43 protein-coding genes and 3 pseudogenes are annotated in these 49,534 nt (G+C 33.9%); 15 read left to right on the top strand and 31 right to left on the bottom strand.

Annotation, left to right across the window (positions count from 1 at the left end; translation table 11 throughout):
- Positions 1–393 precede the first annotated feature (393 nt).
- Positions 394–945: a GNAT family N-acetyltransferase gene (locus tag MOC86_RS23215; RefSeq protein ID WP_268586306.1), complete on the top strand. Its 552-nt coding sequence runs from the start codon at positions 394–396 to the stop codon at positions 943–945.
- A 441-nt stretch (positions 946–1,386) separates the two neighbouring features.
- Here the strand turns inward: MOC86_RS23215 and MOC86_RS23210 are convergent.
- The 7 genes and pseudogenes from MOC86_RS23210 to MOC86_RS23180 form a co-directional block, all read right to left on the bottom strand.
- Positions 1,387–1,934, bottom strand: a pseudogene (locus MOC86_RS23210) (Gfo/Idh/MocA family oxidoreductase).
- Positions 1,935–2,069: 135 nt separating this feature from the next.
- Positions 2,070–2,381: pseudogene (locus tag MOC86_RS27540) on the bottom strand (Gfo/Idh/MocA family protein); the annotation flags it as partial.
- Between the two features lie 267 nt (positions 2,382–2,648).
- Complete coding sequence (locus MOC86_RS23200) at positions 2,649–3,512, bottom strand: sugar phosphate isomerase/epimerase family protein (RefSeq protein WP_268586305.1); 864 nt, start codon at positions 3,510–3,512, stop codon at positions 2,649–2,651.
- Positions 3,513–3,867: 355 nt separating this feature from the next.
- Positions 3,868–4,776 carry an AraC family transcriptional regulator gene (locus MOC86_RS23195; RefSeq protein WP_268586304.1) on the bottom strand — a complete coding sequence of 303 codons (909 nt, stop codon included), beginning with the start codon at positions 4,774–4,776 and terminating at the stop codon, positions 3,868–3,870.
- A 599-nt stretch (positions 4,777–5,375) separates the two neighbouring features.
- Positions 5,376–6,041, bottom strand: a complete 666-nt coding sequence (locus MOC86_RS23190; RefSeq protein ID WP_268586303.1) for a FusB/FusC family EF-G-binding protein — start codon at positions 6,039–6,041, stop codon at positions 5,376–5,378.
- A 323-nt stretch (positions 6,042–6,364) separates the two neighbouring features.
- The gene (locus MOC86_RS23185) at positions 6,365–6,853 is read right to left on the bottom strand and encodes a DinB family protein (protein WP_268586302.1); all 489 of its coding nucleotides are present in this window, start codon (positions 6,851–6,853) and stop codon (positions 6,365–6,367) included.
- Between the two features lie 532 nt (positions 6,854–7,385).
- The gene (locus MOC86_RS23180; protein ID WP_268586301.1) at positions 7,386–8,786 is read right to left on the bottom strand and encodes an MFS transporter; all 1,401 of its coding nucleotides are present in this window, start codon (positions 8,784–8,786) and stop codon (positions 7,386–7,388) included.
- A gap of 1,345 nt (positions 8,787–10,131) precedes the next feature.
- On the opposite strand from MOC86_RS23180, the gene MOC86_RS23175 reads away from it, so the two are divergent.
- Positions 10,132–11,151: a LacI family DNA-binding transcriptional regulator gene (locus MOC86_RS23175; RefSeq protein WP_124048830.1), complete on the top strand. Its 1,020-nt coding sequence runs from the start codon at positions 10,132–10,134 to the stop codon at positions 11,149–11,151.
- Positions 11,152–11,394: 243 nt separating this feature from the next.
- Here the strand turns inward: MOC86_RS23175 and MOC86_RS23170 are convergent, their stop codons facing one another.
- From MOC86_RS23170 to MOC86_RS23155, 4 genes are read right to left on the bottom strand one after another with little or no spacing between them, the layout of a single operon-like run.
- Positions 11,395–12,594 carry an MFS transporter gene (locus MOC86_RS23170; RefSeq protein WP_268586300.1) on the bottom strand — a complete coding sequence of 400 codons (1,200 nt, stop codon included), beginning with the start codon at positions 12,592–12,594 and terminating at the stop codon, positions 11,395–11,397.
- Positions 12,595–12,644: 50 nt separating this feature from the next.
- Complete coding sequence (gene aroQ / locus MOC86_RS23165) at positions 12,645–13,088, bottom strand: type II 3-dehydroquinate dehydratase (protein WP_268586299.1); 444 nt, start codon at positions 13,086–13,088, stop codon at positions 12,645–12,647.
- 59 nt (positions 13,089–13,147) lie between these two features.
- The gene (gene aroE, locus MOC86_RS23160) at positions 13,148–14,047 is read right to left on the bottom strand and encodes a shikimate dehydrogenase (RefSeq protein ID WP_268586298.1); all 900 of its coding nucleotides are present in this window, start codon (positions 14,045–14,047) and stop codon (positions 13,148–13,150) included.
- Between the two features lie 53 nt (positions 14,048–14,100).
- Positions 14,101–15,282, bottom strand: coding sequence for an MFS transporter (locus MOC86_RS23155; RefSeq protein WP_268586297.1), 1,182 nt, complete (start codon positions 15,280–15,282; stop codon positions 14,101–14,103).
- Between the two features lie 1,212 nt (positions 15,283–16,494).
- Between MOC86_RS23155 and MOC86_RS23150 the strand changes: the two genes are divergently transcribed.
- Positions 16,495–17,946, top strand: a complete 1,452-nt coding sequence (locus MOC86_RS23150; protein ID WP_268586308.1) for an MDR family MFS transporter — start codon at positions 16,495–16,497, stop codon at positions 17,944–17,946.
- A 399-nt stretch (positions 17,947–18,345) separates the two neighbouring features.
- Here MOC86_RS23150 and MOC86_RS23145 read toward each other — a convergent pair whose 3' ends face one another.
- From MOC86_RS23145 to MOC86_RS23120, 6 genes are all read right to left on the bottom strand, one after another.
- On the bottom strand, positions 18,346–19,374 hold the full coding sequence (locus MOC86_RS23145; protein WP_268586296.1) for an aldose epimerase family protein: 1,029 nt from the start codon (positions 19,372–19,374) through the stop codon (positions 18,346–18,348).
- Between the two features lie 140 nt (positions 19,375–19,514).
- Positions 19,515–19,640: a hypothetical protein gene (locus MOC86_RS23140; protein WP_268586295.1), complete on the bottom strand. Its 126-nt coding sequence runs from the start codon at positions 19,638–19,640 to the stop codon at positions 19,515–19,517.
- Between the two features lie 59 nt (positions 19,641–19,699).
- Positions 19,700–21,052, bottom strand: coding sequence for a sugar porter family MFS transporter (locus MOC86_RS23135; RefSeq protein ID WP_268586294.1), 1,353 nt, complete (start codon positions 21,050–21,052; stop codon positions 19,700–19,702).
- A gap of 251 nt (positions 21,053–21,303) precedes the next feature.
- On the bottom strand, positions 21,304–22,728 hold the full coding sequence (gene araA, locus MOC86_RS23130; RefSeq protein ID WP_268586293.1) for an L-arabinose isomerase: 1,425 nt from the start codon (positions 22,726–22,728) through the stop codon (positions 21,304–21,306).
- Positions 22,729–22,777: 49 nt separating this feature from the next.
- Positions 22,778–23,473, bottom strand: coding sequence for an L-ribulose-5-phosphate 4-epimerase (locus tag MOC86_RS23125; protein WP_268586292.1), 696 nt, complete (start codon positions 23,471–23,473; stop codon positions 22,778–22,780).
- Positions 23,474–23,495: 22 nt separating this feature from the next.
- Positions 23,496–25,106 (bottom strand): xylulokinase, encoded by a 1,611-nt coding sequence (locus MOC86_RS23120; RefSeq protein ID WP_268586291.1) that lies wholly within the window; start codon positions 25,104–25,106, stop codon positions 23,496–23,498.
- A gap of 356 nt (positions 25,107–25,462) precedes the next feature.
- Between MOC86_RS23120 and MOC86_RS23115 the strand changes: the two genes are divergently transcribed.
- Positions 25,463–26,572: a GntR family transcriptional regulator gene (locus MOC86_RS23115; RefSeq protein ID WP_268586290.1), complete on the top strand. Its 1,110-nt coding sequence runs from the start codon at positions 25,463–25,465 to the stop codon at positions 26,570–26,572.
- A 455-nt stretch (positions 26,573–27,027) separates the two neighbouring features.
- On the opposite strand, the gene MOC86_RS23110 is transcribed toward MOC86_RS23115, so the two are convergent.
- On the bottom strand, positions 27,028–27,552 hold the full coding sequence (locus tag MOC86_RS23110; RefSeq protein ID WP_268586289.1) for a DinB family protein: 525 nt from the start codon (positions 27,550–27,552) through the stop codon (positions 27,028–27,030).
- A gap of 350 nt (positions 27,553–27,902) precedes the next feature.
- Here MOC86_RS23110 and MOC86_RS23105 point away from each other — a divergent pair, with 350 nt between their 5' ends.
- Complete coding sequence (locus MOC86_RS23105; protein ID WP_268586288.1) at positions 27,903–29,177, top strand: MFS transporter; 1,275 nt, start codon at positions 27,903–27,905, stop codon at positions 29,175–29,177.
- Positions 29,178–29,417: 240 nt separating this feature from the next.
- Here MOC86_RS23105 and MOC86_RS23100 read toward each other — a convergent pair whose 3' ends face one another.
- Both MOC86_RS23100 and MOC86_RS23095 read right to left on the bottom strand, forming a co-directional pair.
- Positions 29,418–30,680, bottom strand: coding sequence for a dicarboxylate/amino acid:cation symporter (locus MOC86_RS23100; protein WP_268586287.1), 1,263 nt, complete (start codon positions 30,678–30,680; stop codon positions 29,418–29,420).
- Positions 30,681–30,874: 194 nt separating this feature from the next.
- A pseudogene (locus tag MOC86_RS23095) lies at positions 30,875–30,991 on the bottom strand (IS6 family transposase); the annotation flags it as partial.
- Positions 30,992–31,416: 425 nt separating this feature from the next.
- Here MOC86_RS23095 and MOC86_RS23090 point away from each other — a divergent pair.
- Entirely contained in the window at positions 31,417–31,842 is a 426-nt protein-coding gene (locus MOC86_RS23090) for a hypothetical protein (RefSeq protein WP_268586286.1), read from the top strand.
- A gap of 342 nt (positions 31,843–32,184) precedes the next feature.
- On the top strand, positions 32,185–32,604 hold the full coding sequence (locus tag MOC86_RS23085) for a hypothetical protein (protein WP_268586285.1): 420 nt from the start codon (positions 32,185–32,187) through the stop codon (positions 32,602–32,604).
- A gap of 426 nt (positions 32,605–33,030) precedes the next feature.
- Here the strand turns inward: MOC86_RS23085 and MOC86_RS23075 are convergent, their stop codons facing one another.
- From MOC86_RS23075 to MOC86_RS23055, 5 genes are all read right to left on the bottom strand, one after another.
- A complete protein-coding gene (locus MOC86_RS23075) occupies positions 33,031–33,831 on the bottom strand; it encodes an SDR family oxidoreductase (protein WP_268586307.1) in 801 nt (266 codons plus the stop codon).
- Positions 33,832–34,019: 188 nt separating this feature from the next.
- A complete protein-coding gene (locus MOC86_RS23070) occupies positions 34,020–34,403 on the bottom strand; it encodes a VOC family protein (RefSeq protein ID WP_268586284.1) in 384 nt (127 codons plus the stop codon).
- A gap of 121 nt (positions 34,404–34,524) precedes the next feature.
- Positions 34,525–35,088 (bottom strand): dihydrofolate reductase family protein, encoded by a 564-nt coding sequence (locus MOC86_RS23065; protein WP_268586283.1) that lies wholly within the window; start codon positions 35,086–35,088, stop codon positions 34,525–34,527.
- Between the two features lie 526 nt (positions 35,089–35,614).
- The gene (locus MOC86_RS23060; protein ID WP_268586282.1) at positions 35,615–36,112 is read right to left on the bottom strand and encodes a hypothetical protein; all 498 of its coding nucleotides are present in this window, start codon (positions 36,110–36,112) and stop codon (positions 35,615–35,617) included.
- A 501-nt stretch (positions 36,113–36,613) separates the two neighbouring features.
- Entirely contained in the window at positions 36,614–37,789 is a 1,176-nt protein-coding gene (locus MOC86_RS23055; protein WP_268586281.1) for a site-2 protease family protein, read from the bottom strand.
- 350 nt (positions 37,790–38,139) lie between these two features.
- Here MOC86_RS23055 and MOC86_RS23050 point away from each other — a divergent pair, with 350 nt between their 5' ends.
- The 3 genes from MOC86_RS23050 to MOC86_RS23040 all read left to right on the top strand — a co-directional run bounded on the left by MOC86_RS23050 (position 38,140) and on the right by MOC86_RS23040 (position 40,588).
- Complete coding sequence (locus MOC86_RS23050) at positions 38,140–38,487, top strand: cupin domain-containing protein (protein ID WP_268586280.1); 348 nt, start codon at positions 38,140–38,142, stop codon at positions 38,485–38,487.
- A 183-nt stretch (positions 38,488–38,670) separates the two neighbouring features.
- Positions 38,671–39,156 (top strand): DinB family protein, encoded by a 486-nt coding sequence (locus MOC86_RS23045; protein ID WP_268586279.1) that lies wholly within the window; start codon positions 38,671–38,673, stop codon positions 39,154–39,156.
- Between the two features lie 604 nt (positions 39,157–39,760).
- Positions 39,761–40,588 (top strand): glycerophosphodiester phosphodiesterase, encoded by an 828-nt coding sequence (locus MOC86_RS23040; protein ID WP_268586278.1) that lies wholly within the window; start codon positions 39,761–39,763, stop codon positions 40,586–40,588.
- Between the two features lie 614 nt (positions 40,589–41,202).
- On the opposite strand, the gene MOC86_RS23035 is transcribed toward MOC86_RS23040, so the two are convergent.
- Complete coding sequence (locus MOC86_RS23035) at positions 41,203–42,108, bottom strand: putative RNA methyltransferase (protein ID WP_268586277.1); 906 nt, start codon at positions 42,106–42,108, stop codon at positions 41,203–41,205.
- Between the two features lie 434 nt (positions 42,109–42,542).
- Here MOC86_RS23035 and MOC86_RS23030 point away from each other — a divergent pair, with 434 nt between their 5' ends.
- Complete coding sequence (locus MOC86_RS23030; RefSeq protein WP_268586276.1) at positions 42,543–42,770, top strand: hypothetical protein; 228 nt, start codon at positions 42,543–42,545, stop codon at positions 42,768–42,770.
- Positions 42,771–42,849: 79 nt separating this feature from the next.
- Here MOC86_RS23030 and MOC86_RS23025 read toward each other — a convergent pair whose 3' ends face one another.
- A complete protein-coding gene (locus MOC86_RS23025) occupies positions 42,850–43,245 on the bottom strand; it encodes a DUF7010 family protein (RefSeq protein ID WP_268586275.1) in 396 nt (131 codons plus the stop codon).
- Positions 43,206–43,484 (bottom strand): hypothetical protein, encoded by a 279-nt coding sequence (locus MOC86_RS23020; RefSeq protein ID WP_268586274.1) that lies wholly within the window; start codon positions 43,482–43,484, stop codon positions 43,206–43,208. The genes MOC86_RS23025 and MOC86_RS23020 overlap by 40 nt, the downstream gene beginning before the upstream one ends.
- Positions 43,485–44,010: 526 nt before the next feature.
- Here MOC86_RS23020 and MOC86_RS23015 point away from each other — a divergent pair.
- Positions 44,011–44,625 carry a hypothetical protein gene (locus tag MOC86_RS23015; protein ID WP_268586273.1) on the top strand — a complete coding sequence of 205 codons (615 nt, stop codon included), beginning with the start codon at positions 44,011–44,013 and terminating at the stop codon, positions 44,623–44,625.
- 619 nt (positions 44,626–45,244) lie between these two features.
- Positions 45,245–46,075, top strand: coding sequence for a hypothetical protein (locus tag MOC86_RS23010; protein WP_268586272.1), 831 nt, complete (start codon positions 45,245–45,247; stop codon positions 46,073–46,075).
- Between the two features lie 497 nt (positions 46,076–46,572).
- Here MOC86_RS23010 and MOC86_RS23005 read toward each other — a convergent pair whose 3' ends face one another.
- Positions 46,573–46,890, bottom strand: coding sequence for a hypothetical protein (locus MOC86_RS23005; RefSeq protein ID WP_268586271.1), 318 nt, complete (start codon positions 46,888–46,890; stop codon positions 46,573–46,575).
- Between the two features lie 382 nt (positions 46,891–47,272).
- On the opposite strand from MOC86_RS23005, the gene MOC86_RS23000 reads away from it, so the two are divergent.
- Both MOC86_RS23000 and MOC86_RS22995 read left to right on the top strand, forming a co-directional pair.
- A complete protein-coding gene (locus MOC86_RS23000; protein WP_268586270.1) occupies positions 47,273–47,779 on the top strand; it encodes an RNA polymerase sigma factor in 507 nt (168 codons plus the stop codon).
- Positions 47,764–48,675: a sigma factor regulator N-terminal domain-containing protein gene (locus MOC86_RS22995; RefSeq protein WP_268586269.1), complete on the top strand. Its 912-nt coding sequence runs from the start codon at positions 47,764–47,766 to the stop codon at positions 48,673–48,675. The genes MOC86_RS23000 and MOC86_RS22995 overlap by 16 nt, the downstream gene beginning before the upstream one ends.
- 152 nt (positions 48,676–48,827) lie before the next feature.
- On the opposite strand, the gene MOC86_RS22990 is transcribed toward MOC86_RS22995, so the two are convergent.
- Together MOC86_RS22990 and MOC86_RS22985 are read right to left on the bottom strand one after the other, a co-directional pair.
- The gene (locus tag MOC86_RS22990) at positions 48,828–49,208 is read right to left on the bottom strand and encodes a hypothetical protein (RefSeq protein ID WP_268586268.1); all 381 of its coding nucleotides are present in this window, start codon (positions 49,206–49,208) and stop codon (positions 48,828–48,830) included.
- Positions 49,208–49,405 (bottom strand): hypothetical protein, encoded by a 198-nt coding sequence (locus tag MOC86_RS22985; protein WP_268586267.1) that lies wholly within the window; start codon positions 49,403–49,405, stop codon positions 49,208–49,210. Before MOC86_RS22985 ends, MOC86_RS22990 begins: the two co-directional genes overlap by 1 nt.
- Positions 49,406–49,534 lie beyond the last annotated feature (129 nt).

The following is a 49,534-nucleotide window of genomic DNA, read 5'->3' as shown; positions in this document are numbered from 1 at the left end:
ACTCTTGGTCCCATAGAAAAAACACCTCCACGTTATAGTTCGGTCATTTGTATCCGATCTTTAACGAAAAGGTGTTTTTTATTTGTCTCACTTCATGGGGTCAGTCCCTTACATAGAAAGCTGGATTTTTTTAATCGATAAGTTTTTCATTGTTCATTTAACATATCATAATTAGAAATGGCTCTGATTCTTAATCTATTTAGTTCATTTCTGGCGATTTAATTAAAACTTACAATTACATTTGTAGAGCAACTTAAATGGTTCTGTTGCAAAGATTTTTGAGAAATTACTCTCACAAAATAAAAACAAACAGGCTTAACTTAAACTATACTTAAAAAGTACGTGGTGACTTTTACATAGCTTCCAATTAACCCCTATAAGGAGATGATTTTAATGAAAAGAATTCCACTTAAAATGGTGAGAAAGAAGTTATTGGATATTCCTCAATATTCGCTTCCAACTGGATTTCAAATTAGGTTATTTGAAAAAGGTGACGAGGATAATTGGGCTAAGATTGAAACAAGTGTAGATGAATTTAAAAACGAGAAAGCTGCACTAGAACACTTCAATAAAGAATTTGGACCATATATTGATGAGATGTCCATGCGGTGTGTTTTCATTGAAAATAAAAATGGAGAAGTGCTTGGAACAACAACAGCTTGGTATGGCGACTTAAATGGTAATGGGGAAATATGGGGTAGAATACATTGGGTAGGTGTCGCTCCTGAATATCAAGGGGCGAAACTTTCAAAACCTTTACTTAGTGCAGCTATGAATATTTTGGCTCATCATCATTCAAAAGCCTATCTTACATCGCAAACTACGAGTTATCAAGCTATCAATATGTACTTAAACTATGGGTTTGAACCTTTCATCACAGGACCAAACTGTTATGAAGCTTGGTCCTTGTTAGAAAATATTTTAAACCGAAAAATATTAAAGTAGCTTTAAACAAAGAGTGGACAAAATTTATCTATTTAAGGGTCATTCGTACATTTCTTAAATGGAAAGACACATTGATAAGGAGAAAAAGGAAGAGGAAAATGATGTTTTACCTATTGGATTCTATCTAGGTTTGACCATTATACCTTGGTATTTTCCTCATCTTTCGGTTTATCTCCTTTTTTATAGTCTTAACTGTTTTAGATACTCTAATTGTATGCTTCTATGAAGAATTGAAGAAATATATCGTCTACATCATTCTAGATTTTTAAAAATTTTAATGAGCGATAAAAAAGACCTTAGATTTATTTAATCAAGGCCTTTTCCGCTTATAAAATGTGTTATTTCTTACTATATATCAAGAAGCAAAATTTCATAGATAAAGAAAGATTAGAATTGTTTTAAATAAATTCAGTTTCTTCTGTCATAAGTATAAGTTCATAATTAAATGTCTATAAAGGTTTCTTTTTCAATAGATTTAAAACAAGCTTCAATAACTTTCACATTTTCAATTGTATCTTCCATCATAGATCTTGGTATTTCTCCATTCAATACACATTGAGAAAAGTATTCAACTTCAAGGATATATTGGTGACCCAACACTTTTTCCTCGCTATAAGCTCCATCTGTTTTATTAACTATTATCTGGGCTTCACCATTATACATTTGAGGTATAAAAGCTTTTGGCACTCGAATACTACCTTTTGTTCCAATGATTTCATAAGAATCTATTTGTGCCCGATCCATTGCAGCATCAAATACTGCTGTCATTCCATTATAAAATTCCATGAAACATACTACAGACATATCTACTTGACCTTCAACGTCCTTTTGTTGTGATGCAAAAACTCGACTAGGCTCGGCATTTAAAATGTTTCTAATGGAGTGAATACAATAACCCCCAACATCATAAAGACTTCCCCACCTAGATCTGGTCGCATACGTATGTTTTCAGCATGGTTTTCAAGATAAAATGATAAACTGACCTTCATTATTTTCACCTTACCAATTTCCCCAGATGTCAAAATTTCTTTTACTCTTTGGTGTTGAGGGTGAAATTGATACATAAAGCCTTCCATAAACATAACATTATTTTTCTTACATGTTTCTATCATTTCTTCCGCTTCTCTTGCATTTAATGCCGCTGGTTTCTCACACAATACATGCTTTCCTTTTTCTGCAGCTCTTTTTACTCATTGAGAATGAAGGGAATTAGGTAATGGAATATAAACTGCATCAATATCCGAATCTTCTAGTAATTCATTATATGATTTGTGAATTTTTAGGATTTCAAACTTAGAAGCAATATCTTTTACTTTATCATTAGAACTAGCAATGGTAACTACTTTCGCATTAGTAGCATCCCTAAAAGCTGGTAGTAATTCATCTTGAGCAATTTGTGCGGTACTTAAGATTCCCCAGCGAACACGTTTAGTCATTGATCCCAACTCCCTTGATTTTTAAAAGTTCTAGTTCTAATTTTCTCTTAATAATGATTGGTTGAACATGAATTAGTTAGTAAAGGCAAACGGAGAGATAATATTTTATTCACAATAAAGAGTAACTTTCTCAATCTAAAAATCTGGGACAGTTTCAATAACTGCCCCAGATTTTTAAGAGATTAAATATTGTTAGCTATTTTTTAAAGAAAAAGGAAACAACTTTCTAGTAATTTTTTAGATTGAACTGAAACTTATATACCAGTATTAGATGTTTAATCCTTCTCTAATCGATTTTAACGTTACGTCATTCGACCACTCTGGACGATCCGGATAAGCAAAAACAGCGTTTGTGACAATACCATCAAACTTCATTTCTCTTAGTTTTTGATAAAGCGCCTCAAAGTTGATTTCTCCTTCACCAGGGTTTAAATGTTGGTGAATCGTGACCTTTGCATCTGGTGGATTAACAATGTAACGTAACCCAAAAGCTGCTTTATGGTTTAGGGTATCTGCAATGAGAACGTGTGCTAATAAATCACCGGCTTCCTCTAGATGTTGCGCAACATCACCAATGCCATCATCATAGAAGAAAGCGTGTGGAACAGAATACACAAGTTTAATCCAGTCTTTGTCCAAAGCACGAATCATACGAATCGCTTCGGTATTTAATTCGATAAAATCATTTGGGTGGGATTGAAGGTTTAATTTAATTCCTTCTCTTTCAAAGATCGGCATAAGTTCTTCCATTGATTTCACAAAAGCAGCTTCACTTTCCACAGGGCGACTTATATCCCCACTGAATTCACTATTCATTAAGTCTACACCTAATTCAGATGTAATTTCGATGCATCGTTTCCAGTTTCTCACCGCAGCTTGTCGCTCCTCCTCCTTTGGGGAAGACCACTGCTGAACAGGTAGGACCGAAGAAATTTTGACCCCTGCATCTGTACAATAGCGTTTTAAATCTTTGATTAGCTGTTTGTCCACTTTTGGATACTCATAAAACCAAATAAAATCTTTACGTGGTGATAACTCTACATACTCATATCCTAATCTTGCAACTGTATCAATCGTATCTTTTAAATTTGTATTATCGCGATAATGCGATGGGTCATAGGCTAAACGCATTATAAATTTCCCCTTTCTGTTTGTTGCATGGAAAAGGCATATCCATATACAACGTCATTGGTATGTTCTAATGATAGATAATAGTAAAGAGGGGTTTGCTTTTTACTTTTAAAGACATTTCATAAATTCGATTAGTATAAAGAATGCGCTTCCATTTCTATGTGATTAGCCTTTGTGAAAAGAAGCACCTTCCTTGATACAGTAAGTATCCCCTTTGTATAGTCCATTATATAGAACATTTTAATAATAGTAATTACATTTTGGGGACACTTTTTTGTACTTTGGAGACATCTTTCATTAAGAACTAAACGGAAAAACAATTTTCTTGCACTCTTGTACATGAAATAAGTGTAGATTATTTACTAGCATATGTAGTTGTCTTTCTGTCTACAAATAGAGAGCGAAACCGCCCAGGTGATGTTTGCATCGTAGAAGTAAAAACACGGGTGAAATAGTGAACACTCATAAACCCCGTTTCTTCAGAAATTTCTTTTAACGATAGATCTGTTTTTTTCAATAATATAGTTGCCTTTTTTATTCGTTCGTCTTGAACATATTTTGAAAAACTTACTCCTAATTCAGATACAAAAATACGAGATAAATGCCTAGAAGATATATGGAGGTGTTTCGCAACCTCTGTAAGTTTTAAAGGATTTGATAAGTTATCGTTAATATATAATTGCGCTTGAGTAAGGAGTACAGAATACTGTTCAGGAACATTTTTATGGTCACTCTTATTTAAATCAGCAACAAAATCTTGGAGTATTGACACAATAAGCGAATATGCAATATTCGAAAGCATCTCTTCAAAAAGTACATTTTCATGCTTGGTCGCTTGGATCAGAAGCGCTTTCCATAATAATACGGTTTCGGTTTCAGATTTATCATGTAAAATAATATCAGTGCATTGTTTTGCTATCTCCCTGATTCTTATCCAACTCTCACTCGATTCTGATTCGATGAGTTGAAATGCAACATATAATAGAGATAACCCCTTCTCACTTTTTATTTGATGTAACACTTCTGGCCTAGATAAAAAAAGTGTATGTTTTTGAAGCGAATAAGTACAATTATTATCTATATAAGTCCCTTCACCTTCAGCTACATAACATACTTCAAAAAAAGAATGTTTATGTAGATCATTATTATAATGTTTTGGCATAACTCCCCAATAATGAGTTTGAAAAGAAGCACCATTTTGCTTTACATGTTGAATGTAATTATTAAGAGCAGTTTTTCCTGACAAATATTTATTTAAATCCAACAAAACCACTTCCTTTCCAAGTAACCGACTAGATTCAAGGCTTACCACATAAATTCACACTTTATAATTTAAATTCATTAAATGAAACAGATCTACCTTACCCGAAAAATTGCATTAATATTTTTAATCCTCATATTAAATAAGCATTTCTACACTTAAAAACGGAATATCCCTTAGACTATCCAACAAATCTTAACTATAGCTTTTATTACCCTTAATTTCATTTTTCTACTTGAACGATGTACAGCAACTCCATCGTAACCATTGAGTAATTTGAAAATCAGGATAACAGAATATGTATTCCTGCCTCCTTTTTATGTACAAACCAACATGAAAAGAAAGTCCTGATCGGAGATTTCTCAGGAGTAATATTGTAATAGCTTCCTGAGAAACTACATTTAGCTTTATAAATTATAAGAACTATATACAAAAATATCTACTAAATTATAGCTTATGGATAAGCATAAACTCTTTGTCACTCAACGGGTTTATGCTTTTTTTACTTTCTCTAATGGACATTATGTGAACTAGTTTCATCTATAATATACAAATCATAAAAATTAAATAGTAAAGAAATTAAAAAACTGAGGGAAAGTCCCTCAGTTTTTTTTCAACTGTACAATGAAGTCATTTAACTTACCTAGTGTGATTAAATTGTGATTACATTTTTGGCTATCTTTGCAAATGTAATTCCCTTTAGTTGTATACGTCTCTTTCCCACTTTTCACTTTTGACATAAACAATCCAACTTCTTCAAATCCATTACATAAAGCACATATTCCCTCTACACTGCTCTTAAATGTTCCTTGTATTCCCATTAACTTTTCATTGTAATCAACAATCAGATGTTTTCTCTCTGAGCGAATATCGTACCAACCCAAATAAGAAATCTCCTTTAAATCCAGATCTTTAAGGGGAGGAACTTGTAATTTTTTGGATTTAGGAAATAATTTTTTTACTGTTTTTTCCGTTATTTGTTTAAACGGAATAACATAAGCTTTTAGATTTGATAGAAATTTTTCTGCTTGAGTTGTTTCTTCTATTTCAACCAGCTTCTCTAGGATAGTCATCTGGTTCTCGCAAATATCAGGAAACACGGTTAATACTTTATCAAGGGAATGGAATTTCAACGCATTAAGAACATCTTTATCTTTAACCGTTGAATGGGCTTGAACGAGATTTTTTGTTTGTACCTTAATAAAGTTATATTGGTCACATCTTATAAAAGGTTCCATGTTTATCATAATAGCTTTTTCATTTTTCATTTCTGCCAGCTCCTTATTTTGGTAAAAAATTGAACTTAAATAAGGTGCAAAGCCGATTTATCAGAAATGAGATAAGCTTATTGTCATTGGGCGATTAGTTTAAAGTCCACCCCATGCAAAGTATCGCCTTTCCAATAACAGGCTTTGCATGAGACGCTGCAAACGCTGGTGGATAAATACTCATATTCACCAACTTATATCACCTCCTAAAACATCAATTATTATAACATAAATGTCTACTATAAGGATCTTTAAAATCAAATAATACTTATATTCACGAAGAACATGGGGAGATATAGGCTTTAAAAATGGATCTTATAAAGTTAAATACTTGGCAATGTATGATTAAGCCCTTTACCAATAAGGTTGGCGGAAACAGGCTCTTTGCCTATTTCCCGAGCCCATATTGATAATTGTCCAATGTGATGGATTTCATGTGCAATCATATGACGTATAACTTCTCCCCAAGCATCAGTAGCTATGCTTCCATCTGGTTGTGGATTATAAAGAATTCGATTTTCTTTTTCAATATTCCAAGAGCTTATAAATTCCCTTATCTCAGGTTGAAACGCTCGATCTAGCTGGCGAACTTTTTCTAAGCTTTGATACTCTTCAAAACTTTCCTGGAAGTCGGTCTTACCTTGAAGTACACGAATCCAACTCCATTCTACATCAACGATGTGAAAGAGAGTATGTAGGATTCCCCCGACTCCCCCTGTGCGTTGTCGGAGTAATTCTTCTAGGGGAACATCTTCACACCATTGATACCACTTTTCTCTAATCAACCAATTATAACGAAACATAGTTTGCAATATGATACCTCCATTTTTCTTCTTAGTATTGTAGTTATTTTTTAATGTCCGGTAATTATTTCGACAAAACGTTTATAAATACCTAGGTCACAACTCTCTAGAATAAATAAATATTACCGAACTTAAACTAATCAGCCTCTTTGTAACGATCAATAACTCTTATTACTAAAACTCTTAATGAACCGAATATACGAAAAACTACCTTTTAGTGAAAAAAGGTAGTTCTCTCCAAATTAGAAATCTTATCGACAACAAAAAAAACACTATGCTATGAGTAGAAATTGCTTTATAACAATACTCTTTACGATGTTAATCATCTTTTGTGAAGTGAGCTTACCTTAGCTTATGAAATTGATTCCTTTAAGAAGAATAGAATATTATTAAAAGATTTCATAACCGGCAAGCTTTTTAATTTTTGTAAGAAAGCAGCTCATTTAACTAAGTAACATAAAAAAACGAAATACAGACGCTCTTGTTTGAGTGTCCATATTTCGAATAGGTGTTCAATTGAGTGGGTGCTTTTTCATTCTATTTATTCTTCTCTTTTTTCTGCTTGCCACCATAGCGAATCTTTTGGATTTTCAACAGCTTCTTGATACTCAGACTTAGAAGCAACGGTTGGATAAGAACCTTTTAGGGATTTTCCTGAAGTACTTTTGAACAAAAATGCTATCACTAAAAAACCAATAATACTCACGGCTGTTAGATAGAAACCAGGTGCTAAGTTATTCCCTGTTTGGTGAACGAGCCATGTTGCAACTAATGGAGTAGTTCCACCAAATATGGAAACCGAGACATTAAAGGTCACAGATAATGTTCGATATCGAATATCTGTATAGAACATCGTTGGTAACGATCCAGGAACAGTGCCTTCATAAGTTGAAAGCAGAACACCTAGAATGAGAATACCTAGCGAAACAAATACTAAAGCATTCAAGTTTATTAAATAAAACGCGAGGGCAGATAATAAGGTCAATCCGCCTAAACCGATTAAGAACACTGTCTTGTTTCCAATTTTATCACTGAGCTTTCCAAACATTAAAGTAAGTGGCACCATAATAATCATAATAACAGTAATTAATACGGTTCCTACTGTACTCGATAATCCAATAATTTCATCTAAATAAGAAGGCATGTAGGATAATAGCATATAGTTTGTAATATTAAAGAAGGCAACAACTACAAAACATACCAAAATATCTTTTTTGTGATTTTTTAAGATAGAGAAGAAACTTTCCTCTTGTACTTCATCATTAGCAAGTTCATTTTCAAAAATCGGTGATTCCTCTAAACTTTTTCTTAAATACAACCCAATGAGCCCTAAAGGTAAGCCGAGTAGAAACGGTATTCTCCACCCCCATGAGGTCATCTGTTCATCAGATAGAATGATAAAGAGTATACTGGCAAGTAGTGAAGCTAATATATAACCAGTGAGCGTACCAATTTCCAATCCACTTCCAAGCATATTACGTTTATTGTCTGGCGAAGATTCGGCAATATAGACCATTGCTCCAGCGTATTCGCCGCCCGTTGAAAAACCTTGAATAATTCTAGCGATTAATAAGAGGATCGGGGCCCATATCCCAATTTGATCATATGTAGGTAATAAACCAATGAGTAATGTTGAAAAAGCCATTAAAATAATTGTAGTTGTTAAAACGACTTTTCTTCCTAATTTATCTCCAATTCTACCGAAGATAATACCGCCTAATGGACGCATTAAAAAGGCAATCGCAAATGTTGCAAATGTGAACACTAATTTTAGCTCATCATTCTCAACAGCACTAAAAAAGTTTTGACTAATAATAACAGCTAAATAAGAATATAAGCCAAAATCAAACCATTCCATCGCGTTTCCTACTCCTGTAGCAAACACGCTTTTCTTCGCTTTTTGAATATCTACAACGTTAATTTTTTTCTTGTTAAATTTCATTTCATTACGTCAACTCCATGGTATACAATTATACAAAAATAAGAACTACAGACAAACTGGGGACAAAACGATTTTTCATGTTTTCTCCAATGATAGCTTAGAGAAACTGCTTTTTTTCTTTTAGAACTAGAGATAGCTTTCATATGAGACAAACAGATGTATTGAATGGTATTACAGATTATAAAAGTTCCTATAACAGTACGCACCGAAACTTTTCGATTTGTTGTTTTAGGAATGGTTCTTCTTATATTTATGATTATTGTGTGACAAAAAGTTCTTAATAATACTGATAAAGTTTTAGAAAGAATGAAGGAATGAAGGAAGGAAGAAAGAAAAGAAAACGGAGCATAAATGGGATTAAACATATAAATTTCATTAAAAAAGCTTTTCAAATTTGGTTTGAAAGGCTTTTTCTAACCTAGTAAGGCATGTTTTATATCTACCTAAATCAGCCAGTAAAGCATAGAGTGTATATTTTTCATTTCATCAATATATAGATAAATACTTCTATTAGATTCGGCATGAACATAGAGGGCAATTTTTCATCTTTATGTAACGAACGGACCTATACTCATCTCCTTTTTTGTTATGGATTTCCGGATTTCTAATCTAATACCATCAGGGTAATAAGCTACAAATGAGAATAAATATATTCAACAACTCCCTCTACAAACATAATATACAATTTTCCATTCATTCAAAAAATACGCAGCTATGGGTATAATGAGGGCAATAATGATACCTTGTATTACCTCTTCTTTTCAACATACAATAAATACCCTTATGTACCAGAATATAAACCTCTATATTTCACCAAATAACAATCTGATTCTTATTACTGTATTAATGATGAGCAAGTTGCTACATCCCTTTAAGCAAATGAAGAGTTCAAAATAGAACTATTTTGATGCTTGTGTGTTTTAGCCCCTAAGACAGATACTATATTCTCGAAAGTTAAGGAATCAGATTGTGAAATATCTGATCCCTTTTTGCTTGCCATTTTCTAATATAAAGGTATCCTCAGGAAAATAACTTGACTCTCCCCCTAATAAATAGATTACACTCAATTATGAAACGAAATTAGAATGAAGAGAAAATTCCTATTTTCGTAAAATTAGGGACGTGCCCAAGGCAGGTGTTACAAATTAAAGGTATAATAAATTTAATTATAAAAAATGTAAGATCAGTTAATATACATAAGTATCATGATTAAAACCTAAAAACTTCTTGATTGTTATTTAAAAGATGGCTTTTAAGAACAGGTTTGACTTACTATAACCTTATCATGTGTGTGATTATATAAAATAACTGAACTTTTAACTACTTTAAAGATGGTGATACAAGTATGAAGCAATCAAAAAAACAACGAGTCACGTTACAAGAAGTAGCATTACATGCTGGTGTTTCTACTTCAACTGCTTCCCTAGTTGTTCGCAATAATCCTCGTATTTCGGAAGCAACACGAAAAAAGGTTTTAAATTCTATAAATGAATTGGGTTACGTTTATGATAGAGTTGCTGCGAATATGAGATCCAGGAGTTCTGATATTGTCGGAGTGATTGTAACGGATATTTCTAATAGTTTTATTTCGGAATTTTTAATAGGTGTACAATCTACATTAGAAGCGCTCGGATATACAGTTTTGTTAGGGACTACCTTTGATTCCGTTTCAAAGCAAGACCATTTACTTTCAACCATGATAGAACATAGAGTAGACGGCTTGATTCTTAACCCAGTCTCTAAAAGTTCAGAAAAAACGGTTAGTCAATTGAATAAAATTGAAATACCAAAGGTCCTTGCTAACAGAGAACTTGCTAATGTCAACTCTGATTATGTAGGAATCGATTATACAACAGGAGCACTTATGGCAGTTAATCATCTGATAGAAAAGGGGCATAAAAGAATTGCCTTTTTAGGAGGAATCAAGCAATCTTCTACTTGGACGGAGAGAATAAGAGGGTTTCATATAGCCCATGATATAGCAGGCTTGAAAGTTGATGAATCCCTTATAATAGATATTGAGCCTAATCGGAAAGGCGGGTTAGAGGCGATATTAAAAGTTCTAGAGAATGACCATCCACCTACAGCTGTTTTTTGCTTTAATGACTTAGTTGCATTTGGTGTCATAAAAGGATTAGCAATGAATGGTGTCATACCTGGACAAGATATTGACGTCGTCGGATTCGATAATATCCCTGAATCAGAACTTTATCATCCTCCATTAACAACTGTTTCTTCATTTCCAAGATCTATTGGGATTAAGGCTGCAAACCTTTTGTACAATAGGATGAATAATGAAAGTAGCGAACTTCAGCGTCTTATACTAAAGCCTGAACTTATCATTCGAGAAACTTCAAAAAAATAAAGCTAAAGAGAAGCCTCTTAGAAAAAACTAAAAAGCCCAATTTCTCACCATTAAAATTGAGAAATTGGGCTTTTTTCGTAACTCTATAAACTTTCAGTGGTTGAATCTCTTATATTGTAGTACTTGATATAAACCTTATTGAATAAATGGAGCGTTAGTTCAATGAACATCTATTCCCATAGGTTTTTCTCCAAGTTTTCCAATAAAGTCATGCATCTTCTTAAAATAAATTGTTCTGATCTCTTAAGAAAAAATCTTTTTTCTGCGATAAGAAATATATAGGGCTAACACAACGCTTAGCACAGCAATCACCATATCAAAAACAAGCGTCATGCTGATGCCAATAGAGTCTACAAGAGAACCCGTTATAATGGGAACAAGGATAAATGCTCCACTTGCTGCGATGTTGACGTAAGACGTTGTCGTTCCTTTGTTTTTTCTGAAAAAGTCCGTTATAACTGTTAAGGCCAACTGAAATAGTCCTGCTGTAAATAGACCGAGCAAAAATGTGCAAACTATCACAACAGGATGTGATTTAACAAAGAAAAGAGCCAACATTGCTGCAAAGGCAATGATTGGGTACACAATTAATACCGTAATCGGTTTGATATACTTGTCCAAAAGAACAGTCAGCAAAAGGACAGAGACAAGCGCACCTATGCTGAAGTAGCTGAGCAGCTGTACAGCTGTGTTTTCGCTTAATCCAATAAAACCTTCTCCTAGTTCTGGCAGCCATGTTTGCCAAACAACAAATAATGCAGTTGAGGTAAAACCAATGACGATAATAACTAAACCTTCCCGCCACATGGATGGTTTTCCCCTCATTACTTGCTTTTCAGAGGCAAGTTCTGCTTTTTCTTCTGATTTATCATCTCCGGCATTATCCACTTTAGGAAATGGCATAAATATAAGATAAATAGCACTTACTGCATAAAGAATACTAAGGATAAAGAATGACCATCCCCAGAAGATCCCGTTTGCCGAAAGGAAAGAAATCAGAAATGGCAAGATAGTCGCGCTAACTGATACAAACGCTTTTACAAATACCGATGCCGAGCTTGCATTTTTCGGAAATGCTTCAATGAGCGCTGGGTATGTGCCAGAATCAAGAAAGGAATTCGCTATTCCTGCTGTAATGGCAAAAACAAATGCTAAATAATAGTTAGTTGTTATCGGCATGCCAATTAAGAAGAGTAAGTATAGAAAACCTCCTGCAATAATGATTGGCTTACGTCCGAGTTTGTCTGAAAGTCTTCCGGCGAAAAAGAGCGCCACAAGCTTCCCTATCCCAATTGCAGATACAAGCAAACTAACTTGGGAAACAGAGACATCGTATAGTCTTGATAAATTACCCATATTTGAAGCGATGATGATATTAATCATGCCCAGCATAAAATAATTTAGGTAAAGCCCTATTGATGTTTTCAAATAAGGGTTTTTCATTTTCTTCAACTCTCCTCTCATACTTTTATCATGATTTCCGTATCATATATTTATTTATTAGAACTAGCTGCTACTGCTGCACGAATACCTAGTAAATAACTTTCTTCACCAAATCCTGAAATTTGGCCTGTTGCAATTTCTGCAAAAACGGATTGATGACGGAATGCCTCACGTGAATGGATGTTTGACATATGAATTTCTATTACTGGTACTGTTAAAATGGCTAAAGCATCACGAATTGCATAGCTGTAGTGTGTCCAAGCACCTGCATTTAGCACGACTCCGTCTACACCTGTTAAAAAAGCTTCATGAATTTTTTCAACCATTTCACCTTCATGATTTGTTTGGAATGTTTCTACTTCAATCTTTAACTCTTCTGCTAACTGTGCAATATTGTCATTAATTTCATCTAATGTAATTGTGCCGTATTGTTTAGGATCACGTTTACCAAACATATTATGGTTTACACCGTGTAACATTAAAATTTTAGTCATGGATATCTCTCCTTTTGTTTTTCCAAAATTCCCCACATTGTTAGAGTAGTTTTTTATTTTTAGTCGTTTCCAAATAAGATTTCTTTTACTTGTCCGATCGGCATATCAACACCTGTAAACAATTTAAATGCTAAAGCACCTTGCCATAACATCATCCCTAAACCGTTAATTGCTTTCGCACCAGCTTCTTCTGCTTGGGATAGAAGTTTTGATTTTTGGGGATTATAGACTACATCTGTTACGACTAAGTCTTTGCGTAGTACATCTAAAGTGTCATCTATAATACTTAAATGATCTAATGGTTTCATTCCAAGGCTTGTACCATTTGCCAAGATGGAACTTTCTGCAATTTCACGGCGAAATGCTTCTTTATCTTCTAATGGAAAGACCGTAGCTTTCACACCGAATTCTTTCATTTCATTGTTAATATAATTTACGTTTTCTTCCGCTTGAACGAAGAACGCATCATTACGAGCGAAAATACTGATTTCACGGATACCCGATTGTGCTAATTGAATAGCAATTGGTGTTGCAGCGCCACCTGAACCAACAAGTGTTACTTTTTGACCTTCCAGTTTTACACCGTGCTCGATTAAGTTTTTCACATAGCCAAGACCATCTGTATTATAACCAATTAATTTACCGTCACGATTAACTACCGTATTACTTGCACTCGCATATTTAGCTGAATCATCTAGCTCATCAAGATAATCTAATACTTTCATTTTATTTGGCATTGATACGTTAAATCCCGCTACACCTGCAGATTTAAAACCGTTCACTGTTGCTTCTAATTCATCATTACCTACTTCAAATGCAAGATATGCATAGTTTAAACCAGTTAATGTATAACCAAGATTGTGCATGCGTGGTGAAAGACTATGACCGATTGGTGTTGCTAGTAACCCTACTAATTTTGTTTTTCCATCAATGTTTTTTTCGTGTACTTTTGTTGTCATGTTGAAAATCTCCTTTAAATATTTTATAAACTTGCTTTTAAAAATTAAGTAAACTAGGCAAAAATCTTTTTGATTCTACCCAATACAAATACTGCAAGTCCGACGCTAATAATCGCGATAACTATGCCGAATATTAATGTCACTGAAATTCCCCTTGAACTTACTAAACCACTTATAATAAGAGGTACAAGGATGAAAGCTAAGCTCGAAGCGATATTTACATACGAAGATGTTATTGCTTTATTTGCAAGGAAAAGTTTCATCATAATGCTTAGAGCTAGTTGTAAAATACCGGATGTGAATAATCCGATCAAGAATGTACTCACTAACACAATGCCAGATGATTTCACCATAAACAGTATCAGCATGGATACAAGAGCACCCATTGGATAAATGATTGCGACCATAATTGGTGAGATAAACTTATCCAATATAATTGCTAGTAACAGTACGGATACAAGAGCACCAATACTGAAATAAGATAGTAATTGTACCGCTTGATTGGATTCAAGTCCTATAAGTTGGATCCCTAATTGCGGCAACCATGTTTCCCACACAACAATTAATGCTGTTGAAGTGAAGCCTATTAGGATGACGGCTAATCCTTTACCAAGCAACTTGGGCTGTTCTTTAAAGTCTGTTTGAATCGCATCTCCTCCTTTCGTTGACACCAATCTATGGTTTGGGAACGGCATGAAAATTAAATAAATACCATTTAATAGATATAATAAGCCCATTCCAAAGAATGCCCATCCCCAAAAAATATGGTTTGCAACTAAAAATGCCATTATAAATGGCATTAACGTTGCCCCAATTGCTACAGATGCTTTTACTAATACAGAAGCAGAACTCGCTGTTTTTGGAAATGCTTCTGTTAACGCCTGATATGTTCCAGAGTCAAGTAATGAGTTAGCAATACCAGCTGAAATGGAAAAGACAAAAGCAAGTACATAACTTGTTGTCGTAGGTATTCCTATCAGGAATACTAAATAAAGAAAACTGGCTGCAATAATCACTGGTTTGCGCCCCCAATCATCTGCAAGATGACCAACAAAAAATAGAGCAAGTAATTTACCAATTCCTATAGCTGTTACAAGTAAACTAATTTGGGCAACCGTTACACCGTAGCGTTCCGATAAATTTTCCATATGTGAGGCGATAATAATGTTAATCATGCCGAGCATGAAGTAGTTTATATACATTCCTAAAGATGATTTGATATAAGGGTTTTTCATTTTTTTCACTCCTATATAAAAACCCTTTATTTAGCAAAGGTTTTAACTCTTGTTTTTTACACATCCTAAGTCACTTTGGTATCAACTTCTTTTTATATCCTCACCTCTTTCAAAGCTAGTGATACCAATAACTAAAGCGCTTTCTTCAATGCCTTCCTCTTATAATTAACAAGCTTTAAAAATGTATTCACACTACAAGGTGGATGATACAACTTACATTTAAACTATTGGTATATCGTTCTACTAAAAATGTTATTTCATTCTTGTTAATGCTCATTTATGACACTGAATATATCGGTATGATATAAGGTAAGTAGAACGATATACCTTTACCAACACTTAAGTATTGAAAGTTTAGCATTCCATAAAGAGATAAATTTAGTAGAACGATATACTAGATATAAAAACTTAGTATATCGTTCTACTAAAAATAGTATTTCATCCTTACAGTGACCATTTAGGGGACTGAGTATATCAGCATGATATAAGGTAAGTAGAACTGTATACCTTTACCAATAATTAAGTGTTATAAGTTTGGCATTCCACAAAGAGATAAATTTAGTACAACGATATACTAGATATAAAAAACAACAAACCCACTATACTCCTGAAAATGAAATGTGTCAAGTCTGTGACAAACTGTTTTAATTTAGGGTTTGTAAGCTATTTTACTAATCCAACCTTAAAATCCTTATTCCACCATAACATTGACGTGAACGTAAAAAAGATATAGCATTATAATATAAAAACATCAGTGTAGTTAGTAATTTATTGTCACTACGTTATTAATAGTAACGCAATTAATTAATTTAATCAAATATTTTTAATTAATTACCTTTATTTATTATTTTAAAATACTTGATTTTTTATGCTCTATTTTAAAAACCTTACCTTTCTAATATTCTATAAAAAAAGATACTTAAGGAAAAAGATAAAGCGCAAACTCGTTGTTACNNCAAAATCCAAAAGGATTCATCCATCAACTGTTTGGATTACTTTCATAAGCTAACTACTTAAAGGAAACGGATTCTCTACGTTTCTAGGTAACAATTTTTACAACAAAACTGTATTTAATATATTAAGGTCCAGGCTTCAAATAAATTTTGCTCATTTATATAGATAGAAATAGTAGTATCATGATAATGTTAGAAAGTATAAAATATTTAAAGCTCCTTGAATTTTATTAGGGAAGAAATGGAGAAAAGAAAAAGAATGACATCTCAATATTATAATAAAAAATCAATTGTTATCCTGCTTATGACAGGCACATTTATCGCCATTTTAAATCAGACGCTTATGATAACGGCCATTCCTCCGATTATGGAAGAAATGAAGATTAGTGCGAATACAGCACAATGGCTAACAACGGTCTTTATGCTCGTCAGCGGTGTAATGATTCCAGTTAGTGCCTTTCTACTTGAGCGTTTTTCAACAAGACAACTTTTTATTTCTGCTATGAGTACGTTTATTGTTGGGACCCTGATTGGAGGGGTTGCTCCAACCTTTGAAATCTTACTACTGGGCAGGATCATTCAGTCGATTGGCGCTGGTATTCTATTACCACTGATGCAAACCGTATTTTTATTAATTTTTCCTGTTAATAAGCGAGGAACAGCCATGGGATTGGTTGGCCTAGTGATATCTTTTGCCCCTGCCATTGGGCCAGCACTTTCCGGATGGATAATTGCTAACTATTCTTGGCGCATTTTATTTTTTATCATTTTACCTATTGCCTTATTAGATGTAATTATAGCCATTATCGCCATGAAAAATGTTACAGAATTGACCTATCCAAAAATTGATATATTCTCTATTATATTATCCTCATTTGGTTTTGGAGGCTTACTTTATGGATTTACCAGTGCAGGTAATAACGGTTGGACAGACGTATTGACTATTATCACTTTAGGAGTAGGAATAATCAGTCTCTGTCTATTTGTTCTCCGCCAAATGAGAATGAACCACCCTATGCTTGAATTCCGAGTATTTAAATCTTTTATCTTTACACTGACGACTATTCTTGGGATGATTGGTTTTATGGGATTGATCGGCGTGGAAACATTAATCCCGCTTTATATGCAAAATATGCGTAATTTTACTGCAATGGAAGCTGGATTAGCCTTATTACCGGGGGCTCTTGTCATGGGCTTTATGTCCCCTATTACTGGCCGTATTTTTGATAAAATCGGGGCGAGGTGGTTAGTCATTACAGGATTAGTTATTATTACGTTCTCAACCTTGGCCTTTTCAAATCTCAACCCCACTACATCGTTTGCATACATAACAATTATGTATGCAGTTCGAATGTTTGGCTTATCTATGGTGATGATGCCAGCTACAACAGCAGGTTTAAATCAACTTCCGAAACGCTTGCTTGCACATGGTGCAGCGATGAGTAATACAATGCGTCAGATTGCTGCATCTATTGGAACAGCTCTTATCGTGACGGTAATGACAACAACGGCACAACATGCTTCACAACAGGCTAAGATCCTAAATCCTTTGATTCATGGTATAAATGTTGCCTTCATCGTTATTACAGTTCTTTCCCTTATTGGAGTGATTTTAGCGTTTTTCATAAAAAAAGTTCAACCTTCAGTAGAAGAAAAATGGAACAAACCGTTAGATGAGAACAAGAAGATAGGTTCTGGTGCAAGCACTTAAAAAAGATATAAAGCTGATGATGAAGATTGCAAAAGGCATTTAAGATGATTCTTAAATGCCTTTTGCCTATATAAACATAGATGCCGATAAACGAACATTATATAAACTAATTTTGTATACTACATATATTTTAAAAACAAAAAAAACACCAATGAAAAAAAAGTTTTCTTCTTGATGTAGTGGTTCCATCTTATAATAATGAGGCCTTATTTATTTCTTCTAAAAGCCATTAATACTGTACACCATTCTCCTACTATTTGCGAGTTTCTTCTACTTTTAGAGCCTCAATGTTCTCAGATGGTACCTCAAGTTTTGAATTAACTAAAGTCAAATTAGAATCAAAAAATCTACGGCGTAATATTTTGGAAATTTCTCTTCCATATTTCCATAGCTACATCCCTAAAAAATGATTTTGTATTTTGTTTGGGAAGCGTAATTTTCATCTGCAAGAAGAATAATGTCTCCAAAATCTTCAAATTCGATTGCTCCTGGAGCAACTTGGGTTTCAAATGTTATTCCACCGTGTTGAATTAATTTTTCTCCGTGCATAAGTGGTACACCTTCCACAATATTCGCAGTATAAACGACTATCGCAGGCTCTTCTGTGTATACCTCAACTTTTATTTTCCCGTCAGGACTAATTAATTTCGCTGCTATTTGATCAAGTTCTGCGCAGGTAAGGAAGAATGGATGATCTATCCCTTGAACCTTTTTCACTTCTGCATCAATGGATTCAAAGGTTGATTTTAATTTTTTCGGAGTTCGAAAATCATAAGGCGTTTCAATTACGCTTCGTTTTTCACCAGTTACAGTGGTATCTGTATTTACTGGCGCAAATTCTTCTGAACATATTTGTAAAGAATGATCATCAATTGGTTTACTTGGATGTCCTGTTAAATTAAAATAAACGTGATTTGTCGGATTAAAAATTGTATCTTTATCACTTTTGGCTTGATAGCTCACTGACCAGATATTTAAGTTGTCTAATGTATAAGTTACACTTACTTCTAAATTCCCTGGAAAACCATTCTCATTATGGGGCGAGTTTGTTGAAAAGATGATGGAGGTGCTTTGCTCCTTCTCATTCACTTCATAACTCCAAATTTTCTCATCAAATCCCGGGGTTCCACCGTGTAAAGTATTCCCTGATTGATTTACAGACGTTTTGTAAAGTGATTCACCAAGTGAAAATTCACCATTTTTTATTCTTCCAGCGACTCTTCCTATTGTTGCTCCACAGTATGTTTCTTTCTTGTAATCGTCAATAGAGTCAAATCCCAATACTATGTTCTTATGACCTGAATCCGTTGGAACAAAAAGATTGACGATTCTTGCACCAAAGTTTGTAACTTCTACTATCACTCCATTATCATTTTCAATAGTAAACAGTAAGGTTTCATCTCCAAATGAACTTTGTGTTAATTTCAATTTCCCCCGCCCCTTTCACAATTAAATTCTTCAGTAATTCTGCTAAACAAAGGTCAAAACAGAACGTTTCGAACATTTTTAAGAAAGAAATCAAAGGAGCATGTTGCATGCTCCTTTGATTTCATAGTGGGAACCACCAATCAAACTAATTCTTTATATTTTGCAATGACATTTTCAGCTGTGAAACCAACTTTTTCGTAAACAATATTTCCGTGAACTGAAGCACCGAATGTATCGATGGAGACCATTATGCCACTTAGCTCCATATATTTGCCCCCACCTACGCTTGATCCTGCTTCACTATACTTATTACACTTCCGTTACCTTAACTAATTCTTTTTTCAGAACGAGCTGCCATCTCTGTTTCGATTTGTTCTAAGCTACGCCCTTTCGTTTCTACAACTACAAAACGCACGAAGAGTAATCCTAAAATACAAATGATGCCGAAAGATGAGAAGATGACTCCTAAACTAAACATATCAGCAAGAATCGGGAAAACAAGTCCTACGACAAGTGAACCTGTCCAGTTGAAGGCAGATGAAATGCCAGCACCGATTCCACGTACAGAAAGTGGGAAGATTTCCCCTACGATAATCCAAGTAAGTGGTGCCCAAGAAAACGAATAACAAAGGATAAAGCAGCAAAGTGCGATTAACGTTACCCAGTTGAGTACGCTTTCATTCATTCCTAACGCTCCAAGAATTGCTGGTGCAAAGAATGAAAGAGCCATACCTGCACCACCAACAGTAAGAATTGTACGGCGATTATATTTATCAACAAATTGTAAGAAAATAATGGTTGTCACCACGAAAATCACACCAACAATAACAGTAAATCCAGCAGCTACTTGCGGTGCTAAACCAGCTTTGCGTGCAATACTTGTGGCATAATAAACGATTGAGTTTGCTCCTTGAATTTGTTGGAAAGTCGCCATCCCAACTCCGATAATTAAAGCCATGCGGAATTTCTTGTGGAATAATTGGCCAATACCAGACTTTTCATGTTTGGCAACATCTTTAATCTCTAAAATTTCAGCATCCACTTCGTCTTTTGAATTGCGAAGAGAAGCTAATACTTCACGTGCTTTATCTGCCATACCATTTTTAATTAAGTAACGAGGTGATTCTGGAAGTTTGAGCACACCAAAGTATAATACGATAGCAAAAATACCAGCACTACCGAGCATTAATCTCCAACTGTTTGGAATTGGCTCAAAAATGAAAGCCACGATATAACTTAACAACAATCCAATTACAATCATTAATTGGTTCAAACCTGAAAGTTTCCCACGAATATTCGCTGGTGCTATTTCAGACATGTATGCAGGAACTAAAGAAGACGCTGTACCGACTGCTACCCCTAAGAAGATACGAGCAATCGTCAAAGTGATTTTATCTGGTGCAATCGCCGAACCAAGCGCACCTACTAAGAAAATCAGAGAGGCAATCAGGATTAATTTTCTACGACCAAATTTGTCCCCTAATAAACCACTTAAAATTGATCCAATGATAGCTCCACCCATTAAAGAAGATACAACAATCCCTAACCATAATGGACTCAAATTAAAATCTTGCTGGATATGCCCTTCAGCACCAGCAATAATCCCAATATCATAACCAAACAAGATACCAGCAAATGAGCCAAAGAAGAAGATAAATTTACTTGATACTTTACTCATGATAATATTTCTCCTTTACGTTTTCTGAGTTTCCTCATAAATCACATAGTTTCCTTTTGACTTTATAAGCGCTTTCATTTTTCCTAAAAAATACACTCACTCCTATGAATAAGAGGTTTATAAATTGATTAGCCCGCTAATGGTTCTCATGTCTATTCTTCAAATTTAGCAAGGTAAAATTGATCCATTATTCTCTTCCTTATATATATTTCACCTCCAAGGAAGCAAAACTTCCTCGGAGGGTAGAGACATTACTTAATAACTACGTATTCTAAGTCAACAAGTTTTGCATAAGTGATAATTTGGTCTGTTGTTAAATTTAATGAAACAACTGTATGGTGACCGCCACCATTCTCAATCCAAGCTTTAACTCCATCTTGGAAGTTTGGCTTAATGTCCCAAAGCACACGAGCTACTGGAAGTTTTGGTGCTGGAACAGTTGGCTCAAATAAAGAAACTTCGTTAATCAAAAGTTTGTAATGAGTGCCGAAGTCAGCCATTGAAACAACCACGCCGTCCCCTGCTTTACCGTCGAATACTAAACGTGCTGGATCTTCACGATCGCCAATACCTAATGGAGATACGATAATTTTTGGTTTGTTACTTGCTAAAGTTGGGTCTACTTCAAGCATATGTGATTGAAGGACTGACTCTTGACCAGCAGCTAATTCATATGTGTAATCTTCCATAAAGCCAGTTGATTGGTTATGGCTCATCACTTTGAGTAAGCGATCAATCGCTGCAGTCTTCCAATCTCCTTCACCAGCAAAGCCATATCCTTGTGCCATCAAACGTTGGACTGCAAGACCAGGAAGCTGTTTCATACCATATAAAACTTCGAAGTTAGTTGTGAAAGCATTATAACCACCATCATCAAGGAAACGTTTAATGGCGATTTCATAGCTTGCTTGTACTTTTACGCTCTTCTCCCAATCTTCCTTACTGTAAGTACCATAATCAAATTCATAAAGATCTGCATATTCTGCCAATAAATCATCAATTTCTTCGTCCTTAACAGCATTCACGTATTGAACAAGATCTCCAATACCAAAATAATCAACTGTCCATCCAAATTGAATTTGCGCCTCAATCTTATCCCCTTCAGTGACTCCAACGTTACGCATGTTGTCACCAAAGCGAGCGACTTTAATGTTGAAGCTTTCGTTATAAGCAACCGCTACGTCCATCCAATCTGCAATTTGCTGTTGCACTTCAGCTCGTTTCCAGTAACCTACGACAACTTTATTTTGTTTGTTCAAACGAGCATTGATAAACCCGTATTCACGATCACCATGAGCGGATTGATTTAGGTTCATGAAGTCCATATCAATCGTTGTCCAAGGAATACTTTCATTGAATTGTGTTGCTAAATGAAGTAATGGTTTTTGTAATAATTTTGTTCCGCGAATCCACATTTTCGCAGGCGAGAAAGTATGCATCCAAGTGATAACACCGGCAACCTCGTCACGATAGTTGATTTCTTTCATGATGCTTGTGATTTTATCTGCACTAACAGCTAAATCTTGCAATACAAGTCGGTAAGGTAAAACACCGCTTTCATTTAATGCATCTGTCATTGTTTGTGCGTGTGCTTTGACTTCTGCTAACGCTTCTTCCCCATAAAGATGTTGTGAACCTACAACAAACCAAAATTCTTTTTTTTCTGTTGTTAACATAATAACCCTCTTTTCTTAATTTGATAGTTTGATATTTTAATAGTTTGCATTACTTTTGCCCATAATAGGCATTTTTCCCATGCTTTCGTAAATAGTGTTTATCTAAAATACGTTGTGGTAATTCTTCAGCAAAATGATTTAGTTCTCGTGCAAATAAATTCATTTTCGCAATCTCATCTAATACCACACTATTTATTACCGCTGATTTTGCATCTTTGCCCCAAGTAAATGGACCATGACCATGAAGTAAGACACCCGGAACTGCTAAAATATCTAACCCACGCTCTTCAAATGTTTCGATGATTACATTACCCGTTTCCACTTCGTAACCGCGATTAATTTCCTCCTGTGTCAAGAAGCGCGCACATGGTACAGAACCATAAAATGTGTCCGCATGAGTGGTCCCCATCGCTGGAACATCAAGGCCTGCTTGAGCCCAGATTGTTGCCCAAGTTGAATGGGTGTGCACAATGCCACCGATTTCTGGGTAATGCTTATAAAGTACTGCGTGAGTCGGTGTATCTGATGAAGGGTTCAACTCTCCTTCTACAACATTGCCATCTAAATCAACAACGATCATATCACTAGCTTTCATCGTTTCATAATCAACACCACTAGGTTTGATAACAAATAAACCGCTTTCACGATCAATAGCGCTTGCATTTCCCCATGTGTATTTCACGAGTCCATGTTTAGGTAAGTCCAAATTTGCTTGAAACACTTCTTCTTTCAGTTGTTCTAACACATCAATCCCTCCCGTTTTCCATTCATAAAATTAAATTATCTACAGCAGCCTGTTCAACCGCTAAACCTTTTTTGTATCGTTCGATAAATTCTTCAAATCCTTTAACATCAAATCTATCAGGATAAATTTCTTGTCTATCAACCCCTTCAAAGACTTTTTTGTCAAGGAAGTCTTCTAAGCTTTCTCTTTGATCTTTGTTCATCATGTAAGAAGCAAGAATAGCAATTCCCCACGCACCGCCTTCTCCGGCTGTTGCCATAATCGAAACAGGAGCATTCATTGCAGCTGCAACAATTTTTTGTCCAACAACAGGGGTTTTAAATAAACCACCATGAGCTAAAATGCTATCAATTGCGACATTCTCTTTATCTTTTAAAATATCCATTCCAATTTTCAAAGCACCAAAAGCAGTAAAAAGATGAGTCCGCATGAAGTTTGCTAAATTGAAATTACTTTCAGGTGAGCGAACAAATAATGGTCGGCCTTTTTCTAATCCAGTGATATTTTCACCTGAGAAATACCCGTAGCTAAGTAAACCACCACCATCTGGATCGGCTTCCAAAGCTTTATTTAACAGCACATGGAATAATTTATTCATTTCAACCTTTTGTCCCATTGCCTCAGAAAATTCACGGAACAATCCCAGCCAAGCATTGAGATCGCTTGAACAGTTATTCGCATGAACCATTCCAACTGGACTACCGTTTGGTGTAGTTACCAAATCGATTTCTGGGTATACTTTTGAAAGTTCTTTCTCTAATACAATCATTGCAAAAACTGAAGTTCCTACTGAGACGTTTCCAGTACGTTTTCTCACACTATTCGTAGCAACCATCCCTGTTCCAGCATCACCTTCTGGCGGACAAAGTGGGATGCCTGGTTGTAAGTTTTGTGATTTATCCAAAATTTTCGCTCCAATTTCGGTTAATTCCCCTGCTTGCTCGCCTGAGACATAAACTTTAGGAAGAATATCTTTTAGCTTCCAAGGATAACCTTTGTTCGCAATTAGTTCATCAAACTGCTCCACCATCAATTCATTGTAATCCTGCGTTGATTCATCAATTGGGAACATGCCTGAAGCATCTCCAATGCCAATTGCTTTATTACCAGTCAATAACCAATGAATATATCCAGCTAAAGTTGTAATAAGATCAATACGAGGTAAATGTTTTTCTTCGTTTAGTATTTCCTGGTAAAGGTGAGCAATACTCCATCGTTCAGGGATATTGAATTGGAATTTATCAGTTAATTCCTTTGCTGCAACACTTGTTGTTGCATTACGCCAAGTCCGAAATGGAACAAGTAGCTCACCAGTGTGGTCAAAAGCCATATATCCGTGCATCATGGCAGAAAATCCAATAGAACCAATTGTTCGAATTGTGATTCCATAATTTCGTTCAACTTCTTGCTTCATTTCACTATAAGCTGCTTGCAAACCAGTGATAATATCCAATAAGTTATACGTCCAAAATCCATCTTCCAAGAGGTTTTCCCATTCATAACTCCCAGATGCGATTGTTTCAAAACGATTATCAATTAACACTGCTTTGATACGTGTAGATCCGAATTCAATTCCAAGTGAAGTTTCTCCCTTAGTAATCGCTTGTTTAATGTGTACTCGATTCGTTTTCACGTTAATCCCTCCCCTGACAGCGGTTTCAATATCTATAATTGAAAGGAAGCGCTTTCCTTTTCGCTTAATTTTATTAACAACCTCAGTATATTTTTTGTACGTACATTTGTCAATATAAATATTATACATACTTACAAATATCATAAAGAAAATCCTACCACAAATCCCCTTTAAATCCTTTAACAAAAGGGATTATCATTACATAAAACCCAAATAAAAAAATATAATTGTTTGGTGATTTATATGAAAATAAGGTAAAATCTTTTAAAACATTCAAAACTACGTTAAAATATGTACGTATAAATATCTCAAGCGAATAAATTTGAACGCAAATAACTATAAAGGAAGTGAGTTTAATGAAACCAAAGTATCAGGTCATCATTGATAATATAAAAAGTAAAATTCTTTCAGGCGATTACAACGTAGGAGAAAAAATCCCTACTGAATCCTCCATTCAAGAAAAGTACAAAGTTAGCCGACACACTGTTCGAAAGGCCATTTCAGAACTATCGACAGAGGGATTCTTAAGAAGTGAAAAAGGATCTGGCACTTATGTTAGTAACCAATACCAATCCAAGTCTGGTGGAAATTCCAATAGTAAAATAATCGGTGTAATCACGACCTACATTTCTGATTATATTTTCCCTTCTATTATTCGTGGAATTGAAGGGAGATTGAATGAGGATAATTATTCGCTACTATTAGCTAGTACAAATAATGATGTCGAACAAGAAAAAAAAGCTTTGGAAATGATGTTGTCATTTGGCGTGGATGGTTTGATTGTTGAACCTACGAAAAGCAACCTATACAATCCCAATATTTCTTACTACCTATCGTTCAAAGAACAAGATGTTCCTTTCATAATGATCAATGCTCATTATGAAGAATTAGATGTTCCTTTCTTTTGTCTTGATGATGTGCAGTCTAGCTATCTTGCAACAAAAGAGTTGATTTCGAAAGGACACACACAAATTGGACTCATTTCAAAGATGGATGATTTACAAGGAAAGTATCGAATGAAGGGATATATAAAAGCGCTTGGAGAAGCCAAATTACGATTTCAGCCAGAGCAAGTGCTTTCGTTCGATACAGAGACAAAGCTGGACTTATATACTAACTTGAAGGAATTCCTAAATGAAAATAGAGACGTGTTGACTGCAATTGTTTGCTATAACGACGAAGTAGGATTGGAAGTAGCAAATGTATGCAGACAACTTGATATTTCTGTTCCAGAAAAACTATCAATTATTGGCCAGGACAATTCTTATATTTCCAAAAATGCGAATATCAACCTAACGACATTGACCCATCCCCAAGAACAAATGGGACGCGATGCAGCTGATTGGGTCATTAAGAAGCTACAAGGAAGAAAAAATTTGCCAAAAGAAACCTATTATCAACCAGTGTTAATTGAAGGAGAAACTGTAAAAGAGTTAGAAGTAAATGAGACATTCAGGAAGGATTAAAAGCGTATAAACACGGCGACTATGCAATACTAGATGAGCACTTAAAAGACGCCGGTTCCATTGAATCTAATGTTTGAACTTGTTCATACGAGAAAAGTTGAGTAAATATATCAAAAGCTTGGGCAAACCGATACGTAGGAGAATAGACAATATTCTAATAATAGGTTTACGGATACTAGCGCAAAATATGCAACTCTTTCTAAACTTCATGTTTTGGTCATATAAATAATGTTTCACTACTCGTCTGTAAAAGTATATATAAACAAAAAGAAAAAGCGCAAACTCGTTGTCACTGAGTGAAGTGACCCCTGTCAAGTAGACAGTAGTAAAAAGCACCCCTAAGCGACCTGAGTTCTATATTCATATGGACTCAGGTTATTTAATTTCTTCTGATAACTCAAATTATGTGAAGTGAGAATTTTATTTATAGAAGTTAACTTTTTCTCCTGTCATCATTACCTCTTCAATATACCCAAATATTCTTTCCAAGGCCCAACGTCTGCCCTGTATCTCTCAGCCATTACCCGTACAATTTGAGCAATGTGCGTTAAATCATGAACAACCCACGTAGAAAGTAATTCTTTTAACTTCACTATACCAAACTCAGGGTGTAATCCCGTTCTTTCAAGATACAAGGGAGATTCAATAAGCCCATTAAGTCTGGTTATATTTTGTATTCTAATCGCTTTAAATTCAAACAGTTTTTGTTCAATCGATCTGTCGGACCTTTCGTTTAAATGTGAATATCGATCAAAGGGAGGAAATGGTTTATTCTCCCCTTCCTGAAGAATTATTTCTAACCTTGGTATCCAATTATTTTTCTCTCCCTCAATGAGATGCTCAATTACTTCTGAGACATTCCACGTGCCTTCACCTTCATTGCATTGCAACCATCCTTCAGATACATTAGATAAAAAATATTCTAACGTTTGTGGTGTACGCTCTAAAATCTCAGTAGCTTCTTTCATATTAAAATTCATCTAACCGCCCCTTTCTTCCCTCTAATAATCTCCTTCAATAACATATCTCTGCTTATGCTTGTCTAAATCTGCTATTGTAAACAAAAACCTTACTTATTTCTATTTAAATTTACCATAAAATTCATTCCTTTATTAAACTTCCCTGCCCCTTTAATTCAATAAGAAAAACAAGGATTTAACCTACATACCTCTTCCAAATAAATGTAAACTTTACACCAGAATTTTATTGGCTATACTTTCTGAATATTCTATTATATATTAAATAAATAAAACATAGTTTTATATATAAAACAACATAGAGAAATGTGAATAAAGATTTATTGATGACACAATTTAAGAGGAGGATTTTAATGAAGAAGATTTCATTACAAAAGAGATGGTTAGGAGTTTTAGCACTATTAATGATTGTTATTATTGCCTACATTGATCGAATAAACGTTTCTGTTTTAATCACGAATAATGATTTTTTAAGAGCATTTGAACTCCACGACGATAGAATTCTGCAAGGTCAATTGATGACGATTTTTTTAATAGGCTACGGATTGTCAGCTTTTTTTATAACACCAATTTTTGAAACTTTTTTAGGATATCGCCGCGGATTGATTCTTAGCATTCTTTTATGGGCTATTTTCACTGCAATCTCACCTCTTGCAGGTTCGATATTTATTTTACTGATTTTCAGAGCTATTCTAGGGGGGAGCGAAGGACCTCTTTTCTCTTTAAAAACGATGTACATTAATGAACACTTTAACTCCCATGAAAGAGGAAAGCCAAATGCAGTTAGTTCAATGGGGGTCTCTATCGGTCTATCCATTGGATTTCCCATTGTCACTTTTCTAATTTATCAATTTAGTTGGGTATCATCTTTCTATATATTAAGTGCTCTTAATATATTAATTGGGCTACCACTCATTTTATTTTTCATTCAACCATCTAAACAACATCAGAATAAGGGTAAAAAATCTGTCAAGCAGTTAACTAATACTTTTACTACCGCGTTGAAAACACCAGGGCTTATATGGGTACTCATCATCGAAATCGCTACACTAAGTTATCTATGGGGAAGCAGTTCATGGTTACCAGCATATTTATTAGATGAAAAAGGTTTTTCCATTAAACAGATGGGCATTGTCTCTTCTTTACCATTCATCTTTAGTATTTTATCCAAATTTTTGGGTGGATATATTATTGATCGGATTGCCAACACAAAAATGACCATGATATTTTTTGTTGGCGGATTGTCTACTGCTTTGTCCATCATCTTAACGATCACATCGAACAACATAATCATAATTATTTTAGGACTTATACTAGCCAATGGTTTTTGGGGAATTCAAGGAGCTGCCATTCCAACATTGGTTCAACATTTATCTGATCCCACAAGTGTAGGAAGTACATATGGAATACTCAACGGACTTGGGAACTTCGTCTCCGCCTTTATCCCGGCTATCATGGGCTACATTATTAGCTTAAATGGAAACGACAATATTTCATCTGGCTTTTATGTATTAATTGGTACACAATTAGTCATTGCCATTTGTGGGCTACTTTTTACTAAAACCAAGCATGTAGCTATGTTAGAACATAATATGACAAACAGTATTGCTACAAAAACTCCTCACTAGAAATATAGAATTTAAACAAAGGTGGCTTTTATAAAAGCCACCTTTGTTTTATATCTTCCCCAAACATATTTTATATTAACTAGTGTTTACACCTTATTACAAAGCATTTGTAGCTACTTTTACATATGTGTTATAAGGTTCTGGTGCAGTATCTAAAGAGGAACTATTCCATTTATTGATTATTATTTAAAACAAAAAGCAGGAAAAACAGATAGTAATCTTTTTTCCCTGCCTTTTCATTTAGGCGACTCTATTATTATTCCTGATTTTATTAATCCAATCTTTACCTTCTGTAAAACGTGTAACAAGCATTGCTGTTACTGTATTTCCCGTACTATTTAGCAGTGTCGCAGGAGCATCAATAATCGTTGAAATGACAGCAATGATTGGCAGCACTTCTGGTGAAAAGCCATAAATCGTAATAATTAACATTTCACCAATCATCCCGCCTCCAGGAATAGCTCCCATTACCGCGCCAACCAAAAAGGCTACGCCTAAAATACTGAGAATACTTGGAGCAGACGTCATATCTTTGCCAAATAGACTAAATAAGAAAACAATCTTTAGAATGCCACCGATAACAGAACCATCTTTATGCGTGTTTGCTCCTAATGGAATAACCGTTTCAGCAATATCTAACGGTACACCCATTTTCTTCGTTGCATCTAAATTAACTGGAATAGATGCGGCAGAAGAACAAGTAGCAATAGCTGTAATAGATGGAGCAGCTGCATTTTTCCAAAACAGCTTAATTCCTGCTTTGCCACCAGCCATCCATGCGTATAGAGTAAAGAAACCAAAATAGTAAACAATTGCAATTAGTAAGTAAAGAATGAATGCCCTAGCATATCCCTGCAAGATTTTTGGACCTAGCTCTCCTACGACAGTAGCAAAATAGCAACCTAACCCAATTGGAGCATAGTACATGACAATTTTAACAACTTTCATTGATACTTCTTGACCAGAAGTCAAAAATTTAGCCATAGGTTGTCCTTTTTCTCCAGCCATCGTCGTAGCGATACCGAAGATGATGGCAAAGACAATTAATTGTAAAATATGTTCTTTCGAAAATAAATTTACAAAATCAGGGACGGTAAACGTATTAACAAGCTGATTTAAAAATGTCGTTTTCTCTGCTGGATTTTCACTATCTCCCATTAATTCTTTAATGGCAGAAGTATCTACGTTGTGTAACGGATTATAAAGAGATGCTCCTATAAATCCTAAAACCGCTGAAATAGCAGCAGTAGTGATGAAGACAACAGCAATACCTAGCATAATTTTACCAAGGCGTTTCATTTCGTTCATGTTTGCAATCGCAGAAGCGACACTGAAAAAAACAAGTGGCACAATAATCATGAACATTAAATTAAGAAATAAATCTCCAAAGGGCTTCACAACTGCTACGTCTGGCCCGACAGCATATCCAGCTATCCCCCCAATTAAAATGGCGACAAGCAGAATAAGAGATGATCTGTACGTTTTGAATACACTTAAAACCATAACTATACCTCCTCCAAATAACAAGTGCTTACTCATTGACAACACAAGAACTTTTATGATTTACCCCATCGTATAAGAAGTAAAAATATGTGTATATCTTTTCGCACCCCATATTTATATATTTCAAATTACATTTTACCATGAGCAGTTAATAAAAATTTGTTCTGGTACAAAAACTTCAAGGTAGCCAGATTCTCCATCATTTCCATCGAACTACGAAAGCTCAAGTCGTATCGTAGGTACCATCTAACCTTTAATAACATAATACCAGGCTGATAGAGCTTCCTTTTGAACAAATTTTCCTTTTCCATACCGATCCATACACCTTTTTTAGAGTAATAGTCCCAGTATGTCCAAGATTTAGAGATTACTTATAATGGTTCTGAAGCTTTTGCCCCAGAGCTAATTCTTTTTCATATGAAATTGAAATTTATATATTCTAAATAAATGACTGTGGCGCATTCGTAAGAGTATACCTAAAGGAAAAGACACATTATGTTAACTGAATTTGTATAAGTATGTATGTCTCTAATATCTCGTTCAATAACCTATATTTCTGATGTTTTTCGCATTATCCTTAAATGTCAAGGTAACCAAATTCACAGAATGACAAGTCTTTTATTACAAAACAACAAATAGAAAAAATCAGGTATAACCTCTCATGAAAGGATATGTATAATATGTTAAAATTTTTAGAAATATCAAAATATAAAAACATTAAAAAAGAGAGGTAATTATGAAGAAAATTAAAATGTTGGTCATGTCATTAATTGTTGTGTTATTCGTCCCTTCTTCTGTATTTGCAAATACTGTTCCGCAATATGGTAGCGGTGATTGGGATTCTCTAGGAAGCGATGAATTTACCAATCAAAGTAAGATCTTTCTATCAGGTGGAGGCGATTTTAAAATGTGTCTCAGTTCTAATAGTCAACCAGGCTATTATCAGTTATTTGAAGAAGATCCGTATAATCCAGATGATGAAGTAATATCTAATGGTATTAAAGGTACCTACTTTAAAACAGCAGGTACAGATAGTAATGATTTTGATTCAAATGGCTGTCATGTCTTTAAAAATATCGGTAATTATGTCGATGGTGATCAAGCCGAATTTTATCTTGCCAAATATTCTAGCGGAAATTCCACTGTAACAGCCTGGGATTGATTTATACTAGTCAAAGAGGATTAGGATAATTGGTCATTAGAATGTTTCCTAGAACGATTGTTATAGGAACAACCCTTTTGGATATTCCAATTCTTTTCATTGACGATAATCTTCCTCATACTCATATTAGCTAGATTTGTATAGAGTATGCATGTCTCTAATATCTCATTCAATAGCCTATATTTCTGATGTTTTTCGTATTAACCTTAAATGTCAGGGTAACCAAAACCCAAAAATAGCAAACCTTTTATTACAAAACAACAATGGGAAAAAAATCAGGTATAACTTCTCACAGAACAAATGTGTTAAAAATTTCAAAAACATTAAAAGAGAGAGGTAATTATGAAAAAAATTAAAGTGTTGGTCATGTCATTGATTGTTGCGTTGTTCGTCCCTTCTTCTGTATTTGCAAATACTGTTCCACAATATGGTAGCGGCGATTGGGATTCTCTAGGGAGCGATGAATTTACCAACCAAAGTAAAATCTTTCTATCAGGTGGAGGCGATTTTAAAATTTGTCTCAGCTCTAATAGTCAATCAGGCTTTTATCAGTTATATGAAGAAGATCCATATAACCGAGATGATGCAGTATATTCTAATGGTATTAGAGGTCTCTATTATAAAACAGCAGGTAGTAATGATTTTGATTCAAATGGTTGTCATGTCTTTAAAAATATCAGTCATTATGTCGATGGTGATCAAGCCGAATTTTATCTTGCAAAATACTCTGGCGGAAATTCCGTTGTAACAGCCTGGGATTGATTTATACTACTCATCAAAGAGAATGAGGATAATTGACCATTAGAATGCTTCCTAGAACGATTGTTATAGGAACAATCCTCTTGGCTATCCAATCCTTTTCACTGCCGATACTCCTTGTAGTGTGAACTAAGAAATTAGATATTATAAAGTAAGACAGAGCTTCCACACCGAGGAATCTCTGTCTTTTTTAGTAAACTGTGTTAAGAATAGAAACAATTTAAAGATGGAGTTTTATTATTTTTCACCTCTACCGAAGCCCCAATTTGCTGAACTTCACTATCTGATTTGGTATAGGGAAACTCCCAATCGTTACCATCAAAATCTGTTACGAAAAAGTTACCTTGAACAGCATAGCAACATTTGGTTTCCCTTTCTCCTCAATCGAAAAATCCGTCTTTCTCTAATAGAATTGACTTTTTGTTTCACCTATCTTTTAAACCCACCCTCTGAATGGATGATTTGACCTGTAATCCAATCCGCTTCATTACTCACTAGAAACTTTATCGTTTTTGCAACATCTTTTGGTTCACCTATCCTACCGAAAGGAAACAATGGTTTTAGGTGACTTTTAATCGGTTCTGTCATCCACCCCGTATCAGTTGGTCCTGGATTTATGGCATTGACTGTTATCCCCAAAGGAGCAAGTTCTGCTGATAGCGTAATAGTTAAAGCGTCAACAGCACCTTTTGTCGTTGCATAGGCTAATTCGCCAGGCATTGGTCCTTGAAATTGTCCGGAAGTAAGATTGATGATTCTCCCTCCCCTGTTCTTATTAAACTTTTGAGCAAATTGAATACTTAGAAGTGTTGTCGCACGAACATTTACCATATAATGTTTATCTAATTCTTCTGCAGTTAAGTTAGAAAACTCGGTATTTGTTGAGAATGCTGCGTTATTAATTAAGATATCGGGATGACCAAGTTCTTTAATAACTCTATTTAAAAGTTTTTCAGGTGCATTAGGATGAGATAAATCTAGCTCCATACATGACACTCTGACCCCTTTTTGCACGAGCTCTTCTTTTAATATCATTGGCTCATCTAATTCAAAGTCCCAAGGCATTTCTTTATCATAATCCGTCCAATAAGTAAAAAATATATGATATCCTGTTTCGGCTAACTCTCTACAAATAGCAGCCCCTATGCCTTTTAGACGACTTGCTCCTGTTATAATCGCAATCTTTTCTTTTAAGTGATTCATCAAAATATCCTCCATAGAAGGACGCATAGATAAGGTCATCGGGAGATATAGTTGTTCCCAAATAAAAAAGACAGATATAAAAACATTATCTATCCCCTAACAAGGGGGAGATTCCAAACTATGCAGTCCTTGTAAGATTATAATTGGTCTAATAAGAATGTAGAATCGTTCTCTTTCACCGTTACAGGATACGCACCAAATCCTATTCGATAAAGTTACTTCTGAACTATCTGAATAAGGTTGCCGCATGTATCATCAAAGACAGCCAGTGTGACTTCGCCCACTTTTGTCGGCTCCATAGTAAACTTCACGCCTTGTTCCATTAGTCGTTTGTACTCTTTACGAACATCTGTAACACCAAACATTGTTGCTGGAATGCCTTCATTAAATATCTTCTTTTGATACTCTCTAGCAGCTGGATGGACATTCGGCTCGAGCAAGAGCTCCGTACCGCCTTGATCATTAGGAGAAACTAGCGTTATCCACCTAAATTCACCGACGGGAACGTCCTCCTTTTTTACAAAACCCAGCGTTTCTGAGTAAAACTCTAGTGCCTTGTCTTGATCTTGTACAAATATACTGGTAACTATGATTTTCATACTGTTTTTGCCTCCTTTAAAATTTGCGACGAATCGATTTCTGCTACATACATGAAACAATATTGCTGTAGTTTCAAAAAACTCTATTATTAAGAATTCAAGTCTTCCATATTATTAATTCCTATTTAATATGATAGATTAGTTGCACAACACCAGAGGAGAACGTTCTTGTATTAACCACTTTTAAATTCAACCTTTTTTTTATATCAATAAACAACGGTTTTCCTTCTCCCAAAATAACAGGGTGCACAGATAATCTAAATTCATCAACAAGCCCTAAATTGATAAATGTTGTGATTAGACTCCCTCCGCCATATAGCCAGATGTCTTTACCAGGCTTATTCTTTAATTTATTTACTTCTTCAATAATATTATCATTTATAAATATTGCTTTATTATCAGTCCCTTTTTGCGTTCTGGAAAACACATATTTTTCTTTACTATGAACTAATTCCCAAAGTTCTTTTTCAGTTTCAGTATCTTCAATTTCTGGAGTAAATTGTCCCCATAAATCGTAGCTTTTTCTTCCATATAAAATAGTATCAATTTGATTTAAGAAATTAATAAATCCCATTTCAGAATCCATGATGCACCAATCAACTTCTCCATTTCTCCCTTCAATAAAACCATCTAAAGTAACTGCTAAATCTAAAATTATTCTTCTTGATTTTACGTTATTGCACATCATTTTCTCTCCCTATAATCATTTAGGTATTGTTTCTTCCACCAAATTTTTTATATTTTCATTATTTACAGCCTTTATTTTTGAATAGAGCTACTAATTTTACCAAACTAGCATATACCTATAGTTTAAGTGCAATTCCCTTCAAATACCATACTATCATTTCTATTAAGTATTCAATTTCCCTTAAGATTCTTCCTCCATTAAATGGCCCAATTGCTGAATAGAAAGAACCCATATTTCAGTACAGAATTTCTGTTCAAACACTTCCATAAATGATTCGTCTTTTCTTAGATTCGAAAAAGTATATCTAAAGGAAGTAAAAAAGCGCAAACGCATTGGCAACCAACTGGTTTGTGCTTTTTTACTTCCTCGAACATATTTTATATAAACTAAAAATGAATATCTTATACAGTCCAAAAATAGAAACACCTACTGGATTGTAAACAGTAGGTGTTTTCTGTTACCTATCAGCTTTTAAGCGTGATACTTTACTTATCTTGAGTAGGTTGCTCATAGATATAGAATTTTATTTATGATGTAGTAAGTGCTTCTTTATCACTTTTATGTGAACAGGAAGAATAAGACTGAATACAATCAAATAGGCAATGATGGAAAAAACGAAAAAGCCCCAATTTTTCATTTTTAAATACCCTGTTTGTATCATTATCCATTCAATTAAAGTTGATAATAACGTAAAGAGAAGAACAAGAATCCATTTGTTAGTTTTCTTGGCATAGTTTAGATAAATAACAGAAAGTGATGAAGGGATAAAACTATAGCTTGCAAATTCACCAAGTCCCGTAATTTTAGGATTACCTAGATCTACCCAATCTAACATGCCTCCCACTACTGTATCAGAAATCCAAGCTACATAACCTACAACGCCAAAAGTAATATAAAACTCTAACCAGTTAATTCTTCTTTTAGGCATAAAAAGGGAAAAGAATAATAATAGAAGTCCTACAGAGATAGGAAACCAAATGCCTTTTGCAGATAAATCTAAATTTTGAATGATTGAGTGCATATTTAGACACCTCTTTTTTGAAGGTATATTTATTTTCTCCTATTTATTAGGAACTTATTAATTTAACCCTCAAATGAAGAAGCAGGTTATAACATGTTGTTTTCTGCCGATAAATCACATGATGTGAATTAGAAGCGAATATGTTATACATATAAAAATAAAAGATTTCCACCGTATAAAGTAAAATCTAAAGAAGTAAATTTATTTAAAATACACAGGGAGGGAACAACGAATGGAGGTATTCATAAAATCTCTTATTATCTTGGTTTTAACTTTCCTTAGTGTCATTAGTTGGGGCGCATTTTTTAAAGATAAAAGAGCATCTAATATCATAAATTAGATGCTCTTTTTAGTACCTAGAATGTCTGTTATGTAAAGTAAAAACTACCTATATATTAATATGTAGGACGACCTGTTAATTCGAATAGTAAATGCATCAAAAGAAAAAGACTACCTCTGCATATTATGTATCGTGGGATAGTCTTTTTCCTTTTTGTCTTATTAACGATTAAAAAATTCTCGCGCTTCTGGATGCATATGGAGCAATTCTTTGCTGACATCTAGACATACAGATAACACAATAATAAGGGCTATATAAATGATAAACGTTATGGCTCTCGACTTTGTACTTGTTGTACGGTAGCTCTCTGCATACTGTAAATCGGTTTCTTCTTGTGTCAGATACTCTTCAAGTTGTTGTAGGAAGGTTTCCGATGCCTTTTGATAAAGGCCATAGTCCTCTAATTCTTCTTGTAAGCGAGCTTGAGCGAATTCATCTAATGGCTCCCCTTCTATTACAACCGGTTTTCTTAGATTTACATTTTGAACAGTTCCCCTAAACTCCTCATAGAGTTGTGCCACTTCTAATTGCACTAAGCTATCTTTTTCAAGATTAAAATCACGAATAGCCTCTCTAAATAAATGAGGCTCTTCTTTAACTTCTTGAAGACGATGATAAAGTATGCGAGCTGCCGTTACTTCTTGTTTATCTTTATCTAATGTCTTATTCTTTTTATGGAAGTACCATAGGTGAATAACTCCTAAGATCGCAATAATGGTAGCTAAAACGGAGTGTGTATAGATAACAAAGGCAGTAATAAGGATAAGTCCCAAAAACCATAATTTTGTGCTAATTCCCCCTACTATCTTTCCTCCATCCAACCCTCCAAATGGAATTAAGTTAAATAGGTTAATCAAGGAACCAAATGATAGGACAACCAACCACAAAGAAGATGCCGTAGTTAGATATAAGAGAATAGGTGGAACAAGTGAAAGAACGCCAAATACGGGACCCATATACGCAATAAACGCCATTTCCGCTGCGCTTTTTGGCATTTTCTCCATACGTACGGCTGCTCCAATAAAGGGAATAAATAAGGTCGGTTTTACAGAAAGACCTCTCATCTTACAAGCGACATAATGTCCGAGTTCATGAACTAACAGTAAATAAATCAAGGCAAAACCAAACTTCCATCCATAAACAAGTCCATAGGCACCTAGTGAAAGTATCATAGAAATAAGAGTGGACAACTTGGCAAATTTTAAAATGGCTAAGAGCCACTTCATTTTCCCTAAGCCTAAGAGAACAATCCCTCCTATCACTCCCCAGGTACCTTTATTTTTATTTTGCTTTTCTTTCTTTAACTTCTCTTTCTTCAACGTTGTTCCTCTACTCAATCAAAAACACACCTTTATGTCCATTTATTTTTCACTCTTCTATTCCTTTAAATCAACAGGAAGAAACAATAACAAGATAACACAAAATACTTTCCATATGGTTACAAATAAGTGTTTTCTTATAATAAATATTCATCATATAGATTTAGACTTAAAATCTATATGATTTTAAGTCTGTAAAATTTCACATAAACGGAAAAGAAAAAGTACAATTTCGTTGGAAACCAACAGGCTTGTGTTTTTTTACTACTTATACCATGTTTTATGCAAACTGGAAAGGTATGATAGATACACCATAGTAAGTGTAGTAAAATAAAGGAAGAACACTAAAATGGCAAAGGGGAATGTAAATGATAAGGAAAGTAGATTTAGAAAAGATTAACCTTCAGGAAATTACAAAGAATATTAAAGATCAACATGTGAATTTTGCTGTGTCTGATGTCAATAATCACTGTCTTCGTATTGCCGTATTTTCAGGTGAATACAAGTGGCATTACCATTCTAATTCTGATGAACTATTTATGGTTTTAGAAGGTGAGTTGTTAATTGACTTCGAAGATAAGGATACTATCGTTTTAAAACCAAATGATACATTACTTATTCCAGCTGGAACTGCACATAGAACTAGAGCTAAACAAAGAACGGTAAATCTCTGTTTTGAAGATAAAAACGCTGATACTATCATGATTGATAAATGAAAAATAACATAAACATTGCAAAAGACATTTAAGATAAGACTTAAATGTCTTTTGCATATACAAACATAGATGCCGATAATCTGTGTAATTCACACTATTTTTAAGGTTATCTTTCACAATTTAATGTACAATTAACATTACAGGCTTAAAAAATCGCAATATTCAAACATAGGAGAAATAGTTATGAAAAAACAAGAATACGATTGGGTAAAACAAACAAGACACATTTTATTAGATCAGTGCAAACAATTAAACGAAGGAGATTTTACAAAAGAGCTTGGGTTCGGTTTTCAAAGTGTCAGAGATTCTTTAATTCATGTGGCAGGTTGTTATCATGCGTGGCTTGGTTCTTTTGTATTATCACAAACTAAAAACCCTTTATTAACAAAAGAAGTGATTAGTAATATGAAGATAAACGATATTCAAATCTATTTCGAACAAGCAGATGTATATGTAGATGCTGTATTTAAACAATTTAGTCATAAATTCGATGATGTTATTGAAAGAGAACTTTCCTGGAAGCCAGGCAGTGGTATTGTCAAGAAAACGCCTCATCAATTGCTACTACATTCCATTACACATGAGTTTCATCATAAAGGTCAAATTGTAGCCATGCTACGTCTACTGGGATACACCCCTAACAATACGGACATCTTAGGATTACCTTAACTTAAAAAGAGATTATATTAGTTAATATAAGCAATAAGTATAAATAACTGCTTTTGAAGACCATCTGGAAAAGTATACGTAAAGGAAAATGGATATCACCTGCCATTCAATCATTTCTGGACATTGCAAGACATGCATTTCAATAAGAACATTAACTATTTAGTATATAGCAAATAAAAAACCCTTTGTTTATTATTTTTTATTTACTGCCTTTACCTATAATCTAAAAGCTACTTATGAAGCAGCCAAGTTGCTATCTCATATATAATATGCCTACGAAGAAAAAACAACCTTTCTCCTTTCGCATGAAGGTCGTTTTTTCTTTTTCTGTTTATATTAGCTTATAAGGGATAAGGTTTTCGAACAATATAGTTAAGAAACTGTTGCATCTCTACTTAACTATAGAGATGCAACAGTTCAGTAAAAAACAGTAGAGAGATCCTGGTTTTTCTAATAAATAGTAAGTTTGTAAATAAAATTAAGTCAAAATGTCTACTTTTATTTACAAAATCATTATTTAGATGTAAATATAAATACATACTTCAACAACATTCTTTTTCTAAAATAATATTGGTATTCATATTTTAGATGGGAGATGAAGAACATGAACAAAAAATTATTGGCAGGGGCCGGATTAGCATTTACTTTGTTATTCAGTCCACTAAGTCAGGCTTTTGCAGCAGAAACAACGGGGGATTTAAGAAAGGTTGATAATGTTGCCCATCGCGGTGCATCAGCATATGCACCTGAAAATACGATTGCTGCTTTTGATAAAGCAGTAGAAATGAAGGCGGACTATATAGAAATTGATGTTCAAAGAAGTAAGGATGGCAAACTAGTTCTTATCCATGATACGACAGTTGATCGTACAACAGATGGATCTGGAAAGGTTGGAAATCTCACGTTTAAAGAACTAAGAGACCTAGATGCAGGCAGCTGGAAAGGTGAGCAATTTGCAGGGGCACAAATCCCAACATTTGATGAGATACTTGATCGTTACCATGGGAAAGTTGGAATATTAATAGAATTAAAAGCTCCGGAGCTTTATCCTGGGATTGAAGAAAATGTAACTAAAGAATTAAAAGAACGAAATCTTGATAAACCACAAAATGAAAAAATAATTGTCCAATCATTTAATCATAAATCAATGAAAAAAATGAATGAGCTTCTTCCCAAAGTTCCAATTGGCGTTTTAACATCTTCAAGTGCAGACACAACAGAACAAGCCTTACAAGAATTTTCGACTTATGCTGATTATTTTAACCCAAGCTATGGAATTGTTACTGAAGATTTAGTAAATCAAGTTCACTCCCTTGGTATGAAAATTGGGTCTTGGACAGTACGTAGTCAAGAGGCCGCATCTTTTTTATTAGATGTGGGAGTTGACGCCATAATTACGGATTATCCGGATTATGTAGATCCAAGAAACTAATATTTTTGTATAATTGTTAGAGAAAAGCATTTCAAGGCTACTTTTTCGATTCTGATGCAAATATATACTACTTTCTAAATGTAGCTTTGTAATAAAATTTGATTAAAAACACCTCACAAGTCCATATTTTTTAATAAATAAAAAGAACAATTATCTTCTTCAAAGAAGAAACTCCTACTTTATAAAAGCATGAGGAGTTTTTTCTTTTTTAGCCTGTATATTATATTACGAAGTTTATTTACATAAATTTTATTATAGGACTCAGATTTTGCATTTAATAAAGTTATACCCTGCAAAACAGAAGATAATTGCAAAATTCGGGCCTATATTTGTGTGTGTTCATTACAATAACTACTATAGGTTTGTGGGATTACCTCCTATTTTTTCACTAATCCCCTTGTTGATGATTTACTTTTCTTTCATCTAAAATGATTTCTCTTTATCCTGTTTTTATACTTTCTTTCCGAATAGAAAATCCCCCTATACCTACACAACCACCCTTGTTGTACTTTTATCTGTATACAATCCTTAGTAGATAAACTTTACATAACACACCTTATCGGTAATAAACAGAGGAGAGCTTTCTTATTAAAAGCTCTCCTCTGTTTATTATTTCAACTTTCTCTTTTTATTTTCTTTTTACCAATTAATATTTCTAAATTAATGGTTATATTGTAAAAATCCTTTTCCATAAATAAGTTCATTTTGTCTTTCTTCACCGCCCATGTCAAAGGCGTCATTTTGAGTAACGATTGTATAGAAGATTTATTTAATATCATTTTATAATATAAGTTTGAACGACTTAACAAATCGAAATTTTCTTTAAATCGTTCAACCGTTTCCTTATTAGAATAGGATTGCTTTTTATCTTCACTAAAAAAAGCTTTTCTTAATTCTTTCAAATATCCTTTTTGAGGAACAACCTTAATTATTACTCCATCATCTTTTAACAGGCGGTTAAATTCTCCATAATTTGAAGGAGACAAAATATTAAGGATAACATCAAACTGTTTATCTTTAAAAGGCGTATTTGCAAGATCAGCAGCCACCCAAACCTTGTTATTATAACTTCGGGAAGCTACTAAGACGCCTTCTTTAGAGATATCAATACCTACTCCTATGACATTCCTTTTCTGATAAGATTTAAGCATGTTACAGGTAGTAGATAAATGAGAACCTTCCCCACATCCCATATCAAGTATAGATATGTTTTCTTTTTTTACATGGCTTTCTTTATTTATAGAATTAACAATGGTTTGACTTAGTGGTTCAAAAAACCTGTCATCTACAATAAGTTTTTTTCGAGCTTCAAAAAGTTCTTTATTATACTTCGTTTTTATTGGATGAATCATTAAGTTGAGATACCCTTGTTTAGCAAAATCAAAGGTATGATTATTTGAACAAATTAAACTTTTAAATTCACAAACTCTCATAGATGAATCACAAATAGGACACTTGAAAATGTGTTCAAAATTGCCTACATATTGTACATTCTTTAATTTTTTATTCTTTCTAGTCAAAGAAGACACCTCATTCATTCGTTTTATAGATAAATGAAAAAGGCATAGACAAATAAACCCACAGCATATTTTTTAAAAAATATGAGTCGGTTTTAAAAGTAGTCTATACCTTTCATTATCTATAGCGAATGAATTGAATAATCATAGTAAAGAACTCCTTTGAAAATTAAAAATGGGTTTTAACCCAATAAACATATTAACAATTTGTCGTTCTAATAGCAAATACTCATTAATAAAAAGCAACTACCTGAGAATTCAAAAGTGTATACTCTATTCATTTTTAGTTAACATAATGTTAATTATAAGAAATAAATATGACAGATCTACCTCAAAGGTATTTTTTTATAATCTAGTATGATATGTGAAGGTAAACTACATTATTTGGTTTCTTCGCACCCAAGGTTTCCTTATAATGAGGAAGGATGTATGTATTAATGAGCATAACCGAGATCAAAGACATGCTTAATAATCTGATTGAATATGAAGACTGCACGATTATACATACTATCCCTGGTTTAATGGAATTATGTTATTGCAAAGAATCTAGCGCTTTTCAAGTTACTACATTTGCTGACGGGAATGTTTTCTCATATTATGATGTAGAGACTGCTTCTGATGCATTATATAGAGCTTTAAATCCTGACAAAAAAGAAGACATTTAATGGGGTCTTCTTTTTTGTATACGGTAGGTGAAATTAGTTTACATAAGCTAAATTATTGGTAGTGAAAAGTATATTATAATCACGTGGATATTTTACTATTTCCATTGCGATTATGGACCATACTAAGCATCCTAAATCCTTTAAAGCAAACTATTAACCCGGTCCCCCATAATATTAAAGCTGATTCAAAACCTACAGAGACCCACCATGCCATGATTTGATGATCTCTTATTATTATTTTCACAGGAAAAGTTAGCATTACAATAGTTGCAAGTAAGCATAGAAGTGCACCTGTAATATAATAAATTCGAACCTGAAAAAGATAAGCTAGAGGAAAGAAATGGGCACCGACGATAAGGGCCATAATAGGAACAAATAAATGTAAGTGATCAGTAGATACACAGATAACGGCAGCAAAGGCAATCAAAAGACCTTCTAAGCTAAAAATAATACCAAACCATCTGTTTGTTTCCAACGAGCCCCATCCTTTTTAATCAACTCATTTGACAATTCATTTGAATTCTTTATTAATCTAATTGCACCAATAAACAATAAGATACCGATACATAATGACAGAGTAACAAGACCAAAAGAGCCCCATCCTTGTACCCCTCGGATTCCAATTCCGGACCAAAGAGTACCAAAAAAACTCATAAATATAACTCCAGAAGCAGTACCACGTATGGCAGCCTTTGGAATGGTACTTTGAGACATATGTTGTGCCCTCCTTTTCTATCACATTCTAAATTGTATTATTTTTCTAGTTTTAAAATTAATTATATAATATTCTATGGCATTACCTTAGGACATAGAATTATATAATAGAAAAACTACTGGATTCTAAACAGTAGGTTTCTCTATTTTTAGAATGTATACGAACTACACAACTAGTTATTACAATCTACCTTCAAGGAAGTAATAGAAGCTCAAACTCATTGAATTACAACGGGTTTGAGCTTTTTCCTCTTAAAGTATACTTTTACAGACGTTTGTTGTTTTAGAATAAAGTTTGATAGGAAGTTTACAATAAACATTTTTTAGGATATTATATCTATCCTTAACATATTTTACACGTATCTTGAAGTATCCCCCAATAGTTCAATTACTTAATTCCTATTCTATAATTCTTGTAAATACTTTCTAGTTAATTGGTATGAATTACTATTTGTTCTGTTGTAAAAGAATTTTGCGCATAGTAACCTAGTGATGAAAATTAAAATTTTTATAGGAGGTAGAAAAAATGATGATGGACAAGTTAGTCAGAGTTCAGGCTGTCGGATTATTTGTTTTTGCGATGATGTTCGCTTTCTCATTTATACTTCCCTCTGCTTCTCATGCTGAAAATAGTGATAAAGTCAATGATAACGTTATAATTGAAAACAAAGAAATGATTACCATAAATGGTGTTGAATATTCCAAAGATAAAGATTTAGAGAAGTTCAATCGGATGAAAGAATTAGCGAAGTATACTATCGTGGATACAGATGGAAAGGTTTACGGTTATTCTTCAAAAACTGATTATGAAAAGGCACAAGGTAACTTTTCTGATAAGTGGAAAAAAGAACAAGCAGCCAATTCAGATTTGGGAGTAGCTAGTGCGCCTAATGTGAGCGAATTTTATAGCGATGCCAACTTTCAAGGATTTTTGTTTCAGCAAGGAGTAGGATTTGAGTGGAACATACCTGATAATGATACCATCTCTTCCATGAAAACTGCAGGATCTAGTAGTGGAACCCAAGTTTGTTACGATAGCTTTAGAGGGGAACCTTGTAAAACATTCCCGCCCGGTCAGGACATCCCTTATGTAGGTGATGGATGGAATGATCAAATCAGCTATGTAAATGTTCTCCATTAAAATGACATTTAAAGACCTTCATTGGTTAAGTTTTTGGGACCCAAATTATGAAGATGGTCAATTTCTGTTTATGATAAGATTAGTATGTCAGTAAAACAGTTTTTTAAAAAAAGATGATAATTTATAGCGAGGGCACTGAAAATTCCTTTTAAAGAGAAAAAGAAGCTAACAGCCTACTATATAAGGTAAAGGGACCTAAGCTACGATATACCACGAATTAATTTACAAATAATGTATACTAATGAAAAAACCTCGCTGGATTTCAACGAGGTTTTTCGTTTATAAATTCTCCTTTTTTAGCATATACAAACTGATTTTTTATATAAAATCAATTTTTTCTCTTAACTTTTGTTATGGTAAGATTTGATCCATCGTAGCTAACAAAGATTTTATCATCCTCTGCTGCGTGATTTCTTCAGCATCCTCTAAAAAACGGATATCTAAGTGATAGCTGTTCAAGTTTCTATAACTTTCGATTACTGCTTTCCTTAACCAATATGGAGGATGTTATTGCAGCAATAAATTGCGCTTTATCTATGACAGCGGGAGCTTTAAATAGGTTGAAATTTTAACACAACAGAATAAACGGACAAAATATTCGTCTTATCGGAGGTATCTCATGAAAGAATTAGCAATGATAATCTTTTCAGCCCTTATTTTTTTAACTGGGAGCGCAGAAAGTGGGGAGCTAGAGAAGTTAGAGGAGAAGTTAATGGCCAGAGTGAATCAAGACCAGCATATTAGTCAAGAGGGCAAGGAGATTATTAAGGAATCTGGAATACTAAAATACGAAGTAAAAACGTACAGAGATGAAATGGAGGTGGAAAAAATCAGCATTGAGGATGTGGAACACGAGGATCAGCAACCTTTTATTACGTTAGACATAAAAGAGAAAGGCAAAAAAGATGTGTATCACATAACCTGCGGGATAAACAACAGAGAGGACAAAAAGTGCGAGAGAATTAATGATAGTTATCTTCTGAACGTTGTAAGCTCTGGAGCTCGAAAAGAAATAGAACCGTATGTAAAAAAAGCTTTTGGAGACATGAATCCAGAGTATCTCATCGTGGCTGAGCCTGGAAAAAAAGTAAAGGCTGAGATGTTAAAAAGTAGGGAGTGGGATTATGACAACTATCAAAAAAGAGTGCCTGTGACCATTACCTTTCGAGTTGACGGATCCCCGAACGAAGCAATGTATGAAAAAATGGTTCATTTTTTAAAGGCCTTTAAACAAGAGGAAAATATAAAGCTTGATACCATCAATTTTTATTATATAAAAGGGCCGATTTCGCAGTATAAAGGCGATGAAACCATTAAAGCGCTCCAAGCAGATCAAGACAGCATCGACAATCTGAACTCAATAGACGAACTAAAAGAATTGGAGGTAGAAGAAGACGGAATCTGGAGTTATCTTTCTGTAAAAGAAGAGATGGTTCAGCAAGACCAATAAAGAAACCTATCCACCCTATATTTAAGAACTTGAAAGTTATGATAAAAACATTCTAACAAAACAACAATACCCCCTTATATCATGGGCGGAATTACTCCACTTCATGTTTCCATCCTTGATATAGTTCTATCTACTTCTGTATAATACGTACACTTTTAGTTCACATAATGTTGATTATCAGCAGCACAAAAGTACAGACTCGTTTGTTTATCAAAAGTTTGTACTTTTTCCTACTGTTATCATTTTGCAGGTGAATTTATGGGATCTATTACGCTAAGTTTGAGAATTATAACTAGTTTCGATTTTTACTAAGAAGAAACTTATTAAAAAGCCATTACCAGACCCGCAGTTTTGGACGGGGATAGTTTTTGCGTCTAAACCAGTGGTGTGACCCACACTATATAAAAGCGACTTCTTGTCGCACCATAAAACATGTTAACGGTAGTAAAAAAGCACAAATCTATTGATTAATAATGGGTTTGTGCTTTTTTCCATCCTTATAAATCCTCTGGCTTTTTAGCATGAATTTCTTTTATCGTATCTTCTTTGAGATATAGGACATAATCCATTATAAAATTCAAATCAATATCTCCCTTATCATAAGCAGCTGCCAAAGAATTGAACTTCTTTTCTAAAAAATAATGTAGTACTTCTTCTTTTATCCCTTTATCCTTAGCAATTTCAACAATGCTTCTATTCTTTCTCATTTCTTCAAATTCCTTATTGGATACACTAAGAAAAACACATAAATCTTTAAAATCTGTTTTGTATCTGTAAACCACTTTTCCCTCAGATGATTTTACATTTGTTGACATAGGGCTACCCATTAATATAAGAGATGATATAAATAATAAAGAGACGAACTTTCTCATGGTCTAGGCTCCCTTAATGTATGTATTGTTATTACCCATATGTCGGTAGCATTCCCTAAAAAACTTATTATATCAACCCTTATTAATTGATCTTTCTTACATAAAACATGAAAGAAATAAAAAAACACAAACTTGTTCAGCAGCAAATTTGTGCTTTTTATTTCGTTTATGCATACTTTTACGGACGGTTTTTTTATGTTGTATTTTAATTACTGCTATAAAAATTGAGTTTTTTTATTATAAATTTTAGAGTTTTCCATTTTCAATAAAAAGTGTATACATTTGTTGTTGTCTATTCGTTGTATAAGTATAGGGAGGAAAAAGGATGAAACAAGAAGATGAATTAGCCTCCTATCTTATCCATTTAGGAGAGGAAGTATTAAAGTTCTTACTCGCAAAAGGATCGACAAAAGAGGACGCGGAGGATATTATTCAAAATACTTTTTACAAAGTGTACACGCTATTAGATGACCTAACAGAAAACAATATTCGCCCATGGTTCTTTAGAGTAGCACTTAACGAGTACATTGATTTAAAGAGAAAGAAGGAGCACCAAAACATCCACTTAACAGAGAAAATTTATTCAAAGCTCCAATACACAGATGGTGAACTGGAGGCCCTTTTAAATAAAGAGGAGATTTTCTACTTATTAAAAGACATCAAAAAAGAATATAGGGAAGTTTTCTTTTTAAAGTATTACTATGATTTTTCATACGAAGAAATTGCAGTTATTTTGAATCTTAAAGCAAGTAGTGTGAAGCAAAAATTATTCCGTGCACGTAAGTCGATTCACTCAAAAATAGGAGGAAAACATAGATGGAACATTCGTTAAAAGATGCTTTAAGAAAAGCGAAGCGACGACAATTACTAAAAATTATTATCATCTCAATTATTGTGGTACTCATTACTTTACCTGTACTTTATAAAATAGGAAATTACTTTGCTGCAAAAAGTTCTACCAAACTTCATGAACAGCTCTTTTTACATAATGAAATTGCTGAACCTAATATTCAAATCGATTCTCAGGTTACGAGCAATTCTTCTATTTTTGGCGGTAATATTATTACAAATCGTTCTAAAAATGTAGATGGCTATTTAATACCATGGAGCACGCTTACAAGTTCATATGATTGGCTACGTGTTAATATTGATTATAACGAGTTAATACCAGGATCCTATCTAGAAGGTAAAGAACTCTATGAATATGATAAACAAACAAAGAATAAAGTGGCGACTTTTTACCATCCATCCATTCAAAAATATTATGACAGTATACAAAATGATTTAAAGGAAATTTTACAAATGGACAATTATGTAGCAGAAGTTGCACTTTCTTTTGACAAACCTTATACATTCCAGGAAATTGAGAAACAAATTCCTAATAACTTAAACATTGTGTGGCTGTATATGACCTCTCCAATTGTAGATGAAAGTAAAGGACCTTCTGGTATGCCGGTTTATGGTTTTAATCCATCTAGTTCACCAAAGGAGGCCTACCATAGCTTTATTAAATCCCTTAAAGAGTATGATAAAAATGGGAATGAAGAGACTATCCAAAACTTCTTACAGTCAAATAAAAATAAACCGTTTGAGGATGTCAAAGTTTTGGGAGTCATGGTGACAGGCCAAACTAAAAACTTTAAAAGTCTAGAAAATAAGAGCTTTATTCGCGGGGCTTCCGTAGGGGCCACTGCACAAATTGTTCCTTATATTAAACCAACAAAATAGTGAGCAGAAGATTGTATGAAAAACTTTGTTTTTAGGTGATTTAGGATACACAAAAACCACTTAACGTGACACTGCTTATTAATAGTAGAAATAAAATAACCTCTTTGAATTAAGTATCAAAGAGGTTATTTGGTTTATATGGCGATTATAAATTAAACTTTTTCTAGAAATGGGCTCTCAATGATTGTATATTTACGAGCAAACCTTTTATAGCTAATAGATACAGTGTTTTGACCTTCTTTGAAAACCAATTTGTTATGTTGTATATCTTCTTCTGACAATACATATCCTTCTTTGCTCATCATTTTAATATATGTATCTAAATGTCCTCTAGGAACGATATACAAAATGTCATTATCTACATTTGATGTCTTAGGTATATCTTTCCCTTTTATCTCTAATTGATAGATAGCTTTCATATTAGCAATGGGTCTATTCGTTCCAAATATATGTTCCCAATTTATGAAGATAAGGGACCACACAACCATGACAGAAATAGAAAAACTAATACCTATCCTCATCCCTTTTTTCATTAAAAGTTTCCTGTATTAAGCATCTTTTCTTGTTCGATCTGGTTTTGTTCTTCTGCTGTTAGGTGAACTTCAACATCCTTATTTGATCCTTCAGATGACAATGGTGAAATAACATTCTGACTCATAAGTAGGGACGTAGATAACCCCAAAATAGATGTACACATTAATACATGTTTTTTAATAATAATTTTAGACAATCCTTTCCTTTTACCAAATAATAGTTTCATCTTTAATTTTACATAATAGGAATTAAAAAACAATTAAAAATAATCTTTTCTATATAGAAGTACATAAATCTGATATATAAAGCTAGTTAACATAAGATG

Source organism: Priestia endophytica, from assembly GCF_026790145.1.
Taxonomy (GTDB): domain Bacteria; phylum Bacillota; class Bacilli; order Bacillales; family Bacillaceae_H; genus Bacillus_I; species Bacillus_I endophytica_A.
The sequence above is the reverse complement of the archived record's forward strand: the minus strand, read 5'-3'. Positions and strand labels throughout refer to the sequence as shown.

What these genes read in the sequence shown, in the direction of transcription:
- MOC86_RS23110 (WP_268586289.1), bottom strand. Translation starts at nt 27,552, where the DNA reads ATGAATTTTAATATGAAAGAAGCTACTGAGATTTTAGAGCGTACACCA.
- MOC86_RS23115 (WP_268586290.1), top strand. Translation starts at nt 25,463, where the DNA reads ATGAAACCAAAGTATCAGGTCATCATTGATAATATAAAAAGTAAAATT.
- MOC86_RS23065 (WP_268586283.1), bottom strand. Translation starts at nt 35,088, where the DNA reads ATGTGCAATAACGTAAAATCAAGAAGAATAATTTTAGATTTAGCAGTT.
- MOC86_RS23180 (WP_268586301.1), bottom strand. Translation starts at nt 8,786, where the DNA reads ATGAAATTTAACAAGAAAAAAATTAACGTTGTAGATATTCAAAAAGCG.
- MOC86_RS22995 (WP_268586269.1), top strand. Translation starts at nt 47,764, where the DNA reads ATGGAACATTCGTTAAAAGATGCTTTAAGAAAAGCGAAGCGACGACAA.
- MOC86_RS22990 (WP_268586268.1), bottom strand. Translation starts at nt 49,208, where the DNA reads ATGAAAAAAGGGATGAGGATAGGTATTAGTTTTTCTATTTCTGTCATG.
- aroE (WP_268586298.1), bottom strand. Translation starts at nt 14,047, where the DNA reads ATGACAACAAAAGTACACGAAAAAAACATTGATGGAAAAACAAAATTA.
- MOC86_RS23155 (WP_268586297.1), bottom strand. Translation starts at nt 15,282, where the DNA reads ATGAAAAACCCTTATATCAAATCATCTTTAGGAATGTATATAAACTAC.
- MOC86_RS23000 (WP_268586270.1), top strand. Translation starts at nt 47,273, where the DNA reads ATGAAACAAGAAGATGAATTAGCCTCCTATCTTATCCATTTAGGAGAG.
- araA (WP_268586293.1), bottom strand. Translation starts at nt 22,728, where the DNA reads ATGTTAACAACAGAAAAAAAAGAATTTTGGTTTGTTGTAGGTTCACAA.
- MOC86_RS23070 (WP_268586284.1), bottom strand. Translation starts at nt 34,403, where the DNA reads ATGAAAATCATAGTTACCAGTATATTTGTACAAGATCAAGACAAGGCA.
- MOC86_RS23150 (WP_268586308.1), top strand. Translation starts at nt 16,495, where the DNA reads ATGACATCTCAATATTATAATAAAAAATCAATTGTTATCCTGCTTATG.
- MOC86_RS23135 (WP_268586294.1), bottom strand. Translation starts at nt 21,052, where the DNA reads ATGAGTAAAGTATCAAGTAAATTTATCTTCTTCTTTGGCTCATTTGCT.
- MOC86_RS23105 (WP_268586288.1), top strand. Translation starts at nt 27,903, where the DNA reads ATGAAGAAGATTTCATTACAAAAGAGATGGTTAGGAGTTTTAGCACTA.
- MOC86_RS23045 (WP_268586279.1), top strand. Translation starts at nt 38,671, where the DNA reads ATGAAAAAACAAGAATACGATTGGGTAAAACAAACAAGACACATTTTA.
- MOC86_RS23200 (WP_268586305.1), bottom strand. Translation starts at nt 3,512, where the DNA reads ATGCGTTTAGCCTATGACCCATCGCATTATCGCGATAATACAAATTTA.
- MOC86_RS23215 (WP_268586306.1), top strand. Translation starts at nt 394, where the DNA reads ATGAAAAGAATTCCACTTAAAATGGTGAGAAAGAAGTTATTGGATATT.
- MOC86_RS23020 (WP_268586274.1), bottom strand. Translation starts at nt 43,484, where the DNA reads ATGTCTCAAAGTACCATTCCAAAGGCTGCCATACGTGGTACTGCTTCT.
- MOC86_RS23190 (WP_268586303.1), bottom strand. Translation starts at nt 6,041, where the DNA reads ATGAAAAATGAAAAAGCTATTATGATAAACATGGAACCTTTTATAAGA.
- MOC86_RS23075 (WP_268586307.1), bottom strand. Translation starts at nt 33,831, where the DNA reads ATGCGTCCTTCTATGGAGGATATTTTGATGAATCACTTAAAAGAAAAG.
- MOC86_RS23040 (WP_268586278.1), top strand. Translation starts at nt 39,761, where the DNA reads ATGAACAAAAAATTATTGGCAGGGGCCGGATTAGCATTTACTTTGTTA.
- MOC86_RS23175 (WP_124048830.1), top strand. Translation starts at nt 10,132, where the DNA reads ATGAAGCAATCAAAAAAACAACGAGTCACGTTACAAGAAGTAGCATTA.
- MOC86_RS23030 (WP_268586276.1), top strand. Translation starts at nt 42,543, where the DNA reads ATGAGCATAACCGAGATCAAAGACATGCTTAATAATCTGATTGAATAT.
- MOC86_RS23090 (WP_268586286.1), top strand. Translation starts at nt 31,417, where the DNA reads ATGAAGAAAATTAAAATGTTGGTCATGTCATTAATTGTTGTGTTATTC.
- MOC86_RS23005 (WP_268586271.1), bottom strand. Translation starts at nt 46,890, where the DNA reads ATGTCAACAAATGTAAAATCATCTGAGGGAAAAGTGGTTTACAGATAC.
- MOC86_RS23060 (WP_268586282.1), bottom strand. Translation starts at nt 36,112, where the DNA reads ATGCACTCAATCATTCAAAATTTAGATTTATCTGCAAAAGGCATTTGG.
- MOC86_RS23015 (WP_268586273.1), top strand. Translation starts at nt 44,011, where the DNA reads ATGATGATGGACAAGTTAGTCAGAGTTCAGGCTGTCGGATTATTTGTT.
- MOC86_RS23085 (WP_268586285.1), top strand. Translation starts at nt 32,185, where the DNA reads ATGAAAAAAATTAAAGTGTTGGTCATGTCATTGATTGTTGCGTTGTTC.
- aroQ (WP_268586299.1), bottom strand. Translation starts at nt 13,088, where the DNA reads ATGACTAAAATTTTAATGTTACACGGTGTAAACCATAATATGTTTGGT.
- MOC86_RS23170 (WP_268586300.1), bottom strand. Translation starts at nt 12,594, where the DNA reads ATGAAAAACCCTTATTTGAAAACATCAATAGGGCTTTACCTAAATTAT.
- MOC86_RS23050 (WP_268586280.1), top strand. Translation starts at nt 38,140, where the DNA reads ATGATAAGGAAAGTAGATTTAGAAAAGATTAACCTTCAGGAAATTACA.
- MOC86_RS23140 (WP_268586295.1), bottom strand. Translation starts at nt 19,640, where the DNA reads ATGGAGCTAAGTGGCATAATGGTCTCCATCGATACATTCGGTGCTTCA.
- MOC86_RS23100 (WP_268586287.1), bottom strand. Translation starts at nt 30,680, where the DNA reads ATGGTTTTAAGTGTATTCAAAACGTACAGATCATCTCTTATTCTGCTT.
- MOC86_RS23010 (WP_268586272.1), top strand. Translation starts at nt 45,245, where the DNA reads ATGAAAGAATTAGCAATGATAATCTTTTCAGCCCTTATTTTTTTAACT.